Source organism: Pseudomonas sp. FSL R10-1350 (assembly GCF_009600525.1).
In the GTDB taxonomy this organism is placed as follows: domain Bacteria; phylum Pseudomonadota; class Gammaproteobacteria; order Pseudomonadales; family Pseudomonadaceae; genus Aquipseudomonas; species Aquipseudomonas helleri.
In genome coordinates, this window is sequence record NZ_WIVR01000043.1 from 1 (window position 1) to 45,374 (window position 45,374).

42 protein-coding genes and 2 pseudogenes are annotated in these 45,374 nt (G+C 58.6%); 28 read left to right on the top strand and 16 right to left on the bottom strand.

Annotation, left to right across the window (positions count from 1 at the left end):
* The first annotated feature begins 114 nt into the window (after positions 1 to 114).
* The 5 genes from GHO25_RS17625 (at position 115) to GHO25_RS17645 (ending at position 7,564) form a co-directional block, all read left to right on the top strand.
* Entirely contained in the window at positions 115 to 879 is a 765-nt protein-coding gene (locus GHO25_RS17625) for a TOBE domain-containing protein (RefSeq protein ID WP_153391509.1), read from the top strand.
* Positions 880 to 1,041: 162 nt separating this feature from the next.
* Complete coding sequence (locus GHO25_RS17630) at positions 1,042 to 2,943, top strand: PhoX family phosphatase (RefSeq protein WP_153391511.1); 1,902 nt, start codon at positions 1,042 to 1,044, stop codon at positions 2,941 to 2,943.
* Positions 2,944 to 3,083: 140 nt separating this feature from the next.
* The gene (locus GHO25_RS17635) at positions 3,084 to 4,058 is read left to right on the top strand and encodes a serine/threonine protein kinase (RefSeq protein ID WP_153391513.1); all 975 of its coding nucleotides are present in this window, start codon (positions 3,084 to 3,086) and stop codon (positions 4,056 to 4,058) included.
* Positions 4,059 to 4,168: 110 nt separating this feature from the next.
* Positions 4,169 to 5,056 (top strand): EamA family transporter RarD, encoded by an 888-nt coding sequence (rarD, locus tag GHO25_RS17640; protein ID WP_153333517.1) that lies wholly within the window; start codon positions 4,169 to 4,171, stop codon positions 5,054 to 5,056.
* Between the two features lie 330 nt (positions 5,057 to 5,386).
* Positions 5,387 to 7,564 carry a malate synthase G gene (locus GHO25_RS17645; protein ID WP_153391515.1) on the top strand — a complete coding sequence of 726 codons (2,178 nt, stop codon included), beginning with the start codon at positions 5,387 to 5,389 and terminating at the stop codon, positions 7,562 to 7,564.
* Positions 7,565 to 7,641: 77 nt separating this feature from the next.
* Here the strand turns inward: GHO25_RS17645 and GHO25_RS17650 are convergent, their stop codons facing one another.
* Positions 7,642 to 8,082 carry a response regulator gene (locus tag GHO25_RS17650; RefSeq protein ID WP_048372301.1) on the bottom strand — a complete coding sequence of 147 codons (441 nt, stop codon included), beginning with the start codon at positions 8,080 to 8,082 and terminating at the stop codon, positions 7,642 to 7,644.
* Positions 8,083 to 8,351: 269 nt separating this feature from the next.
* Here GHO25_RS17650 and GHO25_RS17655 point away from each other — a divergent pair, with 269 nt between their 5' ends.
* The 9 genes from GHO25_RS17655 (at position 8,352) to GHO25_RS17690 (ending at position 17,721) form a co-directional block, all read left to right on the top strand.
* Positions 8,352 to 10,286 (top strand): putative nucleotidyltransferase substrate binding domain-containing protein, encoded by a 1,935-nt coding sequence (locus GHO25_RS17655; RefSeq protein ID WP_153391517.1) that lies wholly within the window; start codon positions 8,352 to 8,354, stop codon positions 10,284 to 10,286.
* Positions 10,283 to 10,993 carry a PolC-type DNA polymerase III gene (locus tag GHO25_RS17660; RefSeq protein ID WP_153330211.1) on the top strand — a complete coding sequence of 237 codons (711 nt, stop codon included), beginning with the start codon at positions 10,283 to 10,285 and terminating at the stop codon, positions 10,991 to 10,993. Before GHO25_RS17655 ends, GHO25_RS17660 begins: the two co-directional genes overlap by 4 nt.
* Positions 10,994 to 11,170: 177 nt before the next feature.
* Positions 11,171 to 11,689, top strand: a complete 519-nt coding sequence (locus GHO25_RS17665) for an RNA polymerase sigma factor (RefSeq protein ID WP_048372373.1) — start codon at positions 11,171 to 11,173, stop codon at positions 11,687 to 11,689.
* Positions 11,686 to 12,660: a FecR family protein gene (locus GHO25_RS17670; protein WP_048372305.1), complete on the top strand. Its 975-nt coding sequence runs from the start codon at positions 11,686 to 11,688 to the stop codon at positions 12,658 to 12,660. Before GHO25_RS17665 ends, GHO25_RS17670 begins: the two co-directional genes overlap by 4 nt.
* 90 nt (positions 12,661 to 12,750) lie before the next feature.
* Positions 12,751 to 15,186, top strand: a complete 2,436-nt coding sequence (locus tag GHO25_RS17675) for a TonB-dependent siderophore receptor (RefSeq protein WP_153391519.1) — start codon at positions 12,751 to 12,753, stop codon at positions 15,184 to 15,186.
* A gap of 96 nt (positions 15,187 to 15,282) precedes the next feature.
* Positions 15,283 to 16,395: a PepSY domain-containing protein gene (locus GHO25_RS17680; protein WP_153391521.1), complete on the top strand. Its 1,113-nt coding sequence runs from the start codon at positions 15,283 to 15,285 to the stop codon at positions 16,393 to 16,395.
* Positions 16,392 to 16,568: a hypothetical protein gene (locus GHO25_RS26155; RefSeq protein ID WP_178110133.1), complete on the top strand. Its 177-nt coding sequence runs from the start codon at positions 16,392 to 16,394 to the stop codon at positions 16,566 to 16,568. The genes GHO25_RS17680 and GHO25_RS26155 overlap by 4 nt, the downstream gene beginning before the upstream one ends.
* Before the next feature lie 127 nt (positions 16,569 to 16,695).
* On the top strand, positions 16,696 to 17,355 hold the full coding sequence (locus GHO25_RS17685; protein WP_153391524.1) for an RHS repeat-associated core domain-containing protein: 660 nt from the start codon (positions 16,696 to 16,698) through the stop codon (positions 17,353 to 17,355).
* 27 nt (positions 17,356 to 17,382) lie between these two features.
* Positions 17,383 to 17,721, top strand: a complete 339-nt coding sequence (locus GHO25_RS17690) for a hypothetical protein (RefSeq protein WP_153391526.1) — start codon at positions 17,383 to 17,385, stop codon at positions 17,719 to 17,721.
* A gap of 69 nt (positions 17,722 to 17,790) precedes the next feature.
* On the opposite strand, the gene GHO25_RS17695 is transcribed toward GHO25_RS17690, so the two are convergent.
* On the bottom strand, positions 17,791 to 18,291 hold the full coding sequence (locus tag GHO25_RS17695; protein WP_048372311.1) for an ATP-dependent zinc protease: 501 nt from the start codon (positions 18,289 to 18,291) through the stop codon (positions 17,791 to 17,793).
* Between the two features lie 247 nt (positions 18,292 to 18,538).
* Here GHO25_RS17695 and GHO25_RS17700 point away from each other — a divergent pair, with 247 nt between their 5' ends.
* The gene (locus tag GHO25_RS17700; RefSeq protein ID WP_048372313.1) at positions 18,539 to 19,426 is read left to right on the top strand and encodes an acyltransferase; all 888 of its coding nucleotides are present in this window, start codon (positions 18,539 to 18,541) and stop codon (positions 19,424 to 19,426) included.
* Between the two features lie 3 nt (positions 19,427 to 19,429).
* On the opposite strand, the gene GHO25_RS17705 is transcribed toward GHO25_RS17700, so the two are convergent.
* Entirely contained in the window at positions 19,430 to 20,005 is a 576-nt protein-coding gene (locus GHO25_RS17705; RefSeq protein WP_153391528.1) for a DUF2780 domain-containing protein, read from the bottom strand.
* 276 nt (positions 20,006 to 20,281) lie between these two features.
* Here GHO25_RS17705 and GHO25_RS17710 point away from each other — a divergent pair, with 276 nt between their 5' ends.
* The 7 genes and pseudogenes from GHO25_RS17710 to GHO25_RS17745 all read left to right on the top strand — a co-directional run bounded on the left by GHO25_RS17710 (position 20,282) and on the right by GHO25_RS17745 (position 24,433).
* Complete coding sequence (locus tag GHO25_RS17710) at positions 20,282 to 20,800, top strand: sigma factor (RefSeq protein ID WP_153391530.1); 519 nt, start codon at positions 20,282 to 20,284, stop codon at positions 20,798 to 20,800.
* A pseudogene (locus tag GHO25_RS17715) lies at positions 20,797 to 21,105 on the top strand (anti-sigma factor); the annotation flags it as partial. The gene GHO25_RS17710 and the pseudogene GHO25_RS17715, both read left to right, overlap by 4 nt.
* Positions 21,106 to 21,428: 323 nt before the next feature.
* Positions 21,429 to 21,689, top strand: a complete 261-nt coding sequence (locus tag GHO25_RS17720) for a short-chain dehydrogenase (protein WP_153391532.1) — start codon at positions 21,429 to 21,431, stop codon at positions 21,687 to 21,689.
* Positions 21,690 to 21,780: 91 nt separating this feature from the next.
* Positions 21,781 to 22,854 (top strand): RHS repeat-associated core domain-containing protein, encoded by a 1,074-nt coding sequence (locus GHO25_RS17725; RefSeq protein ID WP_082148776.1) that lies wholly within the window; start codon positions 21,781 to 21,783, stop codon positions 22,852 to 22,854.
* Between the two features lie 173 nt (positions 22,855 to 23,027).
* Positions 23,028 to 23,180 (top strand): hypothetical protein, encoded by a 153-nt coding sequence (locus tag GHO25_RS17735; RefSeq protein WP_153391536.1) that lies wholly within the window; start codon positions 23,028 to 23,030, stop codon positions 23,178 to 23,180.
* A gap of 313 nt (positions 23,181 to 23,493) precedes the next feature.
* Positions 23,494 to 23,754, top strand: coding sequence for a hypothetical protein (locus GHO25_RS17740; RefSeq protein ID WP_019409796.1), 261 nt, complete (start codon positions 23,494 to 23,496; stop codon positions 23,752 to 23,754).
* Between the two features lie 91 nt (positions 23,755 to 23,845).
* A complete protein-coding gene (locus GHO25_RS17745) occupies positions 23,846 to 24,433 on the top strand; it encodes an RHS repeat-associated core domain-containing protein (RefSeq protein ID WP_153391538.1) in 588 nt (195 codons plus the stop codon).
* Positions 24,434 to 24,970: 537 nt separating this feature from the next.
* Here the strand turns inward: GHO25_RS17745 and fdhA are convergent.
* A complete protein-coding gene (gene fdhA / locus GHO25_RS17750) occupies positions 24,971 to 26,164 on the bottom strand; it encodes a formaldehyde dehydrogenase, glutathione-independent (RefSeq protein ID WP_048372319.1) in 1,194 nt (397 codons plus the stop codon).
* A 218-nt stretch (positions 26,165 to 26,382) separates the two neighbouring features.
* Between fdhA and GHO25_RS17755 the strand changes: the two genes are divergently transcribed.
* Positions 26,383 to 27,414: an RHS repeat-associated core domain-containing protein gene (locus GHO25_RS17755; RefSeq protein ID WP_082148778.1), complete on the top strand. Its 1,032-nt coding sequence runs from the start codon at positions 26,383 to 26,385 to the stop codon at positions 27,412 to 27,414.
* A 29-nt stretch (positions 27,415 to 27,443) separates the two neighbouring features.
* Positions 27,444 to 28,355: an RHS repeat-associated core domain-containing protein gene (locus GHO25_RS26950; RefSeq protein ID WP_372240945.1), complete on the top strand. Its 912-nt coding sequence runs from the start codon at positions 27,444 to 27,446 to the stop codon at positions 28,353 to 28,355.
* A 7-nt stretch (positions 28,356 to 28,362) separates the two neighbouring features.
* Here the strand turns inward: GHO25_RS26950 and purU are convergent, their stop codons facing one another.
* From purU to glyA, 6 genes are all read right to left on the bottom strand, one after another.
* Entirely contained in the window at positions 28,363 to 29,220 is an 858-nt protein-coding gene (gene purU, locus GHO25_RS17765) for a formyltetrahydrofolate deformylase (RefSeq protein ID WP_153391542.1), read from the bottom strand.
* Between the two features lie 142 nt (positions 29,221 to 29,362).
* Complete coding sequence (locus GHO25_RS17770; protein WP_153391544.1) at positions 29,363 to 29,995, bottom strand: sarcosine oxidase subunit gamma; 633 nt, start codon at positions 29,993 to 29,995, stop codon at positions 29,363 to 29,365.
* 12 nt (positions 29,996 to 30,007) lie between these two features.
* The gene (locus GHO25_RS17775; protein WP_153391546.1) at positions 30,008 to 33,025 is read right to left on the bottom strand and encodes a sarcosine oxidase subunit alpha; all 3,018 of its coding nucleotides are present in this window, start codon (positions 33,023 to 33,025) and stop codon (positions 30,008 to 30,010) included.
* On the bottom strand, positions 33,022 to 33,354 hold the full coding sequence (locus tag GHO25_RS17780; RefSeq protein ID WP_048372327.1) for a sarcosine oxidase subunit delta: 333 nt from the start codon (positions 33,352 to 33,354) through the stop codon (positions 33,022 to 33,024). The genes GHO25_RS17775 and GHO25_RS17780 overlap by 4 nt, the downstream gene beginning before the upstream one ends.
* Positions 33,355 to 33,368: 14 nt before the next feature.
* Positions 33,369 to 34,619, bottom strand: coding sequence for a sarcosine oxidase subunit beta family protein (locus tag GHO25_RS17785; RefSeq protein WP_048372329.1), 1,251 nt, complete (start codon positions 34,617 to 34,619; stop codon positions 33,369 to 33,371).
* 22 nt (positions 34,620 to 34,641) lie between these two features.
* Positions 34,642 to 35,895 carry a serine hydroxymethyltransferase gene (glyA, locus tag GHO25_RS17790; RefSeq protein WP_048372332.1) on the bottom strand — a complete coding sequence of 418 codons (1,254 nt, stop codon included), beginning with the start codon at positions 35,893 to 35,895 and terminating at the stop codon, positions 34,642 to 34,644.
* Positions 35,896 to 36,179: 284 nt separating this feature from the next.
* On the opposite strand from glyA, the gene GHO25_RS17795 reads away from it, so the two are divergent.
* From GHO25_RS17795 to GHO25_RS26955, 3 genes are all read left to right on the top strand, one after another.
* Entirely contained in the window at positions 36,180 to 37,223 is a 1,044-nt protein-coding gene (locus GHO25_RS17795; RefSeq protein WP_153391548.1) for a low specificity L-threonine aldolase, read from the top strand.
* A 260-nt stretch (positions 37,224 to 37,483) separates the two neighbouring features.
* On the top strand, positions 37,484 to 38,671 hold the full coding sequence (locus GHO25_RS17800) for an alpha-xenorhabdolysin family binary toxin subunit A (protein ID WP_153391550.1): 1,188 nt from the start codon (positions 37,484 to 37,486) through the stop codon (positions 38,669 to 38,671).
* 15 nt (positions 38,672 to 38,686) lie between these two features.
* On the top strand, positions 38,687 to 39,676 hold the full coding sequence (locus tag GHO25_RS26955; RefSeq protein WP_178110134.1) for an alpha-xenorhabdolysin family binary toxin subunit B: 990 nt from the start codon (positions 38,687 to 38,689) through the stop codon (positions 39,674 to 39,676).
* Between the two features lie 83 nt (positions 39,677 to 39,759).
* On the opposite strand, the gene GHO25_RS17810 is transcribed toward GHO25_RS26955, so the two are convergent.
* From GHO25_RS17810 to gbcB, 3 genes are all read right to left on the bottom strand, one after another.
* The gene (locus GHO25_RS17810) at positions 39,760 to 40,062 is read right to left on the bottom strand and encodes a cell division protein ZapA (RefSeq protein WP_048372339.1); all 303 of its coding nucleotides are present in this window, start codon (positions 40,060 to 40,062) and stop codon (positions 39,760 to 39,762) included.
* On the bottom strand, positions 40,059 to 40,289 hold the full coding sequence (locus GHO25_RS17815) for a hypothetical protein (RefSeq protein WP_048372341.1): 231 nt from the start codon (positions 40,287 to 40,289) through the stop codon (positions 40,059 to 40,061). The genes GHO25_RS17810 and GHO25_RS17815 overlap by 4 nt, the downstream gene beginning before the upstream one ends.
* A gap of 210 nt (positions 40,290 to 40,499) precedes the next feature.
* Positions 40,500 to 41,600, bottom strand: a complete 1,101-nt coding sequence (gene gbcB, locus GHO25_RS17820) for a glycine-betaine demethylase subunit GbcB (RefSeq protein ID WP_048372343.1) — start codon at positions 41,598 to 41,600, stop codon at positions 40,500 to 40,502.
* 282 nt (positions 41,601 to 41,882) lie between these two features.
* Between gbcB and gbcA the strand changes: the two genes are divergently transcribed.
* Positions 41,883 to 43,175, top strand: a complete 1,293-nt coding sequence (gene gbcA, locus GHO25_RS17825; protein ID WP_153391554.1) for a glycine-betaine demethylase subunit GbcA — start codon at positions 41,883 to 41,885, stop codon at positions 43,173 to 43,175.
* Positions 43,176 to 43,247: 72 nt separating this feature from the next.
* On the opposite strand, the gene GHO25_RS17830 is transcribed toward gbcA, so the two are convergent.
* The 3 genes and pseudogenes from GHO25_RS17830 to GHO25_RS17840 form a co-directional block, all read right to left on the bottom strand.
* On the bottom strand, positions 43,248 to 43,826 hold the full coding sequence (locus tag GHO25_RS17830) for a GNAT family N-acetyltransferase (RefSeq protein ID WP_048372347.1): 579 nt from the start codon (positions 43,824 to 43,826) through the stop codon (positions 43,248 to 43,250).
* 513 nt (positions 43,827 to 44,339) lie between these two features.
* Positions 44,340 to 45,110 carry an electron transfer flavoprotein subunit beta gene (locus GHO25_RS17835; RefSeq protein ID WP_153391556.1) on the bottom strand — a complete coding sequence of 257 codons (771 nt, stop codon included), beginning with the start codon at positions 45,108 to 45,110 and terminating at the stop codon, positions 44,340 to 44,342.
* A gap of 100 nt (positions 45,111 to 45,210) precedes the next feature.
* Positions 45,211 to 45,374 (bottom strand): annotated as a pseudogene (locus GHO25_RS17840) (electron transfer flavoprotein subunit alpha/FixB family protein); the annotation flags it as partial.

Genomic DNA, 45,374 nt, shown 5'->3' on the forward strand with positions numbered 1-45,374 from the left:
ACAGGTGGATGTGTATTGCCTGGCGCGCACGCCCAGGCCCGACGCGCCGCCTTGACGCCACCGGGCTGAGCAGGCACTTTCCGGGGCTCACCCTGCTTTGCGAATGACGCCCCCATGCAACTACCGACTTTGCTGACCCAGCACATCGCCCGCCGCCCCCAGCGCATTGCCTTGTTGCAGCACATCGCCGAGCAAGGCTCGATCACCCGCGCCGCCAAAAGCGCGGGCATCAGCTACAAAGCGGCGTGGGACAGCATCGACGAGCTGAACAACCTGGCACAAACCCCGCTGGTTGAACGCAGCGTGGGCGGCAAAGGCGGCGGCGGTGCACGCCTGTCGGTGGCCGGGGAACGGGTGATGCGCCTCTATCAACGCCTGCAAGCCCTGCAAAGCCAAGTGCTGGACGCCGCCGAAGACGCCAGCGACCTCGACCTGCTGGGCCGCTTGATGCTCAGAACCAGCGCCCGCAACCAGTTGCACGGCAGCGTCAAGGCCATCCACAGCCATGGCCACAACGACCTGATTGAACTGCAACTGCCCGGCGGCCTGACGCTGCACGCGCAAATCACCCACGACAGCACCCAGCGCCTGGAACTGAACCTCGACACCCCGGTGGTGGCGTTGATCAAGGCGGGCTGGCTGCAATTGACGGCGCCCGACCAGCCATTGGTGGCCGGGCACAACCTGCTGCGCGGGCACATCGAACAGATCCTCGACGCCGATCACAGCCCCAGCGAAGTGCGCATCAGCCTGCCCAGCGGCCAAACCTTGTGCGCCCTGAGTGAACCGCAACACCTCGAAACACTCCAGTTGACGGTGGGCAGCGAGGTCAATGTGCAGTTTTCACCGACCCTGGTGTTGCTCGGCACGCCCCTCTAACGGCCTTGTGGGAGCGGGCTTGCTCGCGATGCAGACACCTCGGTCGACCCTTTGACCGCACCGATGCCATCGCGAGCAAGCCCGCTCCCACACGTTTTCTGCAACACCACTGTCATAACCGCTGCTTAAGGTTGCGCAAAAACCTTAAAAGGCCTGCGCACTATGAACCTCCTGGATGATCAACACCCCACCGACCTTGAGCGCATTGTTGGCTTGAGTCGACGCGGGTTTATCAGCGCAGGCGCCCTATGCGGCGCGGCGATGTTTCTGGGCGGCAACCTGCTCAGCCGCAGCGCGCTGGCTGCCGGGGTCAGCTCGGCCGCAAGCCCCTTGCTGGGCTTTGCCAGCATCAATGCTGCCACCAGCGACAGCCTCAGCCTGCCACCCGGCTACCGCGCCTCGGTGTTGATCAGTTGGGGCCAGCCCCTGCACACCAACGGCCCGGCCTTTGACCCCAGCGGCAATGGCAGCGCCGACGCTCAGGAGGTGCAGTTTGGCGACAACAACGACGGCATGAGCCTGTTCGCCTTCCCCGACGACCCCAACCGCGCTCTGCTGGCGATCAACAATGAATACACCAACTACCGCTACCTGTACCCCCACGGCGGCCTGCCGACGTCGGCCGAAGAGGTGCGCAAAGCCCAGGCCAGCGAAGGCGTGTCGGTCATTGAAGTACAGCGCAAAGGCGACGGCTGGCAGTTTGTTCAGGGCTCGCCGTTTAACCGGCGCATCCACGGCAACACGCCGATCCGCCTCAGCGGCCCGGCCGAAGGGCACGCCTTGCTGCGCACCCAGGCCGACATCAATGGCGCACGGGTGCTGGGCACCTTCCAGAACTGCGCCAATGGCAAAACACCGTGGAGCACCTACCTCACCTGCGAAGAAAACTTCACCGACTGCTTTGGCAGCTCAGACCCCCAGCAGACCTTCGACGCCGCGCAAAAGCGCTATGGCGCCACACTCGCCAGCCGCGAGATCAACTGGCACCTGCACGACCCGCGCTTCGACCTGGCGACCAACCCCAACGAGCTCAACCGCCATGGCTGGGTGGTCGAAATCGACCCGTTCGACCCGAAATCGTTGCCGGTCAAACGCACCGCGCTGGGCCGCTTCAAACACGAAAACGCCGCATTGGCACAGACCCGTGATGGCCGCGCCGTGGTGTACATGGGCGACGACGAACGCGGTGAGTTCATCTACAAGTTCATCAGCCGTGACCGCATCGATACCCAAAACCCCAAGGCCAACCGTGACCTGCTGGACCACGGCACGCTGTATGTGGCGCGCTTCGATGCGGGCGACAAACACCCCGATCATCCCAAAGGCCAAGGCCAGTGGATCGAACTGCGCCACGGCCAAAACGGCATCGACGCCAGCCAGGGTTTCGCCAACCAGGCCGAAGTGCTGATCCACGCCCGGCTCGCGGGCAGCGTGGTCAACGCCACGCGCATGGACCGCCCGGAATGGATCGTGGTCAGCCCCAAAGACGGCCAGGTGTATTGCACCCTGACCAACAACGCCAAACGCGGCGAAGACGGCCAGCCCGTCGGCGGCCCCAACCCGCGCGAAAAGAACGTTTACGGGCAGATCCTGCGCTGGAAAGCCCACAACGATGACCACGGTGCCGACAGCTTCGACTGGGACCTGTTTGTGGTCGCGGGCAACCCGGTGGTGCACCCAAAACAGCCCAAAGGCGGCTCGGCCAACATCACCCCGCAGAACATGTTCAACAGCCCCGACGGCCTGGGTTTTGACGACGCCGGGCGCCTGTGGATCCTGACCGACGGCGACTACAGCAACACAGGTGACTTCGCCGGCATGGGCAATAACCAAATGCTCTGCGCCGACCCCGACAGCGGTGAAATCCGTCGTTTCATGGTCGGCCCGGTGGGCTGTGAAGTGACCGGCATCAGCTTCTCGCCGGATCAAAAAACCCTGTTTGTCGGCATCCAGCACCCCGGTGAAAACGGCGGCTCGACCTTCCCCGAGCACCTGCCCAACGGCAAACCGCGCTCCTCGGTCATGGCCATCAGCCGCGAAGATGGCGGGATCGTCGGCACATAACACACGTCCCCGTAGGAGCTGCCGCAGGCTGCGATCTTTTAAAAGATCAAAAGATCGCAGCCTGCGGCAGCTCCTACGGAGGTCAGTCTGCGTTAACATGCTTGGCCGGACGCGGCAGCCTGCTGCGCGCAGGAGTCAGCATGTCTCATCCGTTCGCAACACTTACCCCTGATCTGGTGCTCGACGCCGTCGAAAGCATCGGTTTCCTCAGCGACGCTCGCGTGCTCGCCCTCAACAGTTACGAAAACCGCGTGTACCAGGTCGGTATCGAAGGCTCGCAGCCGCTGATCGCGAAGTTCTACCGCCCGCAGCGCTGGACCAACGAAGCGATCCTCGAAGAACACCGCTTTACCTTCGAACTGGCCGACTGCGAAGTGCCGGTGGTGGCGCCGATCATTCATAACGGCCAAAGCCTGTTCGAACACCAGGGCTTTCGCTTTACCCTGTTCCCGCGACGCGGTGGCCGTGCCCCCGAGCCGGGCAATCTCGACCAGCTGTACCGCCTCGGCCAACTGCTTGGGCGCCTGCATGCAGTAGGCGCCACCAAGCCTTTTGAACACCGCGAAGCCCTGGGCGTGAAGAATTTTGGCCATGACTCGCTAACCACCTTGCTCGAAGGCAACTTCATCCCGCGCAGCCTGTTACCGGCCTACGAGTCGGTGGCCCGCGATCTGCTCAAGCGTGTCGAAGACGTGTACGCCGCCACCCCGCACAGCAACATTCGCATGCATGGCGACTGCCACCCCGGCAACATGATGTGCCGCGACGAGGTGTTCCATATTGTCGACCTCGACGACTGCCGCATGGGCCCGGCGGTGCAAGACCTGTGGATGATGCTGGCCGGTGATCGCCAGGAATGCCTCGGCCAACTGTCCGAACTGATGGATGGCTACAGCGAGTTCCACGACTTCAACCCCCGTGAACTGGCCCTGATCGAACCCCTTCGCGCCTTACGCCTGATGCACTACAGTGCCTGGCTGGCCCGCCGCTGGGACGACCCGGCGTTCCCGCACAGCTTCCCGTGGTTTGGCAGCGAGCGGTATTGGGGCGACCAGGTGCTGGCGTTGCGCGAACAACTCTCGGCGCTCAATGAAGAGCCGCTGAAACTGTTTTAAAGTGGTGCCCTTTGTAGGAGCGAGCTTGCCTCGCGATCTTTTGATCGTTTAAAGATCGCGAGGCAAGCTCGCTCCTACAGATCAGTCAGTTACCTAACCAAGGATCCTGCATGCAAGCCGCCAACCCGCGTCGCGGGTACATTCTGGGCCTCAGCGCCTATGTCATCTGGGGCCTGTTCCCACTCTATTTCAAACTGCTGGAAAGCGTGCCCGCCGCCGAAATCATCGTCAGCCGCGTGCTCTGGTCAGCGCTGTTTGGCTCGCTGCTGTTGCTGGTATGGAAGCACCCCGGCTGGTGGCAAGAGCTGCGCGACAACCCCAAACGCCTCGCCGTGCTCAGCGGCAGCGGCCTGTTGATCGCCATCAACTGGCTGACCTATGTGTGGGCGGTGAACAACGACCGCATGCTCGAAGCCAGCCTGGGTTACTACATCAACCCGCTGGTCAACGTGCTGCTCGGGATGTTGCTGCTGGGTGAGCGCCTGCGCCGCCTGCAATGGATTGCCGTGGGCCTGGCCGCCATCGGTGTTGCCGAGCAAGTGTGGCAAGCCGGCAGCCTGCCGTGGGTGTCGCTGGTGCTGGCGCTGACCTTTGGCTTTTACGGGCTGATCCGCAAGCAGGCGCCGGTCAAGGCGTTGCCGGGGCTGGTGGTCGAAACCTGGATTCTGGTGCCCATCGCCATCGGCTGGCTGCTGATGCACCCCGAGGCCAACAGTGCCCACGCCGATTTCTGGGCCACCTCACAAGCCTGGTTGCTGGTGGCCGCAGGCCCGGCCACATTAATCCCGCTGGTGTGCTTCAACGCGGCCACGCGCCACCTGCCCTACACCACCATCGGCTTTATGCAGTACGTTGCGCCCACCCTGGTGCTGATTCTTGCCGTGTGGGTGTTTGGCGAACACTTGTCCGAGAGCACCCTGATCGCCTTTATGTTCATTTGGGCGGGCCTTGTGGTGTACAGCATTGACGCCTGGCTGAGCCTGCGCAAAAAAGCCTGACCTGAACCCCGTGGGAGCGCGCCCGCTCCCACGGGGTTTTTATGGGCCTGCATATAAAATTGTGTACTGTTTTTAGAATTATCTGGAACAACCTGCACTTTTCTTGAGAACATCCTGTTCTTCTACGTGACCGATAGCTTAATAAAAGTCGCAGAACGACGTAGTTAGTCTGATTTTCACATCGGCAAATGATCATGTAGTATGCCTCGGCGACCACTACATAATTGGCAACAAGGTCGGTCAATGCGTCTGCTTTACCCCGTATGACCCCGCTACGGCGGTGTTTTGAGAAGCGCTCCAGGCTTTAAATAAAAATGAGTGAGGCAAGCAATGACTGAACACGTTCACGTCGGTGGCCTGCAGGTCGCCAAAGTCCTGTTCGACTTCGTCAACAACGAAGCCATCCCCGGTACCGGCCTCAACGCCGACCAGTTCTGGGCCGGTGCCGATAAGGTCATTCATGACCTGGCCCCCAAGAACAAAGCACTGCTCGCCAAACGCGATGATTTGCAGGCGCGCATCGACGCCTGGCACCAGGCGCAGGCCGGTAAGGCCCATGACGCCGTGGCTTACAAAGCCTTCCTACAAGACATTGGGTATCTGCAGCCAGAAGCCGCAGATTTCCAGGCAACGACGCAAAACGTCGATGACGAAATCGCCCGCATGGCTGGCCCACAGTTGGTGGTGCCGGTGATGAATGCGCGCTTTGCCCTCAACGCCTCGAACGCCCGCTGGGGTTCGCTGTACGACGCGTTGTACGGCACCGATGCCATCAGCGAAGCCGATGGCGCCGAAAAGGGCAAAGGCTACAACAAGGTCCGTGGCGACAAGGTCATTGCCTTCGCCCGCGCCTTTCTTGACGAAGCCGCGCCGCTGGCCAGCGGTTCGCACGTTGACTCCACGGCTTACGCCATCGTTGACGGCGCCTTGCAGGTCACCCTCAAAGACGGCACCAGCAGCGGCCTGCGCGACACCGCGCAACTGATCGGCTACCACGGCTCGGCCGAGGCACCGACCGCTGTGCTGCTCAAACACAACGGCCTGCACTTCGAGATTCAGATCGACGCCACCAGCCCGGTCGGCAAAACCGATGCCGCAGGCGTCAAAGACGTGCTGATGGAAGCTGCGCTGACCACCATCATGGACTGCGAAGACTCGGTTGCCGCGGTCGACGCCGATGACAAAGTGGTGATCTACCGCAACTGGCTCGGCCTGATGAAGGGCAACCTGAGCGAGCAAGTGACCAAGGGCGGCGAAACCTTCACCCGCACCATGAACCCGGACCGCGAGTACACCGCGCCCAACGGCGGCACCGTCAGCCTGCATGGCCGTTCGCTGTTGTTCGTGCGTAACGTGGGCCACCTGATGACCATCGACGCGATCCTCGACAAGGACGGCAACGAAGTCCCTGAAGGCATCCTCGACGGCCTGCTGACTAGCCTGGCGGCTATCCACAGCCTCAACGGCCAGGCCTCGCGCAAAAACAGCCGCACCGGTTCGGTGTACATCGTCAAACCGAAAATGCACGGGCCTGACGAAGCCGCCTTCACCAACGAGCTGTTCGGGCGCATCGAAGACGTGCTCAAGCTGCCGCGCAACACGCTCAAAGTCGGGATCATGGACGAAGAGCGCCGTACCACCGTCAACCTCAAGGCGTGCATCAAGGCCGCCAGCGAGCGCGTGGTGTTCATCAACACCGGCTTCCTGGACCGTACCGGCGACGAGATCCACACCTCCATGGAAGCCGGGCCGATGGTGCGCAAGGCTGACATGAAAGCCGAGAAGTGGATTTCGGCCTACGAGAACAACAACGTCGACGTGGGTTTGAGCACTGGCCTGCAAGGCCGTGCGCAAATCGGCAAAGGCATGTGGGCAATGCCCGACCTGATGGCGGCGATGCTGGAACAGAAAATCGCTCACCCGCTGGCCGGCGCCAACACCGCCTGGGTACCGTCGCCGACCGCCGCCGCCTTGCACGCGCTGCATTACCACAAGGTCGACGTGTTCGCGCGTCAGGCCGAACTGGCCAAGCGCGCTCCGGCTTCGGTGGACGACATTCTGACCATCCCGCTGGCCGTGAACCCGCAGTGGACGCCTGAGCAGATCCAGAACGAACTGGACAACAACTCACAAGGCATTCTGGGTTACGTGGTGCGCTGGATCGATCAGGGCGTGGGCTGTTCGAAAGTGCCGGACATTCATGACGTCGGCCTGATGGAAGACCGTGCGACGCTGCGTATTTCCAGCCAGCACATCGCCAACTGGCTGCGTCACGGCATCGTCAGCGAAACCCAAGTGCTTGAAAGCCTCAAGCGCATGGCTCCGGTGGTTGACCGCCAGAACGCCAACGACGCGCTGTACCGGCCATTGGCACCGAACTTCGACAGCAACATCGCCTTCCAGGCGGCGGTCGAGTTGGTGATCGAAGGCACCAAACAGCCAAACGGCTACACCGAGCCGGTATTGCACCGTCGTCGTCGTGAGTTCAAGGCTAAAAACGGCCTGTAAAACCTCGTAACCCCTGTAGGAGCGAGCTTGCCTCGCGATCTTTTAGAAGATCAAAAGATCGCGAGACAAGCTCGCTCCTACAGATTCAGTTCTTTTTTGATCAAATCCAGCAGTTTGGGCGGGTCGATGGGCTTGAGCAGAAAGTCCAGCACGTTCAAGTGCATCGCTTCAATCGCGTCCCGTACCTCTGCATCCCCCGACATGATGATGATCGGCAGCTCAGCGCGTTCCGACTCGCGTACCTGGCGGATCAGGTGCAAACCGTCGTGGGGCTCCATGCGCAAATCGGTCAGCATCAGGCCAATCGGCAAGGCTGAATCCAGCAGCGCCAGCGCCTGCGTGCCATTGCTGGCGGTCGCGCAGTCAATCCCGTGCAGCGACAGCAGCTCTGCCAGCAACTCGCGGGCAAGCGGGTCATCTTCGACGATCAACACGCACTGCTCTGCCGGAGCAGGGGCTTGCATCACCTCGCTCAAGAGTTCACGTTCGGCGTCGGTCAGAATGTCGTGTTCGCTCATACCCGTCTCAAAAACTGCCCCCCGGTTAAAAACCAAGCGGTTCAGTCAGTTATCCCGCACTGCGATCAATGTGCACCTAGCTAAGCCTATTTCCAAGTAGGGCCGGTCTGAAAAATGTAAAAAGCCCGCACGTTGTCGAAAAACACAGCCACCAGACAGGTTTCCTAGACTTACGTCCAATGGGCACCCGCGTGCAGACAACCGAGCATGAAGGCCAGCAGGGGCCACGCCCCGTGATAACAACAACGGCTAATCATGCGGTATCGGTAATGAGCAAATCGGATGCGTTTCTCCAGGCAGGTCGAACGGCGGTGTTGCAAAACATCCACGGCACCATGCAGTTCTTGCAGCGGTTCCCGCCCTTTAACCAAATGGAAAACACTCACCTGGCCTTCCTGGTTGAACAGTGCCAACTGCGCTTCTATGGTCCCGGTGACAGCATCATTCGGCCCGAAGACGGCCCGGTCGAGCATTTCTATATCGTCAAACAAGGCCGCGTCATCGGCGAGCGCACGCACCAGGGCGCCAGCGTGGTCGAAACCACCTTTGAAATCACCGCTGGCGAGTGCTTCCCCCTCGCCGCCCTGCTGGGTGAGCGGGCCACCCGCACAGAACACTTGGCTGCTGAAGACACCTTCTGCCTGCAACTGAACAAAGCCGCGTTTATCAAAGTGTTTGCGCTGTCCGAAGAGTTCCGCGATTTCGCCTTGCGCGGGGTCAGCAGCTTGCTCGACAAGGTCAACCGGCAAGTGCAGCAAAAAGCCGTCGAAACCCTCGGCACCCAATACTCGCTCAACACCCGCCTGGGCGAATTGGCCATGCGCCACCCGGTCACCTGTAGCCCGCAGACCGCCCTGCGCGAAGCCGTGCGCCTGATGCATGAGCAACAAGTGGGCAGCATCGTGATCGTTAACGAACACAAGGCTCCGCTGGGCATTTTCACCCTGCGTGATTTGCGTCAGGTGGTGGCCAATGGCATTGAAGATTTTGATCAGGCCATCGACGCGCACATGACCGCCGGGCCGTTTTACCTGTCACCCGACCACAGTGCTTTCGACGCCGCCATTGCCATGACCGAACGGCACATCGCCCACGTGTGTCTGGTCAAGGAGCAGCGCCTGTGCGGCGTGGTCTCCGAGCGCGACTTGTTCTCGTTGCAACGGGTCGACCTGGTGCACCTGGCCCGCACCATCCGCCATGCGCCACGGCTGGACACCCTGATCAACCTGCGCGGCGAAATCAGCCAGTTGGTAGAGCGCATGCTGGCCCACGGCGCCTCTTCGACCCAGATCACCCACATCATCACCCTGCTCAACGACCACACCGTGTGCCGCGTGATCGAGCTGGTGCTGGCCGAGCGTGGCGACCCCGGCGTGCCGTTCACCTGGCTGTGTTTCGGCAGCGAAGGCCGACGCGAGCAAACCCTGCACACCGACCAGGACAACGGCATCTTGTTCGAGGCCAAAGACGCCGCCCAAGCCGCCGAGATTCGCCAGCGTCTGTTGCCCATTGCGCAGCAGATCAACCACCACCTGGCGGCCTGCGGCTTCACCCTGTGCAAAGGCAACATCATGGCCGGCAACCCCGAGCTGTGTTTGTCCCGCGCCGAGTGGGCCCGGCGCTTCAGCGCATTTATTCGCGAGGCCACGCCGCAAAACCTGTTGGCCTCCAGCATCTACTTCGACCTGCGCGCCGTGTGGGGCGACGAACAGGGTTGCCAGCACCTGCGCCGCACGATCCTCACGCAAGTTGCCGATAACCGTTTGTTCCAGCGCATGATGGCCGACAACGCCCTGCGCCATCGCCCGCCCGTGGGCCGTTTTCGCGAGTTTGTGCTGGAGCGCAAAGGCGGCGACAAAGCCACCCTCGACCTCAAGGTGCAGGGCCTCGGCCCGTTCGTTGACGGTGCCCGCCTGTTGGCGCTGGCCCATGGTGTAGAGGCCATCAACACCCTTGAACGCCTGCGCCAGCTCACCACCCTGGGCGTGATCGAGCCGCTGGACGGCGCGGCCTACGAAGAGGCGTATCACTTTATTCAGCAGACCCGCATGCAACAGCATCAGTTGCAGACCCGGCAAAACCGCCCGTACTCCAACCGAGTCGACCCCGACCAGTTGAACCAACTGGATCGGCGCATCCTGCGTGAAGCCCTGCGTCAGGCGCAGCGCCTGCAAAGCAGCCTGGCCCTGCGGTATCAGCTATGAAGCTGTTTTCCTGGCTGCTGCCGCGTAAAGCCCCGATCCTAAGCCTTGCCCAGCAGCAACGCCTGTTGCGCCTGCCCGAGTCTGCCGGCCTGGGCGATCACGCTCTGCGCGCCCAGCGCTGGGTGGTGGTTGACCTGGAAACCAGCGGCCTGAACCTCAATCGCGACCAAGTGTTATCGATTGGCGCGATGGTCATTGAAGACGGCGCCATCGACTTCAGCCAAACCTTTGAACGGACCTTGTTGCGCACTGACAACCCGCTGAGCCCCAGCGTCTTGCTGCATGGCTTGGGGCCCAGTGCGATTGCTGCCGGCAGCGACCCGGCCGACGCCCTGCTGGACTTTATGGCGTTTGTCGGTGACAGCCCGCTGCTGGCCTTTCACGCCCCGTTCGACCAGCACATGCTCACCCGTGCGCTCAAAGACAGCCTGGGTTACCGCTTGCAACATGCCTTTATGGACGTGGCAGCCCTGGCGCCCATGCTCTGCACGCAGCATCAGGGCCGCGAGGCCGGGCTGGATCACTGGATCAAGCACTTCAACCTGTATGTCGAAGACCGCCACAACGCCAGCGCCGACGCCCTGGCCACGGCGGAGCTGACGCTCATCCTGTTCAGCCGCGCCCGCGCCCAAGGCATCGACAGCCCCCAGGCCCTGCAACAGCGCCTCAACCAGTGGCAACGGCGCAAGATCATTCACAGCTTTTAAGAGCGCCCCCATCCCTCTGTAGGAGCGAGCTTGTCTCGCGATCTTTTGAACATTTAAAAGATCGCGAGGCAAGCTCGCTCCTACGGTTAGCCGATGAGCGTCAATTGCGCCGCCCGTTCCCCTCTGACACAATCGCGAATAATTATCGTTAGTTAAAACTTGCCCTCGGTGCAGCCGTTGTCCTCACTCCAAAACCCTCAGCACGAACTGGTTGGCTCGCTTTACCGCGACCATCGCGTTTGGCTGCTGGCGTGGTTACGGCGCAATGTGGCGTGCCCGCAACGCGCCGAGGACTTGAGCCAGGACACCTTCGTGCGCCTTCTGGGTCGCAGCGAACTCAGCGCCCCGCGTGAGCCCCGGGCGTTTCTCGCGGCCATCGCCAAGGGCCTGCTGTTTGACTACTTTCGCCGCGCCGCCCTGGAGCAGGCGTACCTCAACGAATTGACGCTACTGCCCGAGGCCGAGCAGCCCTCGCCCGAAGAACAACACCTGATCCTCGAAGACCTCAAAGCCATCGACCGCCTGCTCGGCAAGCTGTCGAGCAAGGCCCGGGCGGCGTTCCTGTACAGCCGCCTCGATGGCCTGCCCCATGCCGACATCGCACAGCGTTTGGGCGTGTCGGTGCCGCGTGTGCGTCAGTACCTGGCCCAAGGCATGCGCCAGTGCTACATCGCGCTGTATGGCGAGCCGACGTGAGCGCGATCAGTTCCAAACCGGTGTCAGCCCGCGTGCTCGACGCGGCCATTGCCTGGCAACTGTGCCTGGACTGCGGCAATGGCAGCCCGGTGCAACAGGCCGAATTCGACAAGTGGTACGCCGCCAGCGAAGAGCACGCCCGCGCCTGGCAACAACTGGGCATGCTCGACCACCGCTTCAGCAGCACCAGCCTGGCCGCACGCAATGCCTTGCGTAACGCCCGCAGCGGGGTGCATCAGCGGGTGCGCAAACTCGGCAGCGGCCTGGCGAGCATTGCGCTGGTGTGCGGGCTGGCCCTGTTCGCGGGCAAAAACTACCTGCCGTTGGATTACTGGATGGCCGACCAACGCACCGCCACCGGCGAGCAACGCCAGTTGCAACTGGCCGATGGCACCGTGATCAACCTCAACACTCACAGCGCGGTAGATGTTCAGTTTGATGGCGACACCCGGCGCATCATCCTGCAAGCCGGCGAGATCATGGTGCAGACCGGCCACGGCGACCCGCGACCCTTTGTCGTGCAAACCCGCGACGGCACCCTGCGGGCCTTGGGCACGCGGTTTATGGTCAAGCGCGAAGACGACGGCACACGCCTGAGCGTGCTGCAATCACGCGTGGCGGCGCACCCCGAAAACAGCGTTGAGGACGTCATCTTCAGCGCAGGCCAGCAAGTGCTCATGCACCGCGACCACCTCGGCCAAATGCTCACCGTCACCGCCGGGGCCGACGCCTGGACACGCGGCATGCTGGTGCTCGACAACGTGCGCCTGGCCGACATGGTCGGCGAACTCAATCGCTACCACCGCGGGCATCTGGGCGTTGATCCGCGCGTGGCCGACCTGCGCATCACCGGCAGCTTCCCGCTGGACAACCTCGAGCTGGCGCTCAATGCCCTGCCGCCGATCCTGCCGGTCAAGGTCAAACAGCTCACCCCGTGGTGGATCACCGTCGCCCCGGCGCCAGAAAAATAAATGCAGATTATTTTCAATTAGCCCTATCACTTTTCGCTGCTCGTTCGGCTCCTAGTCATTGAGAACAATTTCCATTCAGGAATCCGCCGAATGTCCCGCACCTTCGATACGTTTTTGCGCCCCAGCCTGTTGACCCTGGCCATTGCCCTCGGCGCACCGCTGGCCAGCACCGCGTTAATAGCCGCCGAACAAAACACCACCTCGCGCAGCTACAACCTGCCCGCCGGGCCGTTGGCCGCCACGCTTAACCAGATCGCCAGCCAGGCCAGCCTGACCCTGGCCATGGACCCGGCATTGCTGGCCGGCAAAACCTCGGCGCCCGTGCAGGGCACGTTCGAACCCACCACGGCGCTGCGTGAAGCGTTGCGCGGCACGGGGTTGCAGTTGGTGCCGGGCAGCGCAGGCAGCTACACCCTGATCGCAATCACGCAGGGCGCCGTAGCCCTGGAAGCCACCACGATTTCCGCTCAGGGCGGGTACGAAAGTGCTTGGGGGCCAGTTACCGGCTACCTGGCGCAGCGCTCAGCGGCGGGCACTAAAACCGATACCGCGCTGGCAGAAGCCCCACGCTCAATCTCGGTCGCCACGCGCAGCCAGATGCAAGATCGCGCGGCGCAAAACCTCGACGATGCCGTGCGTTACATGCCCGGCGTCACCGCCAGCAGCTATGGCAGCGACAGCCGCTCGGAATGGCTGAAAGTGCGCGGCTTTGAACCCACTCAATTCCTCGATGGCCTGCCGCTGCCCAAAGGCTCCTACACCATGCCCAAGCTGGAAACCTGGGACCTGGAGCGCGTCGCCTTGCTGCGCGGTCCGGCTTCATCGGTGTACGGGCAAACCCCCGCAGGCGGCTTGCTGGACATGGTCAGCCGTCGCCCCGAAGACACCGCCAGCCACGAAGTACAACTGCAAATCGGCAGCTACCAGCGCAAGCAAATCAGCTTTGACAGCACGGGACCGATAGACGACGAAGGGCGTTTTCTGTATCGCGTCAGCGGCGTGGTGCGTGACAGCAACACCACCATCGAGCACACCGATGACAAGCGCTACAACATCGCCCCCAGCCTGACGTGGAACATCGACCCGGACACCACGCTGACCTTCCTCAGCCAGTTCAACCGCGATGACACCGGCACCACCAGCCAGTTCTTGCCGATTCAGGGCACGCTGGTGTCGACCCCGGCGGGCAAGGTCAAGCCCCACAAGAACCTGGGTGATCCGGACTGGGAGTTCTACGACAAAACTTACTACGCACTCGGCTACGCCTTTGAACATCGCCTGAACGATGTGTGGCAGTTCCGTCAAAACCTGCGTTACACCAAAAGTGACTTGTCCTTTCAGAGCATCACCGCCGGCGGTTACTTTGGTTCGGTGACCGATGACGGCACCGTCCAGCGCGGGGCCAACATCGTGGACGAAGACATCAGCCAGTTTGCCGTGGACAACAACCTGCAAGCCGACTTCACCACCGGGGCGCTCAAGCACACGCTGCTGATCGGCCTCGATCATCAGCGCGTCAACACCAACTACAAATGGCAATACGGCCCGGCCCCGACCAGTAACATCATCAACCCGATCTACGGGCAAGACTTCAGCCACATCAACTACACCGCCTACAACGATTACAACCAGAAAACCCACGACACCGGCCTGTACCTGCAAGACCAAATGGCGCTGGATAACTGGCGTCTGACCCTGGGCGGGCGTCAAGACTGGCTGCACACCGATACCACCTTCTACAACCAGAACGATGCCCGCGACAAACGCGACGACAGCGCCTTTACCGGCAATGCGGCGCTGAGCTACGTGTTCGACTCGGGGTTCACCCCTTACGTGTCCTATGCCGAGTCGTTCCAGGCCGAACCGGGAGGCTTTGGCGGCAAAGCGTTCAAGCCCGGTACAGGCAAGCAATACGAATTGGGCCTTAAATACCAGCCACCGGGCAGCGAGATGCTGTTCACTGCCGCCGTGTATGACCTGACCCGCAAAAACATCGTGCTCAGCGACACCCTTGGCGTGAGCCGCCCCTTGGGTGAAGCCAACGTGCGTGGCCTGGAACTGGAGGCCGTGGGCAACGTCAACGACAACCTCAAACTGACCGCCGCCTACACCTACGCCAACACCAAAATGACCAAAGTCTCAGACCCGCTGGACAAAAACCGCCCGCTGCCGCTGACACCCGAGCATCAGGCCTCCATCTGGGCTGACTACACCTGGCACAAAGGCGCACTGGAAGGCTTCGGCATTGGTTTCGGGGCGCGTTACATCGGCGAAACCGACAACATCGCCATTGGCAGCAAGGGCTACGTGGCAGACGCCGCTTACGGTCACACAGACGCCTACACCGTGTATGACGCAGCTGTGCATTACGACCTCGGCAAGGTCAGCAAAGCCCTTAAAGGCGCCACCGTGTCGGTCAATGCCAATAACGTTTTCGACAAGCAATACCTGTCAACGTGCGACGGTTTCTACTGCTACTACGGTGACCGCCGCAACATCATGGCCAGTGTTGACTACAAGTGGTAACCCGCTAAACCGGCTTCTGTAGGCGCGAGCTTTTAAAAGATCGCGAGGCAAGCTCGCGCCTACAGGGACAAGGGTGTTTTTACATTTGGGACCTTCATGAAAAGCAAAACCATTCGCCGCTGGTCCTTTATCCACACCTGGACCAGCCTGATCTGCACCGCCTTTTTGCTGATGCTGGCACTCACCGGTTTGCCGTTGATTTTCAGCCATGAAATCGATCACCTGCTGGGCAATGCGCCGCAAGTCCAGGCACTGCCCGAAGGCACGCCACAGCTCGATTTGCAGCAACTGGTGCAGGCCGCCGAGGCGCATCGGCCCGGTGAGGTCATGCAGTATTTCGGCTGGGAAGAAGACGAACCCAACGCCGTCTACGCCATCATGGCCGCCACCGCTGGCACCGAGCCCAACTCGTCCCACACCTTTATGCTCGACACCCGCACCGGCCAGCCCATTGAAGTGCCGTCAGCCAATGGCGGCTTCATGATGGTCATGCTGCGCCTGCACGTAGACATGTTCGCGGGCCTGCCCGGCAAGCTGCTGCTGGCCTTTATGGGCACCCTGTTTGTACTGGCGATCATCTCCGGCACCGTGCTGTACCTGCCGTTTATGCGGCGCAATGAATTTGCCAGCGTGCGCACCGACAAATCCCGCCGCCTGCGCTGGCTCGACCTGCACAACCTGATCGGCGTCGTGACTCTGACCTGGGCCTTGGTGGTGGGCGTGACCGGGGTGATCAGCGCGTGCGCCGACCTGATCATCGACGCCTGGCGCAACGACAGCCTCAGCGCCATGGTTGAACCCTACCGCAATGCCCCGCCCCTCACCCGGCACGCCCCGGCCACTCACCTGCTGGAGATCGCCCACCAGGCCGCACCCGGCATGCAACCGGACTTTATCGCCTTCCCCGGCACGCGCTTCTCCAGCGAACACCACTACGCCGTCTTTATGAAAGGCAGCACCCACCTCACCTCGCACCTGCTGACACCGGTGTTGATCGACGCCAGTACGCTGGACGTCACCGCCGTCGGCGACCGCCCCTGGTACATGAACGCCATGGGCATGTCCCAGCCCCTGCACTTTGGTGACTACGGCGGCATGCCAATGAAAATACTCTGGGCGGCCCTCGATCTGCTGACCATTATTGTGCTCGGCAGCGGCCTGTACTTGTGGTGGGTACGGCGCAAGGCCCGCAAGGAGAGCGCCCGATGAAACCGCGCCAGTCCAACTTCTGGAAAGTCTTTAGCGTGCCACTGGCAATTAGCCTGGTCAGCGCCACAGGCTTGTTCGCGGCCCTGCTGGGCGAAGGCGCATGGGACGCCCTGAGCTGGATCGGCCTGGGCATCCCGGTGTGGATCAGCGTGCGCGGGCTGCTCAAGCGCTGACCGGTGCGCTACCCCAATGGCTTGACGACCAACGGCACACAAACCTAGCCGTTCTGTCAGTACCGCTCATGGTATTAACCCGCTATCTCTAATGGCTTCATAGAGGAAGTGATAAAGGGTTAATACCATGTCTGCAAAAAAGAAAGTGCTGCTGCACCAGTACGCTTATGACCCGCTGGACCGCCATGTAAAAAGTGGTGGTTCGCAGGGTGACGAAACACAGGTGTTTTACAACAACGACCGGGTGGCTACCGAGATTAAAGGTAATACGGCCTATCGCGTGTTTGAAACCGACAACGCGGTGTTAGCGCAACTGACCACCACCCCCCGTGGTGTTGAAACCGCATTGATCGCCCATGACGACAAACGCTCAACCCTGGCCACACTCACGGGCGAACAACACACCTCTGTCGCCTACACCGCAGCCGGTTATAGCCCCGCCGATGAACAACGGGTACTGGGGTTTAATGGTGAACGCGACGACAAAACAACCGGACACTACTTATTGGGTAATGGTTATCGGGCATTCAATCCGGTCTTGATGCGCTTCAATAGCCCGGACAGTTGGAGCCCGTTTGGTGACGGGGGGATTAATGCGTATGCGTATTGCGCAGGCGACCCGGTGAATAGAACCGACCCCACAGGGCACTTTTGGCGGTCGTTGTTTAAAGGCATAGGCAATCAATTTGGACGCAACTATTCAACAACAATTGATAAGGGCATTTTTGTCAAAGTTACCTCAAAAAATGAAACCCTTAAGCTGAAAACAATTCTCGGTGAACGCTAAAAAACACGGGATTTCGGGATAAACAAGGTGATCAAGGAACTTCAAATCACGCACCCGGACCTCAATGCAAAAACGATGAAAAAAATCGCAACAACAATCGACGAATCAATTATTAAACAGCAGCGTGTTCGAGTAGCAGACCGTCAGCTCAGATCAGACCTTAGTGTGTTAAGAACGGGTAACTCGATAGACCCAACAGCGCTGGACGATGCATACAAAAAATTCGTTGACGCGACAGGTAGCTCTTACAACAGACCTTTCAACCAGAAAATCCCCACACCTAGCGACAATGATTACGCCCTAGAATTGGCCTACGACATCAGGACTCACGTAAATGCCATTTTAAATATTCGAAGCGCTCGCTAACCTTTATTAATACCACCACTCACAGTACTCCCGCGCGCGCTCATCACACGTGCGGGAGTATCAACCCCGTTAACACCCAGGCTGATCCGCCGTATAGCGTCGCGCCGGGTTCACCGCCGCGCCGAACTCACGCAGCGCTTTGGCCCCGATCAACAGCGGGTAGTTGAAGTTGCTGCGGTCGGTGAGGTTCACCTCTACGGTGCGTTTGACATTGCCCAGGCACATCTCCAGATCCACCACCGGGCGCTTGGCCACGTTGACTTCATCTTTGTCTTCGTCTTCGTCGGCGCGGTTTTTGATTTTGCTGATGCGTGACACTTTGTGCTCATACACCTTGCTGCCCGCGTCCGGGGTGGCCAGTTGGAAACGCACCCACTCTTCACCGTCACGGGTGAAGGTCTGAATGTTTTTGGCCGACAGCGACGCCGTCAAGGCGCCAGTGTCCATCTTGGCCTTCAGCGTCTCACCGATTTCCGGCAGCTTGATGTACTCATAACGCCCGTACAGGGTCGGTTCGGCGGCCATCACCGGCAACGCCAATACAGACAGCAAGGCTAAAACAGACTTCATGGCGGTCATTTCCTTTTAGGGGTGCGGGTTAGACCCTTTATTTACCATTGGTTCATGTGGGAGCGGGCTTGCTCGCGATTCAGGCAACCCGGTCCGCCTGAAGCAACGTGATGATGCTATCGCGAGCAAGCCCGCTCCCACAGAGGAAAATAGCCTATAGCGCTCGAAACATTTGTTAGCACTCTGATTTGGCGTTCTGCAACGCGCTGCTTATCATGGCGGGTCCTTAAATGTTCAAGAGTTACTTATGCGCCGCCTGCTCACCGGCTGTTTGGTCACATTGCTGTTGCTGTGCAACACCCTCATTCTGTTCGGCCCGCTCATGCTGTTCGCGCTGCTCAAGCTGATTTCACCGGGCCGGCTGCGCGATTACAACTCGTGGGCCGTGATGTGGATCGCCGAAACCTGGTCCGAGATCGACAAACGCATTTTCGCCCTGTGCCTGCCCACCCGCTGGGACATTCGCGGCGCCGACAACCTCAGCCGCACCACCTCGTACCTGGTGATCAGCAACCACCAATCGTGGGTCGATATCCCGGCCTTGATGCAAGGCTTGAACCGCCGCACGCCGTTCTTCAAGTTCTTCCTTAAAAAAGAACTGATCTGGGTGCCGTTTCTGGGTCTGGCCTGGTGGGCGCTCGACTACCCCTTCATGAAGCGCTATTCCAAGGCCTTTTTGGCCAAACACCCTGAGCTAAAGGGCCAGGACCTCAAAATCACCCAAGCCGCCTGCGAGCTGTTCAAGCGCCAGCCGGTAACGGTCGTCAACTACCTGGAAGGCACCCGCTTTACCCCGGCCAAACGCGCCCAGCAACAATCGCCCTACACCTACCTGCTCAAACCCAAGGCGGGTGGCGTGGCCTTTGTACTGGCGGCAATGGGCCCACAGCTGGACGCCGTGCTCGACGTCACCGTGGTGTATCCACAGGCAAAGATTCCGGGTTTTTGGGCGTTGATCAGTGGGCAAGTGCCCAAAGTGATTGTTGATATCCAGACCCGCGAACTGGATCCAGCCCTGTGCCAGGGTGATTACGAGAACGATCCGGTGTTTCGCGAGCAGATCCAGAGCTGGGTCAACCAGCTCTGGATCAAGAAAGACCAGCGCATCAGCACATTGCGCGCTGAGCGCGGCTAATCCTTAGATGCCCCACAGCGTACCCAGGGTGGTCAGCAGCGGGCTGGCAACCCCTTGCTGGCCCAAGTACTGAGTGATCACAGGGGCGAATTCCTGGACCATGCTGCTTTTCATGCCCAGCGCCTGGAACGCGCTGTTCAATTGCGATTGGTTGGTCACGTTGCTGACCGCCACTTTGGCATCATTGCTCACCGGGTTGATCTGGCCCACCAGGGCCTGAAGCTGCGGGTTTTTCGCGCTGAACTGGCTCAGTTGAGTTAGGGCACCGGCGCCGGTGACCTTGTTAATGCCCGGCACTTGCTGGGTCAGAGCTGCGTAATCATTGGCTGTCAGCTGGTTTTTTGCCAGGCTCAACATCGCCCCCACGCCACCCGCCGCTTGCTCTGGCTTGACGCCCATCTGCTGGGCTTTGGTCAGCAGTTGCAAGGCCTGCACCGACTTGTCAGAGCTGGCGCTGTTGCCGCCTTGTACCTGGCCCAAGAGCTGGGTTGCCGCGCCCAGGTCAAACCCTGCTGCAAACACCGGGGTTACCGCTACGCTCATCAATGTTACCAGTGCTACTGCGCTCAACTTTTTCATCGCATCGACCTCTTCAACCAAAAAGCTGCCCGCCAAGGAGCAGCAAAACTAATACTCAGACTCAACACCGCTGCGGATGTTCCCTACAGCCAGCATTCAGCAAACAGGGCGCAATCTTAATTCAAAACAGGAACGACGCGGGCATCGCTCTACAGCGGGCCGGCACTTATCAAGACAGGATGATAAAACCGCCAAAAATCAAGTCGGCACATCAGAAAAAAATGATCGGCCAATGCATGGAACAGCCACGAATTTTGGACTAATCTTTCCACGTGAATGGCACATTGCCATCCCCTGATATATGGGAGAACGGTCATCTTAATCTCCGACGCCGAGTACCTCAAAAAGCTGTTGGCCCAATGTGCATTGGGCAACCGCCGAGCCTTTGAAACGTTGTATCGTAGCGTCGCCCCGCGTCTGCAAAACGTGGCTTTGCAGTGCATCAGCCAGCGTGATCTGGCCGAAGAAGTGGTGCAAGAAAGCTTCGTGCGCATCTGGCAAAACGCCGCGCAATACGACCCCCATTTATCAGCCCCTGTGGCCTGGATGATCGCCATCACCCACGACCAGGCCATCGAGCAATTGCGCATGCACCGTGAGCTGCCCGAGGGCGCCCTGCAACAGCCGCCTTGCCTTGAGCAACTGGATGGCATGCAGCGTCAAACCATTACCACTGCCTATTTTCAGGGCCGCAGCGCCAAAGAGTTAGCCGAGCAATTGGCCGCGCCACTGGGTTCGGTCAAAGTCTGGCTGCGCCGGGGCATGGAACGGCTGCGTGGAGGCCTTGAAGCATGAATTATCAAACCCCCACCCTGCGCCGTGCCCTGGCAGGCGATTACGCCATCGGGTTGATGCCGCCTGCCGCCAGCAAACGCTTTGAACAACTGCTGGTCGATGACGCCGGGTTGCGCGAAGAACTCGCCGCCTGGCAAACCAGCCTCGCCCGCCTGACCGACTCCGTGGGCCAGGACCCGGTGCCCGACCGTGTGTGGCAAGCGATTGTGGCGCGCATTGAACCTCAAGTGGCGGCCAAGCGACCGTTGTTGAGCGGGCTGAACCTTGTCGCTATCGCCTGTGTGGTGGTGGCGGCAGTGGTTGTGCTGGCTGTCTTTTAACCCTCAAAAGATCGCGAGCAAGCTCGCTCCTACAAGGTTTTAGGTTTGCACGGGTTGGAGTCGGGGGCTTATAGTCCGCCGGTCGTCCCAATGGCGGCCGGGTTTGGCGACCCGATCAATGAGTGCGGAACGTCTGTTTTTTTGCAGGATGATCCGTACCCGCAGAGTTGCTCTATGGCAGCTGTGCGCGGGAGATCTTCGGGTCTGCCGGGTGTCTCGTTGCCGGTTCGCCAACCCGCGTGCAGTTGCCACCTATTTGTTTGGCGACAGGTAGGCGGCAGTCTCATTTACTTCAACGAGACTAAGCCATGAATCAATACATCCCGCTGACCGCAATAGACTGCCTCATCCCCAGCTTGCTGATTGACCGCCAAAGCCCGCCTGACGTGCTGCATGCCAATGCGGCGGCGCGCATTCTGGCCGTGACCCAACTGTTCGAAAGCCTCAACCGTTTAGACCTGAGCGCCACCGACGGCGTAGACCTCAAACACATCACCCAGCCTTGCGCCATTTTGCTGCGCGACGGCTGTGACCTGCTCGACGTACTGGGCCAGCGCTTGCAGGTCTAAACCCTCGCTACCTAGCAGTTCTGCTAGCTATACAGCGTGAAACTCCAGGGAGAAGCTCAACCTTCGTCCGCGCTTTTCCCGGGAGTTCAGCATGAGCAAACAGCGCAAAATCGTCGCCAGCACCTACCTGTACGATCCATTGGACCGGCTGGCCGCCAGCAACAGCATTCAACGTTTTTACAACGACACCCGCATCGCCACTGAGATCGAGGGCGAACGTAAAAGCCGGTTTTTTGAGACCGACTCCCACCCCCTCGCGTTGCAGCAGCATGGCAGCCTGCCCGGCACCACCTTATTGGCGACCGATCAGCAAACCTCTGTGCTCAATGGCGTTAGCCCTGAGGGCGCCCTGCACGCGCAGGCTTACTCGCCCTTTGGCCATCACCCCATCGGCACCTCACTCAATGGCGCAGGGTTTAACGGCGAACGACCAGAGCCTGTGACCGGGCATTATTTATTGGGCCAAGGGTATCGGGCGTTTAATCCGGTATTGATGCGCTTTAATAGCCCGGACAGTTGGAGCCCGTTTGGGGAGGGGGGGATTAACGCGTATGCGTATTGTACTGGCGACCCTGTCAATCAGGTCGATCCTTCAGGCCATTACACGTCTGCTCTGCTTAACTTTTTTTCGCGTATCTACATAAGGACCGTGTCAAAATTTAAAGGCAGCGCAGTTAAAAAAGCTAAAAACGTTACACGACTTTCTGAAGGAATTGTCACGTTCGAAGACACCTATCATAAACAAAGAAGACTTAACTTTATTGGCCACGGCGACAACTCCACCCAAAACACCCGGATGTTTTTCAATGATCATCAGGCTATTGATGCCTCATCCCTTCACACCCTTGCGGTAAATAATGGCTATTCAATGGACGATTATTCCAGCCTACGTACAATCATGTGCTTCTCTGGAAACGGCAATGCTAATTCATTCGCAGCACACCTGTCAGCCGAAGCGGGCCGCCCTGTAAAATCGTACATAGGCACTGTCACAGCAGTCGACCCAGATAAAATATTGCCCCCACTAAAAAATGGCCAAACTTCTAAATATGACACCATATTTTCAATTGATAAAAATCGAGGCCTGTCAAAATATCTACCCTCTTTTCTAAACACTGAATATAACCCCGTCACCTATGGCTCTAAAATAAGAAATACGGCTTAGCCATTAATGCATTAACGCCTTACCTCACTAGCATTGCAACAACAGGGCAGCCTGCAACAGCCGCCTTGCCTTGAGCAACTGGATGGCATGCAGCGCCAAAGAATTAGCCGAGCAATTGGTCGCGCCACTGGGTTCGGTCAAAGTCTGGCTGCGCCGGGGCATGGAACGGCTGCGTGGGCCAGGACCCGGTGCCCGACCGTGTGTGGCAAGCGATTGTGGCGCGCATTGAACCTCAAGAGGCGGCCAAGCGACCGTTGTTGAGCGGACTGAGCCTGGTCGCTATCGCCTGTGTGGTGGTGGCAGTGGTTGTGCTGGCTGTCTTTTAACCCTCAAAAGATCGCGAGCAAGCTCGCTCCTACAAGGTTTTAGGTTTGCACGGGTTGGAGTCAGGGGCTTATAGTCCGCCGGTCGTCCCAATGGCGACCGGGTTTGGCGACCTGTAAACCACCATGCGAAAAATCCTGTTTTTTTTTGCAGGCTTTTTTGCACCCGCAAGGCTGTGTTATGGCAGCTGTGCGCGGGAGACCTTCGGGTCTGCCGGGTGGTGTGTTTCCGGTTCGCCAACCTGCGTGCAGCTGCCACCTATTCGTTTGGCGACGAATAGGTGGCAGCGATATTCAACACACCAGAGTGCACTTTATGAACCAATACATCCCGCTGACCGCAATAGACTGCCTGATCCCCAGCTTGCTGATTGACCGCCAAAGCCCGCCTGACGTGCTGCATGCCAATGCGGCGGCGCGCATTCTGGCCGTGACCCAACTGTTCGAAAGCCTCAACCGTTTAGACCTGAGCGCCGCCGACGGCGTAGACCTCAAACACATCACCCAGCCTTGCGCCATTTTGCTGCGCGACGGCTGTGACCTGCTCGACGTACTGGGCCAGCGCTTGCAGGTCTAAACGCTTACGACCTAGCAGTTCTGCTAGCTATACAGCCCATGACTCCAGGGGGAAGCTAACCCTTCGTCCGCGCTTTTCCCGGGAGTTCACCATGAGCAAACAGCGCAAAACCGTCGCCAGCACCTACCTCTACGATCCATTGGACCGGCTGGCAGCCAGCAACAGCATTCAACGTTTTTACAACGACACCCGCATCGCCACTGAGATCGAGGGCGAACGTAAAAGCCGGTTTTTTGAGACCGACTCCCAACCCCTCGCATTGCAGCAGCATGGCAGCTTGCCCGGCACCACCTTATTGGCGACCGATCAGCAAACCTCTGTACTCAATGGCGTTAGCCCTGAGGGTGCCCTGCACGCGCAGGCTTACTCGCCCTTTGGCCATCACCCCATTGGCACCTCACTCAATGGCGCAGGGTTTAACGGCGAACGACCAGAACCGCTGACGGGGCATTATTTATTGGGCCAGGGGTATCGGTCGTTTAATCCGGTATTGATGCGTTTTAACAGCCCTGACAGTTGGAGCCCGTTTTGGGAGGGAGGGATTAATGCGTATGCGTATTGCGATAATGACCCGTTGAACAAGGTTGACCCGACAGGTCATTTCCCCAATATATGGAAGGGTTTAAAAAACATATTTACTTCACGTGTATCTTCTAAAAAAAACTTGTTACAAAAGTGAGTGCTGACGTACTTAAAAAATATACTCCCGCGACTGAGACTATATCGACTACCCACGGACTCCAAGTCGCCAGCGACATTGCCCCGCCACCTTATTCAGCCGGAAATTTTAGAACACGAAACATTACAAGTACAGAATACTTATCTCCACCACCCTACCGAAAAACCGCTCCTGCTTACGACAATACAGGTATAACAATAGCGCCTATAACAACACCGGGCAAAGCCAAAAAAAACCGACCTCCCAGCTACTGGGAAAGCCAGAATATACACCGCCCGAAAAATAGCAACGCAACACCTGTTCAAACAATTGCACATCAATCAAATGATTCATTTGAACCAATACAGAGACTCTCTCCAGACACTATAAGGAGAAACAGAGATTTTCTTCGTAGACATGTAATAAGCGGTAGACGTTGAAGTAAGCTCTGCCCATCGCCCCCCCATTAATGCACCTTTAATAAAATAGCTAAAACTTAGCTTGTTCGAGAAAGCACTTATCTGAACAGGTAAGTGCTTCCTCACAGCAAATTAAGGATCAGCTAAACAACGTATGCGGATCAATCACAAACTTCTTCGGCACGCCCGCATCAAACTCGCCATACCCACGCGGTGCGTCATTGAGGCTGATGACCTCAACACCCACAATGTCGGCAATCTTGATGCGGTCCCACATGATCGCCTGCATCAGTTGGCGGTTGTATTTCATGACCGGGGTTTGCCCGGTGTGGAAGGTGTGGGATTTAGCCCAGCCCAGACCAAAGCGGATGCTCAGGCTGCCCATTTTGGCGGCCGCATCGACAGCGCCCGGGTCTTCGGTGACGTACAAGCCCGGAATGCCGATTTTGCCCGCCACCCGCACCACGCCCATCAGTGAGTTAAGCACCGTGGCCGGGGCTTCGTGCTTGACGCCGTCATGGCCGTGGCCACGGGCTTCAAAGCCCACGGCATCGACCGCGCAGTCGACTTCCGGCTCGCCCAGCAACTCGGCAATTTGCTCATGCAGCGGGGTGTCCTTGGACAGGTCGGCAATCTCAAAGCCCTGCGCCTTGGCATGCGCCAGACGGATCGGGTTGACGTCACCGACAATCACCACCGCCGCGCCCAGCAAGCGCGCTGACGCCGCCGCGGCCAGGCCTACCGGGCCAGCACCGGCAATGTACACCGTGCTGCCGGGGCCAACGCCCGCGGTGACCGCGCCGTGGTAGCCGGTGGGCAGGATGTCGGAGAGGCAGGTCAGGTCGCGGATTTTCTCCATGGCGGCGTCGCGGTTCGGCAGTTTGAGCAGGTTGAAATCGGCATACGGCACCAGCACATATTCCGCCTGGCCGCCCACCCAATCGCCCATGTCCACATAGCCATACGCACCGCCGGGACGGGCCGGGTTGACGGTCAGGCACACGCCGGTGTTTTGCTCTTTGCAACTGCGGCAACGCCCGCACGCCACGTTGAACGGCACCGACACCAGATCGCCGACTTTCAAATGCTCAACGTCACGCCCGGCTTCGATCACCTCGCCGGTGATCTCGTGGCCCAGCACCAGCCCCACTTGCGCCGTGGTGCGACCGCGCACCATATGCTGGTCAGACCCACAAATATTGGTCGACACCACCCGCAGGATCACCCCGTGATGGATCGGCTTGCCTTGAGGGTTTTGCATCTTGGGAAAAGGAATGTTCTGCACTTCAACCTGGCCATTGCCCAGGTACACCACACCGCGATTGTCAGCCATCGTATTCACCCTTGTTGTTGTTGGAGGTGAAGCAGTTTTAACGTGTCGCTTGCAGCTTAGAGCTTGCTGCTGCCGTCAAAGCACCACTGTGCGACATCGGCATAGGCAAATACGTCGTACACGACCTCGTTACCTAACAGATCTGCTAGCTAGGCAAAACGTACCGGCACTTTGATACTGACTCATGCTTCCCATTAGTGAGCCTTCATGAGGTCAGCATGAGCACACGATTCAACCCCAACACCAGCGTCTACCAATACGACCCCTTGGATCGCCTGGCCGACAGCAACGGCCTTCAACGTTTTTACAACAACACCCGCATCGCCACTGAAATTGAAGGCACTCTGCAAAGCCGTTTTTTTGAAACGCACTCACACCCCTTGGCAGTGCAACAACAGGGTGCTGCTCGTGGCACCACCTTGCTGGCAACCGATCAGCATGCCTCGGTGCTCAATGGCGTCAGCCCAGAGGGGCATCAGCAGACGAGGGCTTACTTGCCATTTGGTTATCACGCCATTGGCACCGCGCTCACAGGTTGGGGGTTTAACGGCGAACGACCAGAGCCAATAACAGGGCATTATTTATTGGGCCAAGGTTACCGGGCGTTTAATCCGGTATTAATGCGCTTTAATAGCCCGGACAGTTGGAGCCCCTTTGGAAAAGGAGGCATAAACATGTATGCCTACTGCACTGATCCAATTAACAACTCAGACCCGTCGGGGCATTGGATAAAGCGCTTTCTTCGCAGCATAAACGTCATGGCGCCTCCTGAAATAAAAACAAACCGTTTGATCGCCATTCAAAATAAACAAACCCAACAGTACGCGCCTCTCGTAAGGCATTACAAAACCGATGCCCAAGACGCTGACCTGACGTTTAAACGTCTTAGTGAGCGCACCCTGATCGAACAGCGTGCTCGTTTGAATAGAAACAACAAAGCTATTTCAAGAGAAATGCACAAGGCTCAGCAAGGGTTGATATCAACGGGTAGGGAAACATCAGCGTCCACTCCCAATGACTTGGGTATTAAATTATTCAATGTGTCACCGGTTGGCAGCTTAGGGCCTGATGACAGCCAGGATTTTAGAGCCCTGCTACAGGGCATTAGGCACGTTCAAAGCCTGCACCAAATCAGACACCGCATTATTTCTATTCGATTGGCGAATGAAGGCCGGGGGGTTAATTTACCGGATGCACAACTACCCTACTGGGACCGTTACTTCGGCACAGATCCTAGAAGGGGGTCTTAAACATGAAACCTTGCGTTGCAGCGCTATCAATGGTCTATCACTACGACCCACTGGACAGGCTGTCCAGGGTCGATGGGCGGCGTCGCTTTTATAATCGTCAACGGATCGCCACCGAGCTAGAAGGGCCGGCTCACCGTTGTTTTTTTGAGTCACCGAGTCAACCATTGGCCCAGTTCAAGCGGGGTGATGACACGCCCTCGACACTGCTGCTGACTGACCAGCATTCTTGCGTTCTGTTGAGCCTCAATACCGACGGGCTACAGTCCTATCCCTACTCCGCGTACGGGCATCGGCCCATACCGATGAATCAACAGAGTGTGCTGGGATTTAATGGCGAACGAGTCGACACCATCACCGGGTACTATTTACTGGGCCTGGGGTATCGGGCATTCAATCCGGTATTGATGCGCTTCAACAGCCCGGACAGTTGGAGCCCGTTTGGCAAAGGTGGCACTAATGCGTACGCCTATTGCAAAGGGGACCCGGTCAATCATGTTGATCCTGATGGGCATCTCACACTTAGGCCGTTAAAGATCCACGTCATCACCCTTGATGTGGTTCGAAGAAGGAGGCCGAGGGCGATCAATGAGCCAATTGCGCTGTTTAACCAACGGCCAGTGCCACCCGCGCCGCTAACACCGCATCCAGGCACACCAGGGGTCAATCATGATCCATGGGGGCGAGGATTACCGACACAACCGCTTCCCGTTCCTGCCCCCGAATCAAGCGTTCTGGCCAGTCGCAGCCGTTCGAGATCTGCGTCGCCGCCCGACTTCATTCCACCTGCGCCGCCCGCTCCGAGAAGCCGCCCCCAATCAAGGTCATCGTCGCCGCCTCCCGACTTTATTCCACCTCCCCCGCCCGATTTTGTGCGGACATCACGAGCGCCAAACTCCGCTGCGACTGCCAGCACCACGGTCAGTACTATTCGCAAAACATAGGCTGGAGCTACAACACCACCGTCCTCCCCCCATTCAAAAAAACCCGCCGTTCAATGTGATAGCCCACACCCCGCGCCAGGGTCTGGGCTTCAATGTCGCGGCCTTTGGCGATCAAGTCTTCGGGGTAGTGACTGTGATCAACCACCTCCACGCCCTGGGCGATGATCGGGCCTTCGTCCAGGTCGTTATTGATGTAGTGCGCGGTGGCGCCCACCAGTTTCACGCCTTTCTCGTAGGCCTGGTGATACGGCTTGGCGCCTTTAAAACCGGGGAGCAAGGAGTGGTGAATGTTGATGGCCTTGCCGTCGAGTTTGCGGCAAAGCTCGGGCGACAGCACTTGCATGTAGCGGGCAAGGATCACCAGTTCGGCGCCGGTGTCTTCGATCACTTGCCACACGCGGGCTTCTTGCGCGGGCTTGTCGGTCGGGTTGAGGGCGAAGTGGTGATACGGGATGCCATGCCATTGCGCCAGCGGCTCAAGGTCGGGGTGGTTGGAGACCACGGCCACCACGTCCATCGACAGTTGGCCGATGCGTTGGCGATACAGCAAGTCGTTGAGGCAATGATCAGCCTTGGACACCATGATCAGCACTTTGGGCCGGTAGTGCGGCGGGGTCAGCTCAAAGGTCATGCCAAAGGCCTTGCCCCGCTCAGCGAGCCCTTCGCGAAAGGCGTTCTCGTCAAAACCGTCGGGCTGACGGAATTCAACGCGAATAAAAAATCGCCCCGAACGCTGGTCGTCGAAGGAATGGTGCTCAGTGACGTAGCAGCGGTGTTCAAACAGGTAACGGGTCACAGCGTCGACCGTGCCCAGCAGGCTGGGGCAGTCGGCCGTGAGAATCCAGGTGTCAGGGGCGCGGCTCATGGTGCAATTCCTTGTTATATGAGAGTTAACACCCCCCTGTGGGAGCGGGCTTGCTCGCGATTCAAGCGACGCGGTGTATTTGATTCACCGCGCTGATGCCATCGCGAGCAAGCCCGCTCCCACAGGAGACTTGCAGTGGACATCAGGCCTCAACATTCAGCCCATATTCCGCCGCCGCATCTTGCAGCCACAGCCACCAGTAATCCGAGAAACTGCGGCGGATCAACAGCTCCCAAGTGTCTTCAGCCGTGTGCCGGATCACCAGCTGCGACTTGGCAAACACGGTGCCCACCGCCTTGCCCACCGGGAAGTTGTCGGGGTGCACGTCGTAGCTCGTCGACTTCATCAGCACGTTGCGCACGTTCGGCCCGCTCAGCTCCAGCAGTTGCTGCCCGCCACTGACGTTGACCACCGAAATATGCAGGCCCGCCAACGCGGCGCGCAGGGTTTGTTCCACGGCGTATTCTTGACCGCCGGGGACGATGAGCAGCCATTCATCCGGGCCCATCCATTGCAGCGAGCTGTCGCCCTTGGCCACCAGGCTCAAGGCTACCGGCAACTCCAGGCCCAGCGCCTTGTGCACACCTTCGGCAAAAGCCGGGTCTTTGGCTTCGCCGCGCAGGGTCAGGTGGCCCAGCAGTTTTTTCTCGCGCACGGTCACGCCGGGGTTTTTACGGCCCTTGCCGATCAACTTGGCCAGGTGGGCGTGATGCAGCGATGACTCGGCTTTGGCGCCCGAGTCCGGGCGTTGTTGGTATACGTTTGCGGTCGTCATGAGATCACCCACTCAAATATTCTGCCGGTCGCCTTTCGGGTCGAAGAACACCGAAGACACAATTTCAGCCTCGATCACGCTGCCATCCGCCTGGGGTGAGAACACCCGCTCGCCGAGGCGCTTGAGGCCCCCCTTGACCACGCCCATGGCAAACGAATACCCCAGCGAGTTGTGCGCATAGCTGGAGGTCACATGGCCAACCATGGTCATCGGGATGGTCTGTTTAGGATCGAACACCAGTTGCGCGCCTTCCGGCAGCCATTTATTCGGGTCGACCGGCTTGAGGCCCACCAATTGTTTGCGCTGGTCACGCACACAGTCTTCGCGGTTCATGCCGCGCCAGCCGATCCACGAGAACGGTTTGGTGCGGCCCACACACCAGCCCATGTTGAGGTCGTCCGGGGTCATGGAGCCGTCGGTGTCCTGGCCGACGATGATGAAGCCCTTCTCGGCGCGCAGCACGTGCATGGTCTCGGTGCCGTACGGGGTCAGGTTGTACTGCTTGCCCGCCTCGGCGATTATTTCCAGCACGCCCATGGCGTAGTCAGCCTGGATGTTGACCTCGTACGACAGCTCGCCGGTAAACGAAATACGGAACACCCGCGCCGGCACGCCCGCCACCAGGCCTTCTTTCCAGGTCATGAACGGGAACGCTTCGCGGTCCAGATCAATGTCGGTCACTTCGCTCAGCAGCTTGCGGCTGTTGGGGCCGCTCAAGGTCAGCGTCGCGTAATGGTCAGTGACCGAGGTGAAGTACACCTTGAGCTCCGGCCATTCAGTCTGTTGATATATTTCCAGCCATTGCAGCACGCGGGCCGCACCGCCGGTGGTGGTGGTCATGACGAAATGGTTGTCGGCCAGACACGCCGTCACACCGTCGTCGAAGACCATGCCGTCTTCTTTGCACATCAGCCCGTAACGCGCCTTGCCCACATCCAGCTTGGTCCAGGCGTTGGTGTAAATGCGGTTTAAAAACTCCCGCGCATCGGGGCCTTGAATGTCGATTTTGCCCAGGGTCGAGGCGTCCAGAATACCGACGCTGTCGCGCACCGCCTGGCACTCGCGTTTAACCGCTGCGTGCAGGTCTTCGCCATGACGCGGGAAGTACCACGGGCGTTTCCATTGGCCGACGTCTTCAAACTCGGCGCCCTGTTTCACGTGCCAGGCCTGCAACGCGGTGTAACGCACCGGCTCAAAGATGTGCCCGCAATGACGACCCGCCACCGCGCCGAACGTCACCGGCGTGTAGTTGGGGCGGAACATAGTGGTGCCCATCTGCGGGATGGTCACGTTCAACGAACGCGCAGCAATCGCCAGACCGTTAACGTTGCCCAGCTTGCCCTGGTCAGTACCAAAGCCCAGCGCGGTGTAGCGTTTAACATGCTCGACCGACTCAAAGCCTTCGCGGGTGGCCAGCTCAATCGCGGCCGCCGTCACGTCGTTTTGCAGGTCGACAAATTGTTTGGGGGCCCGCGCCGTGGCTTTTTCGTGGGGCACCTGAAACAGCGCCACGGTGGCTTCCTGCACTTGGTTCAAGGCTTTGGGCAACACGCCCTCGACCGCTTTAAACCCGGCTTCGCTGGCTGCGCGCACGCCGCCTTCAAAACCATCGGCCAGGCTGTCACCCAACCCGTACACGCCATTGATGCCGCCGACGCACACGCGCTTTTGCGGCGCTTCGCCCGGTACAAAACCCAGAATGTCTTCGCGCCAGATCGGCTTGCCGCCCAAGTGCGAGGCCAGGTGCACCACCGGGCTGTAACCGCCCGAGGTCGCCACCAGGTCACACACCAGCCATTCGCCGGGGCTGGTAACGCTGTGGGTTTTAAGGTCAATGGCCGCCACGCGGGCGCCGGTCACGCGCTTGCTGCCACGGGCTTCGATCACCGCACTGCCGGTCAAAATCCGAATGCCTTTGGCCCGCGCCTCTTCAACCAGCGCGCCTCGCGGGTTGCTCCGTGCATCGGCCACCGCCACCACCTGTTGGCCGGCATCAAGCCAGTCCAGCGCGACGCGGTAGGCGTAATCGTTGTTGGTGCTGAGCAGCAGTTTTTTACCCGGCGCCACGCCGTAGCGGCGCACGTAGGTCGACACCGCGCCGGCCAGCATGTTGCCCGGCACGTCGTTATTGCCGTACACCAGCGGGCGTTCACAGGCGCCCGTGGCCAGCACCACGCGCTTGGCCCGGACCCGGTGCAGGCGTTGGCGCACTTGGCCAATCGGCGCACGGTCACCCAGGTGGTCAGTGAGGCGCTCGTGAATGGTCAGAAAGTTGTGGTCGTGATAACCGTTGACCGTCGCCCGCGGCAGCAACAGCACGCCCGGCAGGCTCTTGAGTTCAGCGATCACCTTCGCCACCCACTCCATGGCCGGTTTGCCGTCCAGGCTTTCGCGGCTGTCCAGCAGGCTGCCGCCAAACTCTTCCTGCTCATCGGCGACAATCACCCGTGCACCGCTACGCGCAGCCGCCAGGGCAGCAGCTAATCCGGCAGGCCCGGCGCCGACAATCAGCACGTCGCAATGGTGGTTCATGTTGTCGTAGGTATCGGGGTCATTCTGCGTAGGCGAACGGCCCAAGCCTGCCGCCTTGCGGATGTACTTCTCGTAAGTCATCCAGAACGACTGCGGGTACATAAAGGTTTTGTAGTAAAAACCCGGCGGCATCAGCTTGCCGCCGACCTTGCCCAAAATGCCCATCATGTCGGTGTTGACGTTGGGCCAGCCGTTGGTGCTGGTGGCCACCAACCCTTGATACAGCGCCTGTTGCGTGGCGCGCACGTTGGGGATTTGCGTGGCTTCGGTGGCGCCGATTTGCAGCACTGCGTTGGGCTCTTCGGCACCAGCGGCATAAATGCCCCGAGGCCGGGAGTACTTGAAACTGCGACCGATGATGTCGACACCATTGGCCAGCAACGCGGCCGCCAGGCTGTCGCCTTCATAGCCTTTGTACTGTTGGCCGTTGAAGGTAAAGGTCAGCACTTTGCTGCGATCAACACGGCCGCCGTTAGGCAAGCGATGGGTCTGGCTCATACCTTTTCTCCCAGCTCGCGGGTGGCTGCAGGCGCAACCGGCGCGGCCTGTTCGGTGAACTGCGGTTTGCTACCAATCAGGTAGGTTTCCAAAATTTCGTAGGTCACGGTGTTGCGCGTGGCGTTAAAGAACTGGCGGCAACCGGCGACGTGGTTCCACAGTTCGTGGTGCAGGCCGCGTGGGTTATCGCGAAAGAACATGTAGTCGCCCCACTCTTTGTCGGTGCAGGCGTTAGGGTCGAGCGGGCGCGGAATATGCGCCTGGCCGCTGGCGTGAAACTCTTCTTCGGAGCGCAACTCGCCACAATGAGGACAGAAGATATGCAACATGGGTGTTTCTCCTGTTAGTGGGCGACAGCGGCTGCGCCGTGCTCATCGATTAGGGCGCCGTTGTAAAAACGGTCAATGGAAAACGGCGCCGCCAGCGGGTGCATTTCGCCTTTGGCCAAACTGGCGGCAAACACGTTGCCCGAGCCCGGCGTGGCTTTAAAACCGCCCGTGCCCCAGCCGCAGTTGAAGAACAGATTCGGGACCGGGGTTTTCGAGATGATCGGGCAGGCGTCCGGTGTGGTGTCGACGATGCCGCCCCATTGGCGGTTCATGCGCACGCGCGACAGCACCGGGAACATCTCCACAATCGCTTGAATAGTGTGTTCGATCACCGGGTACGAGCCGCGCTGGCCGTAGCCGACCCATCCGTCGATACCGGCACCGATCACCAGGTCGCCCTTGTCGGACTGGCTGATGTAGCCGTGTACGGCGTTGGACATAATCACGCTGTCGATAATCGGCTTGATCGGCTCCGACACCAGCGCTTGCAGCGGGTGCGATTCGATCGGCAGACGGAACCCGGCCTGGCGCGCCATGTGCCCGGAGTTACCGGCCGTGACCACGCCCACGCGCTTGGCGCCGATAAAGCCCTTGCTGGTTTCAACACCGATGCACACGCCGTTCTCTTTGCGAAAGCCGAGCACTTCGGTCTGCTGGATCAAGTCCACGCCCAGGGCGTCGGCGGCCCGGGCAAAACCCCAGGCCACAGCGTCATGCCGGGCCACGCCGCCGCGCCGTTGCACGGTGGCGCCGATGATCGGGTAGCGGGTGTTTTTTGAGCAATCGAGGTACGGAATCTCGTCCGCCACTTGCTTGCCGTTAAGCAGTTCGCCGTCCACGCCATTGAGGCGGTTGGCGCTGACCCGGCGTTCCGAGTCGCGCATGTCTTGCAGGGTGTGGCACAGGTTGTAAACGCCGCGCTGCGAGAACATGACGTTGTAGTTGAGGTCCTGGGACAAGCCTTCCCACAACTTCATGGCGTGTTCGTACAGGTGCGCCGACTCGTCCCACAAATAGTTGGAACGCACGATGGTGGTGTTGCGCGCCGTGTTGCCGCCGCCCAACCAGCCTTTTTCGACCACGGCCACGTTGGTGATGCCGTGCTCTTTGGCCAGGTAATACGCGGTGGCCAGACCATGCCCGCCGCCGCCGACGATGACCACGTCATAGACCTTTTTGGGGGTCGGCGTGCGCCACATTTTTTGCCAGTTTTCGTGGTGGCTGAACGAGTGCTTAAGAAGGCCGAAACCTGAGTACCGTTGCATAGGGCTTACTCCAAAAACGCGCTCAGCGATAAACCGGGAAGTCTTTGCACAGCGACGTCACCTGACGCGCCACATCGGCCTCGATATCGGGGTCACCGAGGTGATCGAGGATGTCGCAAATCCAGCCCGCCAACTCCGTGCACTGCGCCACCTTGAAACCACGGGACGTCACCGCCGGGGTGCCGATGCGCAGGCCCGAGGTCACGAACGGCGATTGCGGGTCGTTCGGCACGGCGTTTTTGTTGACGGTGATGTGCGCACGGCCCAAGGCGGCGTCGGCGTCTTTGCCGGTCAGGCCCTGACGGATCAGGCTGACCAAAAACAGGTGGTTGTCGGTGCCGCCTGAGACCACGTCGTAGCCGCGTTTGATAAACACCTCGGCCATGGCCTGGGCGTTGTCGATCACCTGTTGCTGATAGGTTTTGAAGCCCGGCTCCAGTGCTTCTTTAAAGCACACGGCCTTGGCGGCAATCACATGCATCAACGGGCCGCCTTGACCGCCGGGGAACACCGCCGAGTTGAATTTCTTTTCCAGCGCTTCGTTGCTCTTGGCCAAAATCAGCCCGCCACGTGGCCCGCGCAGGGTTTTGTGGGTGGTGGTGGTTACCACATCGGCGTACGGCAGCGGGTTCGGGTACAAGCCCGCTGCAACCAGCCCGGCCACGTGGGCCATGTCGACAAAAAAGTACGCACCGACCTTGTCAGCGATTTCGCGAAAGCGTGCGAAATCTAGCGTTTTGGAGTAGGCCGAGAACCCTGCAATGATCATCTTTGGCTGATGTTCGACCGCTAAACGTTCCACTTCGTCGTAGTCAATCAGCCCGGTGGCCGTGTCGATGCCGTACTGCACGGCGTTGTACAACTTGCCCGAAAAGCTCACGCTGGCGCCGTGGGTCAAATGGCCGCCATGGGCCAGGCTCATGCCCAGCACGGTGTCACCGGCATTGAGCAACGCCAGGTACACCGCAGCGTTAGCCTGGCTGCCCGAGTGCGGCTGCACGTTGGCGTAATCGGCGCCGAACAGTTGCTTGGCGCGGTCGATGGCCAACTGCTCGACTTTATCCACATGTTCGCAACCGCCGTAATAGCGCTTGCCGGGGTAGCCTTCGGCGTACTTGTTGGTCAGGCCGCTGCCCTGCGCTTGCATGACCCGCTGGCTGGTGTAGTTCTCGGAGGCAATCAGCTCGATGTGATCTTCCTGACGCTGCTCCTCAGCGTTGATCGCCGCCATCAAGGCATCGTCGTAACCCTGAATCTGATCCTGTTTGCTGAACATTGCGTTCTCCCAGCGCCAGCGCGCCATTCGTCTCGGTGAGGCTTATGCCCTTTGAGCCAGATGGTAGAGCCGGTACAGGCCGATCAAATGCCTGCGCGCGCCACGCAATGGCGCGTTTACGACATCACGCAAACGCAGAGTCTGCAGGAGCGAGCTTGCCTCGCGATCTTTTGATCGTTTAAAAGCTCGCGAGGCAAGCTCGCTCCTACAGGATGTGTGTGTGTCTGTGCACCCGCCGCGTTCTTGGATAAAGTGCAGCACACCCTTCGACACGGAACCGGGAAATGACTGATAAGAGCCAACAATTCGCCAGCGACAACTACTCCGGTATCTGCCCCGAAGTCTGGTCTGCCATGGAAAAAGCCAACCACGGCCATCAACGTTCTTACGGCGATGACGAGTGGACCCTGCGTGCGGCCAACGACTTCCGCACCTTGTTTGAAACCGACTGCGAAGTGTTCTTCGCCTTCAACGGCACGGCGGCCAACTCGCTGGCGTTGTCGTCGTTGTGCCAGAGCTTCCACAGCGTGATCTGCTCCGAAACCGCCCACGTCGAGACCGACGAATGCGGCGCCCCGGAGTTTTTTTCCAACGGCTCCAAACTGCTGCTGGCCCGCACAGAAAACGGCAAGATCACCCCGGAGTCGATCCGCGAGATCGCCCTCAAGCGCAAAGACATTCACTACCCAAAACCGCGCGTGGTGACCATCACCCAGGCCACTGAAGTGGGCACGGTGTACACCCCTGAAGAAATCCGCGCCATCAGCGCCACCTGTAAAGAGCTGGGCCTGCTGCTGCACATGGACGGCGCGCGCTTCTCCAACGCCTGTGCATTTTTGGGCTGCTCGCCGGCCGACCTGAGCTGGAAAGCCGGGGTAGACGTGCTGTGCTTTGGCGGTACGAAAAACGGCATGGCGGTGGGCGAAGCGATTTTGTTCTTCAACCACGACCTGGCGGTGGACTTTGACTACCGCTGCAAACAGGCCGGGCAACTGGCGTCGAAAATGCGCTTTTTGTCAGCACCGTGGGTGGGCTTGCTGGAAAACCAGGCCTGGCTCAAACACTCCCGCCACGCTAACCATTGCGCGCAATTGCTCAGCCAACTGGTCAGCGATATTCCAGGCGTTGAACTGATGTTCCCGGTGCAGGCCAACGGCGTGTTTTTGCAACTGTCGGAGCCAGCGGTGGCCGCATTGACCGCCAAGGGCTGGCGCTTCTACACCTTCATTGGCAAAGGCGGCGCCCGCTTCATGTGCTCGTGGGACACCGAAGAAGCACGGGTGCGGGAATTGGCGGCGGATATTCGAGAAGTAATGTTGGCTAACTAAACATCACGCGACGTCCTGTTTTAAACCACTAAGGGAGCTACTTATGCTCCCTTTTTTTTCTGTCAATTATTTCAATTAATCTAACTTGCAACCATAAAACCTACATCTTCAACGCCTGAACAATAGTAAAACAAGTCAGTATTCTTACCTCTACAAACGACTTCCACTTATGGCTAATACACTCAAATAGCGTTTGACTAAGGCCATGCAAACCCCTGCTTGAGGGTCATCACCTAACTGACTGATAAAAGGTTAACACCATGAAACAAATGACACCCGACAGTGAATATATAAACCGCGAGCGTATTAATAAAACAGCCATTAATGAACCCCCACCCTTCTTCGAAGCCCTCAACAGTCCGGAGGCGCGATTATTCTTAACAGCCGAAGACATGAAGCTCATTAAAGAGTATGTTCACACCGCTAAAAAACTGCCTAAAACCCTGCCAGACATACATGAAAAACTTGGCAAACTTGAAACAGCCGAATTTAGCACCCTTGAGCTGTTAACCATTCATGAGAGCATTCACCGGCACGCGCTGCTCTGGCCCGATATAGAGACAGGATTATTTGCCTCGGGTGAGCGCCTGAAAGTGTTTTCATATAACCTGACCACCTTCATGACCCGCCTGTCTGACACCATTTCCCAAATGCCTATTGTTGAAAAGATTGAAAAGTTTGAGAGCACCTCAATCGAACATTTGCCGCCCATTCCCTTTGACCCCGTAGACGAAAAAGTCCATAAGACTCTCGGCAGTACATTTGACGACCTTAAAATAAGCATCGCAAAGGCATCCAGTGAGACCGACAACCTGCACAAAGAGATCACCTCGTTTAATAATAAACTTGCGCAACACTTGATTCCTCTTGTCGAACGCAGCATCAATACATTGAGTAAAGTGTCCAGCGCCGATCATGCCAATCGGTTAATGTTGCGCTTGAACGAAGCACGGGAAACACACAAACAAAAAAATAACGAAAAGACCAAACTCTTGGCGTTCGACATTAGCAAGATCGGACTGTCCGCTGCCAACCCACTTAGCCTCTTAATAAACTTTCTTAATGGCCCCGCTTTGTTAAGCCCTGAGCTGATAGACGTCATACACCACGTGGGGAAACTGAACCGGGAGATCACCCAACTCGAAAGCGAGCTCCTCGCCACCGAAGGTATTCCAAAGCTGGTTACGGAACACAGCCTGTCTCTGCGTACGTTGGAGACCGCCATGGGTGGCGCGGCAGAAGCCACCGAAAAGCTAAAAAAAGTATGGGCAACCATCATTGCCCATATCGAAACCTCAGCGACTGACTTCAAGCTGATTAAAACCGGTCAGGCATTAATCTCTTTTCAAGCCAATATCGATCGCACCATCGCGCCCTGGAAAGAAGTCAACCTGACCGTTAGCGCATTGCTGGATGTTTTATACACCGCCAATCAATCAAACCCTTAAGCAAGGATGTTTACTGTGACTGACTTCCCCTTAATCAATATTGCGCTTATCAAGAACAATAAAAAAAACATCAATGCCTTGGCAGGCCGTCTGGAACTTTCATTTAACAGCGCTCTGGGCTCAAAGGTCCAGCGCCTGGATAAAGCGATTAACGCAGCCCACGAGACACTGCTCACTCACACAGTGAAAATAGCCGTACGGTTAACCGACAAAAATTACATCCGTTTACGGCCAATGATCCTAGAGATAGAAAACAGCCCGTCACTGGGCGACGAACAAAAAAAACAATCGATCGCAGCACTGGAACACGATTACCTGACCAGCCAAAAAGAATCGCACCGTGTCATCGCCCAATTGCTCCTGGCCATGGAGAACACACAAAATGACCTCGATGATATCAAACTGTCTGAGCTGGACTTGCGCGTACCGCACTCGATGACCGAGGACATTAACACCAAGCTTGAAAATAACAAGTTACGCCAACAACAGCTGAACGTTGACTTGCAAACCCTGAGCACTGCCATTCATTTAATTGACGAAAAAAATATTGCCGATTACCTGGCGGACTGGATCCCCAGCGAAGAAACCATTAACGCTGTCAGTTTTTCAGCGTCAAAAGTCGAAATCCTCAAACAAGCACTCATTCTGCTGAAAAAGTACTTGAGCTATATTTCCGAGCATTTGAACTATCTAAAAATGATCGAAGCCCGAAACGTATTAAGGCTTGAGATCCAGAAATGCCGAGACCATGAATCCGTACTGATCGAGTTACAAAAAAAACACGCCGCCGTCACCCAGGCGCTGAATGAGGCCGAAACCTTAAACGTTTTAAAAAACGATTACCACACGCAAGCGACAAACGTTACCCGTCGGATAGAGCACTATATGGGCAAGGTTAACTTTGACGGCCCGTTATCATCCGACAACGTCGACGCTATTAAAGATGAAATGCAGCAACTCGAAGCGTTCTTGAAACCGCTCACGTCGATCAGGCTACCCAAATAAGCAAGGCCTGCTCAGGTTAATAGCGGACAAGGCAGCGTGTGCTGGTGCTACCTGCCTTGCCCGCCTCTGTGATGCGCGCCGACTCAGACTTGCCCGAGGGTTCGCTCAATCACATCGACCGTGGCGCTGACTTGCTCTTGATAACGGTCGAGTTCCTGTTTGTGGCTCAGTTGCAATTCAATCTGTTGTGAGCACAGATTCAACGCGGCCAAAACCAGCAATTTGTCCCCGATCAAGCTCGGGTACTTTCTTTTCGTTTCGGCCAGGGCAGCTTTCAACATGACCGTGGCGGCCAGCAGCGTTTGTTTCTCGCCTTCCGGTGCCTTGATCGTGTAGTCGTTCCCCAAAATCGAGACGACATTTACTCCGTCTCTGTCCGCGCTCATGCGTTGACAGGGCTCACGCTCGCGCGCTCAACCAGGGCTTGAATGCGTGCAGCGGTAGCGCCTTGCTTCTCTTCGGCTTCCATCAGCGACAGTTGCAGGCTTTCGTTTTCATCTTTGGCCTGGGCCAGTTCAGCGTTCAGCTGAGTGTTGGCGTCCAGCAGTTCTTGTTTTTGCTGAACCAGGTCGCTGACCAGTTGTTCCAGTTTGCTAAGGGATGACTCAATCATGGTGGTGTTCTCAAGCAGTTTTCAGAGGGCGCGTACGATAAAGAAAAGTCGACCGCTAAGCTAGCGAAGACCTGCCTTTACGCGCCCTAAAGACTGCGGTTTGCAACCTTTGTTCCCGAGACTGCTGAATACACTGTAGGAGCGAGCTTGCCTCGCGAGCTTTTTTAACGATCAAAAGATCGCGAGACAAGCTCGCTCCTACAGTCCCTTTCAGAATTCGATGCGCACATCGCCCTTGGGCACGCTGCAGCACGACAAGATGTAGCCTTCTGCCACGTCATCGTCGGTGATGCCGCCGTTGTGTTCCATCTCGACTTCGCCGCCCAATTTGAGCACTTTGCAGGTGCCGCAAATGCCCATGCCGCAGGCTTTGGGGATCATCAGGCCAAGCTTGGCTGCGGCTGCGTGCACGGTTTCAGCCGGGCCCACGCGAATGCTCTTGCCCGACGCGGTGAATTCCACCTGGTTGAGGTCGGCCACGTCCAGCTCCGGCGCATCGGCCGCTTGCTCGGCTTGTTCGATGGCGTCTGCCCGCACCTCGGGTGGCGTCGCACCAAACGATTCTTCGTGGTAACGGCTCATGTCAAAACCGTTGCTTTCCAGCAGGCGTTTCACCGCATTCATGTACGGCGTAGGCCCGCAGCAGAATACTTCGCGCTCCATAAAGTCGGGCGCCATCAGGTCGAGCATTTTGTGGTTCAAGTAACCGCGATACCCCGCCCACGGTTCACCCAGGCCATGCTTCTCGCAGATCAGGTGCAGGCTGAAGTTGTCGATGCGCGACGCCATGTGTTCCAGCTCGCGGTGGTAAATGATGTCTTTGGGCGAACGGGCGCTGTGGATAAACACCATGTCGACATTGGCGTTGGTGTCGTAGAACCAGCGCGCCATCGACATCACCGGGGTGATGCCCACGCCGCCGCTCAGGTACAGGACCTTCGGGCTGGGCGCGTCGATGGCGTTAAACAGTCCGACCGGGCCATGCACCGCCAGCTCCTGGCCTTCTTGCAGGGTGTCGTGCAGCCAGTTAGACACACGCCCGCCCGGCACGCGCTTGATCGTCACCGAAAAACTGTACGGCACCGACGGTGAGCTAGAGATGGTGTACGAACGCATCACCGGGTCGCCGTCGATCTCCAGTTCCAGGGTCACGAACTGCCCCGGCTTGAAAAAGAACAAAATCGGCTGGTCCGCCATAAAGCAGAACGTGCGCACATCCCAGGTTTCCTGAATCACTTTGACGCAACGCACGATGTGCCGGCCATTGGCCCAGGTTTGAGTGGTAACCGGATTCAGAAAGCTGTTGGACATACGCTTCTCCACGGCCGACTGTCGGCCTCTTGCTGGCGATTTTGCGCATGCCCTTGGGCGGCCATTTACCTATTCGCGACATTCACATACTTATCGCGACCAGCCGCTGAAAACAGCTCTTGCAGCGTCGGGAACAGATTGGGCCATGTCGCCCGCAGATATGGCGATCAGGCACTTCGAACGCACACTCAGCGCCACTGACAACAGTTTTTGCTTTGCCTTGTGTCGCACCCCTGATCAGCCACTTTTAGGCCACGTCGAATGGCCATGAGGACTACAACGATGGACGTCACCGCAACCCTGAGCCTGGGCGATCCACTAGAACCTGCACGCAAGGCCACCGCCGAGATGTTGCAAAATCGCGAGCGGACGTTTTCGCTGCCGCAGCCGTTTTATAACGACGAGCGTCTGTTCGAAATCGACATGCAAGAGATCTTTCAAAAGGAATGGCTGATTGCGGGCATGACCTGCGAGATCCCGGCCAAGGGCAACTTCTTGACCCTGCAAGTGGGCAAGAACCCGATCATCGTGATCCGTGGCGCTGAAGGCCAGGTACATGCCTTCCATAACGTGTGTCGCCACCGCGGCTCGCGGCTGTGTACCAGCGAGAAAGGCAAAGTCGCCAAGCTGGTGTGCCACTACCACCAATGGACCTACGAGCTGGACGGGCGCCTGCTGTTTGCCGGCACCGAGATGGGCGCCGATTTCGACATGAAGCAGTACGGCCTCAAGCCGGTCAACGTGAAAACCGCAGGCGGCTACATCTTTATCAGCATGGCCGAGAACCCACCGGCGATTGACGAGTTCCTGGCCACGCTGAACCACTACATGGAACCTTACGACATGGAAAACACCAAGGTGGCGATCCAGACCACCCTGGTCGAAAAAGCCAACTGGAAGCTGGTGATTGAAAACAACCGCGAGTGCTACCACTGCGGCGGCTCGCACCCGGAGCTGTTGAAAACCCTGCTGGAATGGGACGACGTGACCGACCCGCGCGCCGACCAGGCGTTCAAGGATCACGTGGCCGCCTCTGCCGCTGCCTGGGACGCCGAAAAAATTCCCTATGCCCACGCCAGCTTCGGCTTGCGTAACCGCATCGTGCGCATGCCGCTGCTTAAAGGCACCGTATCGATGACCCTGGACGGCAAACAAGGCTGTGCAAAACTCATGGGCCGGATCAAAAACCCGGACCTGGGCTCGATGCGCATCCTGCACCTGCCGCACTCCTGGAACCACTGCATGGGCGACCACATTCTGGTGTTCACCGTGTGGCCGATCGGCTCGCAAGAAACCATCGTCACCACCAAATGGCTGGTGCACAAAGATGCGGTAGAAGGCGTGGACTACGACGTGGAGCGCATGCGTAAAGTCTGGGACGAAACCAACAACCAGGACCGTCGCCTGGCCGAAGAAAACCAGCGCGGCATCAACTCTACGGCTTACCAGCCGGGACCGTACTCCAAGACCTACGAGTTTGGAGTGGTCAACTTTATCGACTGGTACAGCGATCGCCTGCTGAACAACCTGGGCGCAGCGCCAGCGGCCTACCTCAAAGGCGTCGTCACCCAGTGATATCAACCCTGTAGGAGCGAGCTTGCCTCGCGATCTTTTGATGGTTTAAAAGCTCGCGAGACAAGCTCGCTCCTACAGGGGCTTACGCTCCAGAAACATCAAATACGCCTCGCCTGTCACCCCGATCATCGGGTGCGGGACGACGGTGCAGGTTTTAACAATCGTAAACCCATGACGCTCATAGAACCGGCGGGCGCCGGTGTTGGCGGCGTAGTCGATCAGGCTCAAGCCCTTGAGCCCTAACTCATCACAACGCTGGTGCGCGTATTTAAGAAACTCCTGGCCCAAGCCCAGGCCGCGCCACCCTTCATGCAAGGCCAGGCTGGAGATATACAGCGTGTCGGGGACCTCCATGTCGGCGTACGGCGCCAGCACCGGGTCGGTCACAGGCTCAGGGTTCGGGTCTTCACGCATCACGTAGCTGTGCATCATGCCAATCACGCGGCCTTCGGCCTCGGCAATCAGGCAGTTCTCATACGAGAAATTCACCCCTTCACGGGCATAGCGACGCTCGCCCACGTCCAGCAGCGCCTCGCCCGGTTGTGCGATGAGGCTCCAGATGTAATCGGCGCCTCCCTCAGATGAAATTTGAAACAGGCGCGCGATGTCGCGCGCATCCGTTTGCAACGCTGGACGAAACAAAATTGGCATATGCGTCACTCCACAGGCTTAAGGCGCTCTTTTTAACGCAGCCCACGGCGCGTGCGCCAAGGGGGTTTATGACCAAGTGTTACTGTGCACAGCTCATTTTTTGATCAACACGCCCCAGGCCACGCGTTCAAAGGCATGCAGCCCTTCACCAACATCTTATCCACAGCCACACCCACAGCAATTGTGGGGAAGTGGGTAAGTTATCCTTAAAAAGGCGATTGGCTATTTTTTGATCAAAACTGTGTAAGCCACGTTTTATATGGGCTGTAGCTAACCGCGAACACGTTATCCACATAACCGCCAACAGAGAATGTGTGCAACTTATGCACCGCCCTGCCCGACTGTGGAAAACCCCTTAAAGGCGCCATTGTTCAAGGGTTTAACGGCTGCGCAGTGGATAACAACGGTAATTGGCTGTTTTTTGATCAGATGCTTGAAAGCCTTGATCTGTATGGCGCTTAGCCGATAGCAAACAACTTATCCACATAAGCGCTAACAGACTTTGTGGGCAACTCAGCGCACCACGCCTTCTTCGATGAGTAACTTCAAAATCGCCTGTGCGCCCTCTTCGGCACTCACGCCTTTGAGCACTTGCCCCGAACCTCCGGCCGCCTTGGCTGTGGCGGCCTTCATGCGGTCAGCGCCGCTTTTGGCCTTGATCACCTTCAAGCGCTTGGGGCGCGGCTTGGCGGTCTGGAAAAGCCCGCGTGTGGATAACTCGTCCTCCACCACTTCTACCTCCTGGGCGCCGATTTGCCCGCGTGTGGCCGGGCCATAGGCGCTCTGCCGGGCTTTAGGCGCGGCGTTATCCACAGTGGCCATAAACGGCAGGCGTACCTTGAGCCGACGTCGCTGGCCACGGGGCAGCGCTTGCAGCACCGTCGCCACACCGTTGTGGATAGATTCGATGTGCGCCACGCCCACCAGCAGCGGCCAGCCCAATTGCTCGGCCAGCAGGTACGGGAGCATGCCCGACCCTTCGCCGGTTTCGGCCTGGCTGCCGGCCAGCACCAGTTGAACCCCGGACTCACGCAAGTAATCGCGCAGCACCGGCACCGCGTCGGCGTGCTCGGGTTGTTCAAGAACATGCAGTTCGTCCAGGCCCATGCCCAGATAAGCGCGCAGCGCGGGCTCGTGAGGGTTACCGGCGTGCAGCACATGCAGGTTATCCCCAGCCAGTTGCAGGCCCAGCTCAACAGCGCGGGCATCGTTCTCGGCACGCCGGGCCCGCCCGGAAGCGGGGTGAGCGCCGATTGAAACCAGTGCGACAGTGTCGATGCTCATACATAACTCTCCAAAACACACAAAACCTGTAGGAGCGAGCTTGTCTCGCGATCTTTTGATCGTTTAAAAGATCGCGAGGCAAGCTCGCTCCTACATGGGGTCAGGCGGCGCTTTGCTTAGCGCCATGGCGCCACTGCTCAACCGCCGCGATCAACGCTTGCAGCACCGCCGTGCCGTCGCCGATCACCGACAAGTCAGCGCGCTTGATCATGTCGCAGCCAGGGTCGAGGTTGATCGCCACCACTTTGTCGCACGCGCCAATGC

Bases quoted from the DNA above. Each gene is read 5' to 3' on its own strand.
- gbcB (WP_048372343.1), bottom strand. From the start codon at position 41,600: ATGTCCAACAGCTTTCTGAATCCGGTTACCACTCAAACCTGGGCCAAT.
- GHO25_RS17625 (WP_153391509.1), top strand. From the start codon at position 115: ATGCAACTACCGACTTTGCTGACCCAGCACATCGCCCGCCGCCCCCAG.
- GHO25_RS17830 (WP_048372347.1), bottom strand. From the start codon at position 43,826: ATGCCAATTTTGTTTCGTCCAGCGTTGCAAACGGATGCGCGCGACATC.
- GHO25_RS17630 (WP_153391511.1), top strand. From the start codon at position 1,042: ATGAACCTCCTGGATGATCAACACCCCACCGACCTTGAGCGCATTGTT.
- GHO25_RS17770 (WP_153391544.1), bottom strand. From the start codon at position 29,995: ATGACGACCGCAAACGTATACCAACAACGCCCGGACTCGGGCGCCAAA.
- glyA (WP_048372332.1), bottom strand. From the start codon at position 35,895: ATGTTCAGCAAACAGGATCAGATTCAGGGTTACGACGATGCCTTGATG.
- GHO25_RS17710 (WP_153391530.1), top strand. From the start codon at position 20,282: ATGGCACATTGCCATCCCCTGATATATGGGAGAACGGTCATCTTAATC.
- GHO25_RS17815 (WP_048372341.1), bottom strand. From the start codon at position 40,289: ATGATTGAGTCATCCCTTAGCAAACTGGAACAACTGGTCAGCGACCTG.
- GHO25_RS17800 (WP_153391550.1), top strand. From the start codon at position 37,484: ATGAAACAAATGACACCCGACAGTGAATATATAAACCGCGAGCGTATT.
- fdhA (WP_048372319.1), bottom strand. From the start codon at position 26,164: ATGGCTGACAATCGCGGTGTGGTGTACCTGGGCAATGGCCAGGTTGAA.
- GHO25_RS17695 (WP_048372311.1), bottom strand. From the start codon at position 18,291: ATGAAGTCTGTTTTAGCCTTGCTGTCTGTATTGGCGTTGCCGGTGATG.
- GHO25_RS17700 (WP_048372313.1), top strand. From the start codon at position 18,539: ATGCGCCGCCTGCTCACCGGCTGTTTGGTCACATTGCTGTTGCTGTGC.
- GHO25_RS17675 (WP_153391519.1), top strand. From the start codon at position 12,751: ATGTCCCGCACCTTCGATACGTTTTTGCGCCCCAGCCTGTTGACCCTG.
- GHO25_RS17655 (WP_153391517.1), top strand. From the start codon at position 8,352: ATGAGCAAATCGGATGCGTTTCTCCAGGCAGGTCGAACGGCGGTGTTG.
- GHO25_RS17740 (WP_019409796.1), top strand. From the start codon at position 23,494: ATGAACCAATACATCCCGCTGACCGCAATAGACTGCCTGATCCCCAGC.
- GHO25_RS26155 (WP_178110133.1), top strand. From the start codon at position 16,392: ATGAAACCGCGCCAGTCCAACTTCTGGAAAGTCTTTAGCGTGCCACTG.
- GHO25_RS17685 (WP_153391524.1), top strand. From the start codon at position 16,696: ATGTCTGCAAAAAAGAAAGTGCTGCTGCACCAGTACGCTTATGACCCG.
- GHO25_RS17835 (WP_153391556.1), bottom strand. From the start codon at position 45,110: ATGAGCATCGACACTGTCGCACTGGTTTCAATCGGCGCTCACCCCGCT.
- GHO25_RS17810 (WP_048372339.1), bottom strand. From the start codon at position 40,062: ATGAGCGCGGACAGAGACGGAGTAAATGTCGTCTCGATTTTGGGGAAC.
- GHO25_RS17635 (WP_153391513.1), top strand. From the start codon at position 3,084: ATGTCTCATCCGTTCGCAACACTTACCCCTGATCTGGTGCTCGACGCC.
- GHO25_RS17725 (WP_082148776.1), top strand. From the start codon at position 21,781: ATGAGCAAACAGCGCAAAATCGTCGCCAGCACCTACCTGTACGATCCA.
- GHO25_RS17660 (WP_153330211.1), top strand. From the start codon at position 10,283: ATGAAGCTGTTTTCCTGGCTGCTGCCGCGTAAAGCCCCGATCCTAAGC.
- GHO25_RS17775 (WP_153391546.1), bottom strand. From the start codon at position 33,025: ATGAGCCAGACCCATCGCTTGCCTAACGGCGGCCGTGTTGATCGCAGC.
- GHO25_RS17755 (WP_082148778.1), top strand. From the start codon at position 26,383: ATGAGCACACGATTCAACCCCAACACCAGCGTCTACCAATACGACCCC.
- GHO25_RS17745 (WP_153391538.1), top strand. From the start codon at position 23,846: ATGAGCAAACAGCGCAAAACCGTCGCCAGCACCTACCTCTACGATCCA.
- GHO25_RS17785 (WP_048372329.1), bottom strand. From the start codon at position 34,619: ATGCAACGGTACTCAGGTTTCGGCCTTCTTAAGCACTCGTTCAGCCAC.
- rarD (WP_153333517.1), top strand. From the start codon at position 4,169: ATGCAAGCCGCCAACCCGCGTCGCGGGTACATTCTGGGCCTCAGCGCC.
- GHO25_RS17720 (WP_153391532.1), top strand. From the start codon at position 21,429: ATGAATCAATACATCCCGCTGACCGCAATAGACTGCCTCATCCCCAGC.
- gbcA (WP_153391554.1), top strand. From the start codon at position 41,883: ATGGACGTCACCGCAACCCTGAGCCTGGGCGATCCACTAGAACCTGCA.
- GHO25_RS17650 (WP_048372301.1), bottom strand. From the start codon at position 8,082: ATGAGCGAACACGACATTCTGACCGACGCCGAACGTGAACTCTTGAGC.
- GHO25_RS17680 (WP_153391521.1), top strand. From the start codon at position 15,283: ATGAAAAGCAAAACCATTCGCCGCTGGTCCTTTATCCACACCTGGACC.
- GHO25_RS26950 (WP_372240945.1), top strand. From the start codon at position 27,444: ATGGTCTATCACTACGACCCACTGGACAGGCTGTCCAGGGTCGATGGG.
- GHO25_RS17780 (WP_048372327.1), bottom strand. From the start codon at position 33,354: ATGTTGCATATCTTCTGTCCTCATTGTGGCGAGTTGCGCTCCGAAGAA.
- purU (WP_153391542.1), bottom strand. From the start codon at position 29,220: ATGAGCCGCGCCCCTGACACCTGGATTCTCACGGCCGACTGCCCCAGC.
- GHO25_RS17795 (WP_153391548.1), top strand. From the start codon at position 36,180: ATGACTGATAAGAGCCAACAATTCGCCAGCGACAACTACTCCGGTATC.
- GHO25_RS17645 (WP_153391515.1), top strand. From the start codon at position 5,387: ATGACTGAACACGTTCACGTCGGTGGCCTGCAGGTCGCCAAAGTCCTG.
- GHO25_RS17705 (WP_153391528.1), bottom strand. From the start codon at position 20,005: ATGAAAAAGTTGAGCGCAGTAGCACTGGTAACATTGATGAGCGTAGCG.